The organism is Nocardia miyunensis NBRC 108239 (assembly GCF_001613065.1).
Lineage (GTDB): Bacteria > Actinomycetota > Actinomycetes > Mycobacteriales > Mycobacteriaceae > Nocardia > Nocardia miyunensis.
In genome coordinates this window covers 1-57671 of sequence record NZ_BDBQ01000062.1, presented here as the reverse complement: position 1 = coordinate 57671, position 57671 = coordinate 1, and the positions used below count along the sequence as shown (strand labels likewise).

Annotated in this window: 42 protein-coding genes and 1 pseudogene; 24 read left to right on the top strand and 19 right to left on the bottom strand. The window is 67.9% G+C overall.

Translation table 11 applies throughout. The features are described 5' to 3' along the window. The first annotated feature begins 3 nt into the window (after nt 1–3). Entirely contained in the window at nt 4–813 is an 810-nt protein-coding gene (locus NM2_RS26790; protein ID WP_067674129.1) for an S-methyl-5'-thioadenosine phosphorylase, read from the top strand. Nucleotides 814–900: 87 nt separating this feature from the next. Further along, nucleotides 901–2070, top strand: coding sequence for an NAD-dependent epimerase/dehydratase family protein (locus NM2_RS26785; RefSeq protein ID WP_067674127.1), 1170 nt, complete (start codon nt 901–903; stop codon nt 2068–2070). A 7-nt stretch (nt 2071–2077) separates the two neighbouring features. On the opposite strand, the gene NM2_RS26780 is transcribed toward NM2_RS26785, so the two are convergent. Next, nucleotides 2078–3052 carry a GAF domain-containing protein gene (locus NM2_RS26780; protein WP_067674125.1) on the bottom strand — a complete coding sequence of 325 codons (975 nt, stop codon included), beginning with the start codon at nt 3050–3052 and terminating at the stop codon, nt 2078–2080. Between the two features lie 558 nt (nt 3053–3610). Between NM2_RS26780 and NM2_RS26775 the strand changes: the two genes are divergently transcribed. Continuing rightward, the gene (locus NM2_RS26775; protein ID WP_067674207.1) at nt 3611–4171 is read left to right on the top strand and encodes an NADPH-dependent FMN reductase; all 561 of its coding nucleotides are present in this window, start codon (nt 3611–3613) and stop codon (nt 4169–4171) included. Nucleotides 4172–4292: 121 nt separating this feature from the next. Further along, entirely contained in the window at nt 4293–5033 is a 741-nt protein-coding gene (locus tag NM2_RS26770; protein WP_067674123.1) for an SDR family oxidoreductase, read from the top strand. A 21-nt stretch (nt 5034–5054) separates the two neighbouring features. Here the strand turns inward: NM2_RS26770 and eccE are convergent, their stop codons facing one another. Then, nucleotides 5055–6713: a type VII secretion protein EccE gene (eccE, locus tag NM2_RS26765; protein WP_067674121.1), complete on the bottom strand. Its 1659-nt coding sequence runs from the start codon at nt 6711–6713 to the stop codon at nt 5055–5057. 111 nt (nt 6714–6824) lie between these two features. Here eccE and eccB point away from each other — a divergent pair, with 111 nt between their 5' ends. Then, on the top strand, nt 6825–8312 hold the full coding sequence (gene eccB, locus NM2_RS26760; protein ID WP_084531581.1) for a type VII secretion protein EccB: 1488 nt from the start codon (nt 6825–6827) through the stop codon (nt 8310–8312). Nucleotides 8313–8471: 159 nt separating this feature from the next. Here the strand turns inward: eccB and NM2_RS26755 are convergent, their stop codons facing one another. Further along, the gene (locus NM2_RS26755) at nt 8472–9758 is read right to left on the bottom strand and encodes an MFS transporter (RefSeq protein WP_157121326.1); all 1287 of its coding nucleotides are present in this window, start codon (nt 9756–9758) and stop codon (nt 8472–8474) included. A 248-nt stretch (nt 9759–10006) separates the two neighbouring features. Here NM2_RS26755 and NM2_RS26750 point away from each other — a divergent pair, with 248 nt between their 5' ends. Further along, nucleotides 10007–10543: a pyridoxamine 5'-phosphate oxidase family protein gene (locus NM2_RS26750; RefSeq protein ID WP_067674117.1), complete on the top strand. Its 537-nt coding sequence runs from the start codon at nt 10007–10009 to the stop codon at nt 10541–10543. A 34-nt stretch (nt 10544–10577) separates the two neighbouring features. On the opposite strand, the gene mycP is transcribed toward NM2_RS26750, so the two are convergent. After that, complete coding sequence (gene mycP, locus NM2_RS26745; RefSeq protein ID WP_067674115.1) at nt 10578–11996, bottom strand: type VII secretion-associated serine protease mycosin; 1419 nt, start codon at nt 11994–11996, stop codon at nt 10578–10580. 8 nt (nt 11997–12004) lie between these two features. Beyond that, entirely contained in the window at nt 12005–13471 is a 1467-nt protein-coding gene (eccD, locus tag NM2_RS26740) for a type VII secretion integral membrane protein EccD (RefSeq protein ID WP_245718233.1), read from the bottom strand. A gap of 172 nt (nt 13472–13643) precedes the next feature. On the opposite strand from eccD, the gene eccCa reads away from it, so the two are divergent. From eccCa to NM2_RS26710, 7 genes are all read left to right on the top strand, one after another. Continuing rightward, nucleotides 13644–17678 carry a type VII secretion protein EccCa gene (eccCa, locus tag NM2_RS26735; RefSeq protein ID WP_067674110.1) on the top strand — a complete coding sequence of 1345 codons (4035 nt, stop codon included), beginning with the start codon at nt 13644–13646 and terminating at the stop codon, nt 17676–17678. Next, nucleotides 17660–19102 (top strand): type VII secretion-associated protein, encoded by a 1443-nt coding sequence (locus tag NM2_RS26730; RefSeq protein WP_157121325.1) that lies wholly within the window; start codon nt 17660–17662, stop codon nt 19100–19102. The genes eccCa and NM2_RS26730 overlap by 19 nt, the downstream gene beginning before the upstream one ends. 219 nt (nt 19103–19321) lie before the next feature. After that, entirely contained in the window at nt 19322–20413 is a 1092-nt protein-coding gene (locus NM2_RS26725) for a BMP family lipoprotein (protein WP_067674106.1), read from the top strand. Nucleotides 20414–20420: 7 nt separating this feature from the next. After that, entirely contained in the window at nt 20421–21935 is a 1515-nt protein-coding gene (locus NM2_RS26720; protein ID WP_067674104.1) for an ABC transporter ATP-binding protein, read from the top strand. Then, nucleotides 21932–22069 carry a hypothetical protein gene (locus NM2_RS49365; protein ID WP_157121324.1) on the top strand — a complete coding sequence of 46 codons (138 nt, stop codon included), beginning with the start codon at nt 21932–21934 and terminating at the stop codon, nt 22067–22069. The genes NM2_RS26720 and NM2_RS49365 overlap by 4 nt, the downstream gene beginning before the upstream one ends. Then, nucleotides 22066–23220: an ABC transporter permease gene (locus tag NM2_RS26715; protein ID WP_067674102.1), complete on the top strand. Its 1155-nt coding sequence runs from the start codon at nt 22066–22068 to the stop codon at nt 23218–23220. Before NM2_RS49365 ends, NM2_RS26715 begins: the two co-directional genes overlap by 4 nt. Further along, nucleotides 23220–24485 (top strand): ABC transporter permease, encoded by a 1266-nt coding sequence (locus NM2_RS26710; RefSeq protein ID WP_245718232.1) that lies wholly within the window; start codon nt 23220–23222, stop codon nt 24483–24485. Before NM2_RS26715 ends, NM2_RS26710 begins: the two co-directional genes overlap by 1 nt. A gap of 359 nt (nt 24486–24844) precedes the next feature. On the opposite strand, the gene NM2_RS26705 is transcribed toward NM2_RS26710, so the two are convergent. The 4 genes from NM2_RS26705 to NM2_RS26690 all read right to left on the bottom strand — a co-directional run bounded on the left by NM2_RS26705 (nt 24845) and on the right by NM2_RS26690 (nt 30719). After that, nucleotides 24845–26794 carry an ATP-binding cassette domain-containing protein gene (locus tag NM2_RS26705; RefSeq protein WP_067674099.1) on the bottom strand — a complete coding sequence of 650 codons (1950 nt, stop codon included), beginning with the start codon at nt 26792–26794 and terminating at the stop codon, nt 24845–24847. A 40-nt stretch (nt 26795–26834) separates the two neighbouring features. Continuing rightward, a complete protein-coding gene (locus NM2_RS26700) occupies nt 26835–28013 on the bottom strand; it encodes a type III polyketide synthase (protein ID WP_067674097.1) in 1179 nt (392 codons plus the stop codon). Nucleotides 28014–28078: 65 nt separating this feature from the next. Then, complete coding sequence (locus tag NM2_RS26695; RefSeq protein WP_067674094.1) at nt 28079–29548, bottom strand: fatty acid desaturase; 1470 nt, start codon at nt 29546–29548, stop codon at nt 28079–28081. A gap of 322 nt (nt 29549–29870) precedes the next feature. Continuing rightward, nucleotides 29871–30719: an LppX_LprAFG lipoprotein gene (locus tag NM2_RS26690; RefSeq protein ID WP_067674092.1), complete on the bottom strand. Its 849-nt coding sequence runs from the start codon at nt 30717–30719 to the stop codon at nt 29871–29873. Nucleotides 30720–31196: 477 nt separating this feature from the next. Between NM2_RS26690 and NM2_RS26685 the strand changes: the two genes are divergently transcribed. After that, the gene (locus NM2_RS26685; protein WP_084531580.1) at nt 31197–33488 is read left to right on the top strand and encodes an MFS transporter; all 2292 of its coding nucleotides are present in this window, start codon (nt 31197–31199) and stop codon (nt 33486–33488) included. A 214-nt stretch (nt 33489–33702) separates the two neighbouring features. Here the strand turns inward: NM2_RS26685 and NM2_RS26680 are convergent, their stop codons facing one another. Then, nucleotides 33703–34671, bottom strand: coding sequence for a GlxA family transcriptional regulator (locus NM2_RS26680; protein WP_218025995.1), 969 nt, complete (start codon nt 34669–34671; stop codon nt 33703–33705). A 413-nt stretch (nt 34672–35084) separates the two neighbouring features. Between NM2_RS26680 and NM2_RS26675 the strand changes: the two genes are divergently transcribed. Next, nucleotides 35085–36020, top strand: a complete 936-nt coding sequence (locus NM2_RS26675) for an undecaprenyl-diphosphate phosphatase (protein WP_067674087.1) — start codon at nt 35085–35087, stop codon at nt 36018–36020. Between the two features lie 51 nt (nt 36021–36071). On the opposite strand, the gene NM2_RS26670 is transcribed toward NM2_RS26675, so the two are convergent. Both NM2_RS26670 and NM2_RS26665 read right to left on the bottom strand, forming a co-directional pair. Further along, nucleotides 36072–36893, bottom strand: a complete 822-nt coding sequence (locus NM2_RS26670) for a hypothetical protein (protein WP_067674085.1) — start codon at nt 36891–36893, stop codon at nt 36072–36074. 188 nt (nt 36894–37081) lie between these two features. Continuing rightward, complete coding sequence (locus tag NM2_RS26665) at nt 37082–37702, bottom strand: TetR/AcrR family transcriptional regulator (RefSeq protein WP_067674083.1); 621 nt, start codon at nt 37700–37702, stop codon at nt 37082–37084. 297 nt (nt 37703–37999) lie between these two features. Here NM2_RS26665 and NM2_RS26660 point away from each other — a divergent pair, with 297 nt between their 5' ends. Both NM2_RS26660 and NM2_RS51900 read left to right on the top strand, forming a co-directional pair. Further along, nucleotides 38000–41068, top strand: coding sequence for a carboxypeptidase regulatory-like domain-containing protein (locus NM2_RS26660; RefSeq protein ID WP_067674081.1), 3069 nt, complete (start codon nt 38000–38002; stop codon nt 41066–41068). A 173-nt stretch (nt 41069–41241) separates the two neighbouring features. Continuing rightward, a pseudogene (locus NM2_RS51900) lies at nt 41242–41340 on the top strand (ester cyclase); the annotation flags it as partial. A 175-nt stretch (nt 41341–41515) separates the two neighbouring features. Here NM2_RS51900 and NM2_RS26655 read toward each other — a convergent pair. Beyond that, nucleotides 41516–43120 carry an AAA family ATPase gene (locus tag NM2_RS26655; RefSeq protein WP_218025994.1) on the bottom strand — a complete coding sequence of 535 codons (1605 nt, stop codon included), beginning with the start codon at nt 43118–43120 and terminating at the stop codon, nt 41516–41518. Nucleotides 43121–43187: 67 nt separating this feature from the next. Between NM2_RS26655 and NM2_RS26650 the strand changes: the two genes are divergently transcribed. From NM2_RS26650 to NM2_RS26620, 7 genes are all read left to right on the top strand, one after another. Continuing rightward, complete coding sequence (locus tag NM2_RS26650; protein ID WP_067674077.1) at nt 43188–43607, top strand: RrF2 family transcriptional regulator; 420 nt, start codon at nt 43188–43190, stop codon at nt 43605–43607. Continuing rightward, entirely contained in the window at nt 43608–44042 is a 435-nt protein-coding gene (locus NM2_RS26645; RefSeq protein WP_067674075.1) for a cupin domain-containing protein, read from the top strand. After that, nucleotides 44039–44908, top strand: a complete 870-nt coding sequence (locus NM2_RS26640; protein WP_218025993.1) for a DsbA family oxidoreductase — start codon at nt 44039–44041, stop codon at nt 44906–44908. The genes NM2_RS26645 and NM2_RS26640 overlap by 4 nt, the downstream gene beginning before the upstream one ends. Before the next feature lie 156 nt (nt 44909–45064). Next, nucleotides 45065–46174, top strand: coding sequence for an LLM class flavin-dependent oxidoreductase (locus tag NM2_RS26635; protein WP_067674070.1), 1110 nt, complete (start codon nt 45065–45067; stop codon nt 46172–46174). 279 nt (nt 46175–46453) lie between these two features. After that, nucleotides 46454–46804 carry a TFIIB-type zinc ribbon-containing protein gene (locus tag NM2_RS26630; protein WP_067674201.1) on the top strand — a complete coding sequence of 117 codons (351 nt, stop codon included), beginning with the start codon at nt 46454–46456 and terminating at the stop codon, nt 46802–46804. 3 nt (nt 46805–46807) lie between these two features. Then, nucleotides 46808–47512 (top strand): AAA family ATPase, encoded by a 705-nt coding sequence (locus NM2_RS26625; RefSeq protein ID WP_169816242.1) that lies wholly within the window; start codon nt 46808–46810, stop codon nt 47510–47512. Nucleotides 47513–48005: 493 nt separating this feature from the next. Further along, nucleotides 48006–48446 carry a DUF6924 domain-containing protein gene (locus NM2_RS26620; protein WP_067674068.1) on the top strand — a complete coding sequence of 147 codons (441 nt, stop codon included), beginning with the start codon at nt 48006–48008 and terminating at the stop codon, nt 48444–48446. Nucleotides 48447–48473: 27 nt separating this feature from the next. Here the strand turns inward: NM2_RS26620 and NM2_RS26615 are convergent, their stop codons facing one another. From NM2_RS26615 to solA, 6 genes are all read right to left on the bottom strand, one after another. Then, the gene (locus NM2_RS26615; protein ID WP_084531579.1) at nt 48474–50000 is read right to left on the bottom strand and encodes a glutamine synthetase family protein; all 1527 of its coding nucleotides are present in this window, start codon (nt 49998–50000) and stop codon (nt 48474–48476) included. Beyond that, nucleotides 49979–51295 (bottom strand): aromatic ring-hydroxylating oxygenase subunit alpha, encoded by a 1317-nt coding sequence (locus tag NM2_RS26610; RefSeq protein ID WP_067674066.1) that lies wholly within the window; start codon nt 51293–51295, stop codon nt 49979–49981. Before NM2_RS26610 ends, NM2_RS26615 begins: the two co-directional genes overlap by 22 nt. A gap of 10 nt (nt 51296–51305) precedes the next feature. Further along, the gene (locus tag NM2_RS26605) at nt 51306–53207 is read right to left on the bottom strand and encodes a primary-amine oxidase (RefSeq protein ID WP_067674063.1); all 1902 of its coding nucleotides are present in this window, start codon (nt 53205–53207) and stop codon (nt 51306–51308) included. 2 nt (nt 53208–53209) lie between these two features. Next, nucleotides 53210–54691, bottom strand: a complete 1482-nt coding sequence (locus tag NM2_RS26600) for a gamma-glutamyltransferase (RefSeq protein WP_067674061.1) — start codon at nt 54689–54691, stop codon at nt 53210–53212. Then, a complete protein-coding gene (locus NM2_RS26595) occupies nt 54688–55341 on the bottom strand; it encodes a cyclase family protein (RefSeq protein ID WP_067674059.1) in 654 nt (217 codons plus the stop codon). Before NM2_RS26595 ends, NM2_RS26600 begins: the two co-directional genes overlap by 4 nt. Before the next feature lie 54 nt (nt 55342–55395). Next, the coding region (solA, locus tag NM2_RS26590) for an N-methyl-L-tryptophan oxidase (protein WP_067674057.1) at nt 55396–57671 on the bottom strand (2276 nt) is incomplete at its 5' end.

Sequence of the window (57671 nt, the reverse complement as noted above, 5' to 3'; positions counted from 1 at the left end):
CGCATGAGTTCGGTTCCCCGGCCCGCGCTGGCCATCATCGGCGGCAGCGGCTTCTACGATTTCTTCGGCGACGACGCGGTGAGTCTCGAGGTCGACACGCCCTACGGTGCGCCGAGTGCGCCGATCACCGTCGGGGAGGTCGAGGGGCGACAGGTCGCATTCCTCCCGCGGCACGGCCGCAAACACGAGTTCTCCCCGCACACCGTGCCCTACCAGGCGAATCTGTGGGCGCTGCGGTCGATCGGCGTGCGGCGGATCTTCGCGCCCTGCGCGGTGGGCAGTCTGCGCGCGGACTGGGGACCGGGGACGGTCGCGGTGCCCGATCAGCTGGTCGACCGCACGTCCGGGCGGCCACAGACGTACTTCGACAACGGCGGCATCCACGTCTCGTTCGCCGACCCCTACTGCGACGAACTGCGCGGCGCGGCAACCCGATCCGCGGTTCCCGAGCTGCCGCTGAAATCGGCCGCGACGATGGTCGTGGTGCAGGGCCCGAGATTCTCCACCCGCGCCGAGAGCCGCTGGTTCGCCGCGCAGGGCTGGGAACTGGTGAACATGACCGGATTCCCGGAGGCCGTCCTGGCTCGCGAACTCGAAATGTGTTATGCGGCAATCGCTCTGGTGACCGATCTGGACGCCGGTCTGGAGGCGGGCGAAGGCGTCAGCGCCGCTGCCGTTTTCGCCGCGTTCGAGCAGAACCTGGTGCCGTTCAAGAGACTCGTGCGCCACGCGGTCGCGGCGGTCGAGGGCACCGACACCTGTGCGAGCTGCCGTGTCCATGCCGGTGTGAGCCTGCCGTTCGAACTACCCTGATGTCATGGGTGCACCGTCGCAGGCTTCGGCTCCAGCGGCGCTCGTGCCGATCTTCATGCGGGGGATTCGCGGACCGATGGGGATGACATGCGGGTATTGCTGACCGGAGCGGCGGGATTCATCGGACTGCACGTGCGCAGGACGCTCACCGACGCCGGGCACGAGGTGGTCGCGCTGGACGCGTTGCTCGAATCCGTGCACGGGCCCGATCCGGTTCCGCCCGAGGGGATCGTGCGCGCGGACATCCGCGATCCGGACGCGCTCGACCCGCTGCTGCGCGGCATCGATGTGGTCGTCCATCTGGCCGCCGCGATTCCGCCGGGATCCTCGGCCGGGGGCGGGACCGGCTCGTCGACGAGTGTGCAGGGTCCGCCCGGCCTGCCCCGGCAGAACAACGGTTCCGGGTCGAACACCGGCGCGATGCGTGCGGTGCGGCCGGACGGCCCGAATGTGCAGCGCGCCCCGATGTTCGCCGCGCACAACGACTTCGGCACCGCGGTCCTGCTGGCCGCGATGGAACGCGCCGGAACCCGGCGGCTGGTGCTGGCCTCCTCGGTGTCGGTGTACGGGGAGGGACGGTATCGCGGGCTGCGCAGCGGGCCGTTCTTTCCCGGGGTGCGCCGCCGGGCCGATCTGGACCGCGGAATGTTCGACCACCGCGCGCCGCGGTCGGGGGAGATCCTGACCTGGGAGCCGGTCGGCGAGGACGCACCGCTGCGGCCGCGGACCGGTTACGCGGCGAGCAAGGCGGCGCAGGAGAATTACGCGATGGCGTGGGGCGCGGCCACCGGCGCGGGCGTCACGGTGCTGCGGTATCACCACGTGTACGGCGATCCGATGCACGAGAATGCCGCGCTGAGCGCGCATTCCGGCGTCGCGGCGCAATTCCGGGCGGAACTGGCGGCCGGACGCGCGCCGTACGTCTTCGAGGACGGCGGGCAGGTGCGGGATTTCGTGCACGTCCGAGATATCGCGGCCGCCACCGCGGCGGTCGTGGCGCGTCCGCTGTCCGGATTCGTTCCGCTCAATATCGCCTCCGGACACCCGATCACGCTGTGGGAGGTGGCCTCGATCATGTCCCGGGCCCGCGGTGGCCCGAATCCCGTTGTCAGCGGCCAGTATCGGATCACCGACGCCCGGCATATCGTCGCCGATCCGCAACGTGCCCGTCGCACTGTGGATTTCACCGCAGCCGTGGCTCCGGCTCAGGGACTGGCCGAGTATGCCGCGACCGCCGCGACCGGCGTGCGCCCCTGACCGGGCGTCAGGACATCTCGAAGCGGACCAGGGCGAAGCGGGGGGAGTCGTGGTCGGAGATCCCGTGCGGGAGCGGACTGATCTCGGCGTCCACCCGCAGCCAGCTGCCGTCGGTGGCGGCCAGGCGCAGTCCCGGCAGCGTCTGGTTGAGTTCGCCCGCTCGAACGTCGTTGCGGGCGGCGCGAATTCGGTCCAGATCGTCCGGATGCGGCAGAGTGCGTTCCTCGACGTCGCCGGACCAGCGCAGACCCGGGATCGGCTCGCTGATCCAGCGCAGCACGCGGACCTGCTCGGTGTCCACGACCGCCAGATACAGTCCAGGATTTGCGTTGATGAGCGTGTCCACCGTCGCGGCCTCGAACGATTTGCGTTGCGGCGGAACGCTGTCGGTGATGTCGACGATCACTCCGCGCCAGCGGCGCGGGTCCTCGTCGTCGCTGCGGGCCGCGGTCATCAGCGTGCGCAGGCCATTGGGGATGCGAACGGTCATCTCGCCCAGCCAGCGCGCGCCCGGTGTCGCCTGCGCCATGGTCGCCACCCAATCGAGCGCATCGTCGAAACGTTCGACGTACTCGAAGGTTTCGGCCCCTATCCACACCGAGCGGCCACGGTCGAAGTCCGGCCCGAGTCCGGCGGAGACGACTTCGAGGCGCCGATCGTCGTTGGTGTACAGGTACGGCGCGGCCGGCGCCGGCTCGGAATCGCCCTCGCCCACCCGAACGTGCACCGCGTGCACGTGATCATCCGGTCCGACAACGGGAATGGCCCGCGTCGGCTGCTCTGACCAGGCGTGCCGTGACTTGGGCAGGATCCGCTCGACCGGCTCGCCGGTGGCGTGCGCCGCGGCGATCACCGGCAGAACCCGGCCGGGTACCGTGCGCGCCAACGACTTCCACCGTCGTGGCGCGGTGCCCACGGCCAGCACGGACCAGCTCTCGGCTGTGCCGAGCGTCTCGATCAACAGCCAATCCCCGAGACCCATGGTCCGACCTCTCCCCGGATTCGCTGGTTCACACCCGTGGCGTCCACCACAGCCAGCGAACATCGTGCACCATCACGCCGACGACCGGATCGTTGGCCTCCGGCTGTACTTTCGGCCTCCGCTTCGCTGCGGCGTGGCGGGGCCCTGTCAACCCCGGTCCTTCCCTGCCTCCGCTCCCTCGCTCCACCCGGTCCAGGAGCGGGGCGGGCCCCGGCCTCGGAGCTGGCGTTGCCCTGGGGGCGGAACTCGAGCGAGTTCGGGTGGGCGGCGCTGGATTGTGAGGTTCCGCCTCGCCCAGTACAGAATCGACCCTGGCCGTGGTCTTGTTCAAATCGTCGGGGCATCGCTCAGCTGGGCCATAGTTCCCGAGAGGTGAGTTCGGCGCGGGATCAGCCCTGTTGATGTGGGTTTTCAGGGGTATGTCTCGCTGTGCTGCGCGGAATCGTCGCATTGCTCGTAGTGTCCGGTCCGGACGCGGGCCGGGCCGGATTCGCCACGGCGACGGTTCGGCCTGACGGTCCGGTCGGGGAGGCGGCCGGTGCGATTAGGCTCGCGGACATGGATACTCCGCTGCGGCTCGAGGTGATCGTCGCCAGTGTGCGGCCGGGGCGGTTCGCACCGGTCGTCGCCGACTGGTTTCTGCGGACCGCGCGAGCGGACGACCGGTTCGACGTCGGCGTCATCGATCTGCTGTACACCCCGCTACCGGTCGACCTGTCCGAGACGCCCGAGACCGAAACCTACCGCGAACGTCTTTCCGCCGCAGACGCTTTCGTCGTGGTGACCTCGGAATACAATCACGGCTATCCGGCCTCGCTGAAGACCGCCCTGGACACCGCCAAACACGAGTGGCGTGCCAAGCCCATCGGCTTCGTCGGTTACGGCGGCCTGTCGGGTGGTCTGCGGGCCGTCGAGCAGTTGCGTCAGGTGGTGGCCGAGGTGCACATGGTCTCGATCCGCGAATCGGTCAGCTTCCATCAGGCCAAGCGGGCCTTCGACGCCGACGGCGAGACCCGCGACGGCGCGGCGATCGACGCGGCCCAGCGGCTGCTGCGTCAACTCGCCTGGTGGGCAGGGCATTTGCGGGAGGCGCGCAGCACGGATCCGTATCCGGGCTGACCCGTTCGGCGCCCGACTCGGGCTGTCCCACGCGATGGGGCAGCCGCCACTCAGCTAAACGGACAGTTGTCCGGTACGCTCACGACGGGATCCAACGATTCTCTGACCAGGAGGTATCTCGATGAGTGGACTGGACGGCAAGATCGTCGCCATCACCGGAGCAAGCAGCGGCATCGGCGCGGCGACGGCAACGGAACTGGCCGCGCGCGGGGCGGCTGTCGTACTGGGCGCGCGGCGAACCGACCGGCTCGAGGAGCTGGTGGCGCGAATCCGGGAGAAGGGCGGGCGCGCGGAGATGCTCGCGGTGGACGTCACCCGGCGAGCCGATCTCGTGGACCTGGTTGAGCTGGCCGTCGACCGCTTCGGACGCCTGGACGTGCTGGTGAGCAATGCGGGCATCGCTCGAACCGCACCCGTGGCATCCCTGGACCTCGACGACTGGGACGCCATGATCGACGTCAACGTGCGCGGCGTCCTGCACGGTATCGCCGCCGCCCTGCCGGTGTTCCGCAGTCAGGGCCGCGGACATTTCGTCACCACCATCTCGACGTCCGGGCTCAAGATCGTGCCGAGCCAGGCCGTCTACGCCGGGACCAAGAACGCCGTGCGCACGCTGTTGGAGGCGCTGCGTCAGGAGTCCACCGACGGCGTCCTGCGCACGACCTCGGTCTCGCCCGGATTCGTGCGCACCGAACTGGTCGACTACGTCGAGGATCCCGAACAGCGCGAACAGATTCAGCAGCGGATGGCGGAGTTGGGGATCAGCCCCGACGCGGTCGCGCGCGCCATCGCCTTCGCCATCGAACAGCCCGACGACGTGGAGATCGGCGACATCACCATCCGCCCGACCCGGCAGAACTGAACGCGTCCGACAGCGCCGAGGTCAGCCGTTCGCCATCGCCCGGCGCTGCTGTTGCTGCTGACCGCGGGGTGAGCCGATGTAGGTGGACTCGCGCGGAATGGAGACCAGGCTGAGATCGACCTGCGTGGTACCGGTGCGCAGCACGACGTGATTGCCGATCGCGCCGGGCTGATGGATCTGCAGATCGGGTTTTGTGGCGGGCCAGCCCATCGGATCGCCCGTCACGTAGATGGTGGTGACACCGGCGTGCGGCGCGGGTGCGAGCACCCCGTCCACGACCGCGGCGGTGAACGCCGCATCGCTCTGATGGGTCTCCACCGCGATGGTGAGCCGCTCCGGATTGCCGATGGTGCTGACCAGCTGCTCCCACGCGCCCGGCCGGTCGGTGCGGATCAGGATGCGCTCGCCGACCGCCAGCGCGCGGAACACCAGCTGCTGCGCCAGATACAGCTCACCGGCCACGTACACCGTCGAAATGCCTTGTCCGACAAGCCGGATCGCGACACCGTTGCCCTCGGAGTCGGAGCCGATCAGCTGGCCGCAACCGGAGGAGGGCAGATGCAGTGCGTCGATCACGTCGATCGGGAACTCCGCCACCGGCACCGTATCGTCGACGTCCGGAATGCCGATCGGGAAGTGCGCCAGCAGATTCTGCCGATGCCGCCCGCTCATCGAGACCATGCCCTTGCGCTTGATCTGCTCGGGCATCTCGCGAGCGGTCAGCCGCCAGGCCGCGCCGATGTTGACCGACTCGGCCGAACTGCCCGGCCGCAGCCGCACCGCGACCGTGGTGCCGCGCGATTGCGGAACCCACAGTTGGGCAAGCAGATCCGAACCCAGTCGCTTGGGATCGACTGCGGCGCCGATGTTCACGCCGTTGCCGAGTTCGGCGTATCGCCAGCGGTGGGTCAGGGTGCGCGGGTCGATCCCGGCGCTGATCTGCAGGACCGCCTGCCGGATCTCCGGTGCGGTCAGCACGCGCGAGTAGCAGTCCGCATCCTCGAGCGCACGCTGGATCCGCTGGGTGGCCACGGTGACCGCGCGGCACGCGCCCTCGGTCCCGCCGCCCCGCCGGTCCGCCGCGCCGGGGCAGGCCAGGGCGTCGAAGCTGATGGCGAGCCACACCGTGCGATGCGCGGTCGCGGGCAGCGGGCCCAGCAGCGATTCGTAGATCGGCCCGGCCGGGGTGCCCGAGCGGCTGCGGTGTCCGTGACTGATGATGTCGATACCGCTGAGCAGGATGTCGTGCTGATTCAGGCATTTCGCCAGCTCGGGCATCGGCAGCAGGTGCGAGGCGTGCACGGTGCTGCGGTCGATCCGGGTCAGCCCGCCGCGCGGGGGCAGCACCTCGACCACCGCGACCACCCGGCTGCCCTCCCAGAACAGGCCGAGCGATCGCCCGTCCGGACCACGGAAGTCGATCGTGTCGCCGATCTCGTACTCCCGCTTGCTCGAGAAGCGCCAGATCGTGGCGATCCAGGAGGCGACCGTGCGTTTGCCGAACGGGATCAGCAGCAGCAGGCCCGCCACGATCGCCGCACCGAGCGCATACCAGCCAGGCAGGCGCACGGCCAGCACAACCAGCGCGACCACCAGGCCGAGCAGTTGTGCGGCAAGCAGATTCGACAGCGTGATACGCCCGAGAAGCGGACGCCTTTTCGCCCCGCTGGGTTCGGCCATCGTGGTCCCCCATGTACCCGGTGTCGGCCAGATTCGATGGCCGAGCTGAACTGAAGTCCCCGTGAACTGTACTGTGTTCCACGAACGCGAGCACTGTTCGGGGGAGGACACATGCCTTCAAGACCCACAACTCGGTGGCAGGTAAGCGGCTATCGCTTCCTCGTACGCCGCATGGAGCACGCCCTGGTGCGCCGGGATGTGCGAATGTTGCACGACCCCATGCGCTCTCAGTCGCGCGCCTACGCCGTCGGACTCATCCTCGGCATCGTCGCGCTCGCCGGTTGCGCGGTGCTGGCGCTGCTCAAGCCGCAGGGGTCGATCGGGAACAGCAAGATCCTGATGGGCAAGGAATCCGGCCAGATCTACGCGGTCATCGATGGAACCGTCCATCCCGCCCTGAACCTGGCCTCGGCGCGCCTGGCCGTCGGCGATGCCGCCAGCCCGGCCAGCGTCAAGGAATCGCAGCTGTCCAGCAAGCCGATGGGCGCGCTGATCGGCATTCCCGGCGCGCCGTCGCTGCTCACCTTCGACAGCAGCGGCAACGGCCGGCAGTGGACGGTGTGCGACGAGTTGAAGACCGATGGCAGCAACACCTTGACCAGCACCGCCATCGCCGGGAATTTGACCCTCGGCGACAAGGGTTCGAAACTGCCGAAGAACAACGCACTTCTGGTGCAGGGCAAGGATGCGATCTACCTCGTCTACGACAACAAGCGCGCCCGCGTCAGCATGAACGACCGCTCGGTCACCGACGCGCTCGGGATCACCGGCGTGACCCCGCGCCCGATCAGCCAGGGTCTGCTGAACTCGGTCCCCGAGGTACTGCCGATCATCGCTCCGGTCATCACCGATCCGGGCGGCACTTCGGCGCTGCAGGACCATCGCAACGGCGATGTCGTGCGGCTCGGCACCGACAACCAGTACTTCGTGGCGCTGGAGAACGGTATTCAGCAGATCTCCCCGCTGACCGCCGACATCATCCGCAACTCGAATCCGACCGCGGGCAACGGTCAGATCAGTCCCTACGGCCGCACCCACACCCCGATCGTGAACACCCTTGGGGTGCAGGACTATCCGGAAACCGCGCCGACCGTCGTCGACTCCAAGGACCAGCCCGTCGAGTGCATGTCCTGGAAGCCGGTGAACTCCGCGGACAAGTCCGACGGCAGTATGCACGCCGAGTTGTCCGTGGTCACCGGGCACGCACTGCCGATTCCGGACGGATCCCAACCGGTCCGCCTGGCTCAGGCCGACAGCTCCGGCGGTGACAAGGTCGACCAGTTCTACTCCACCCCCGGGACGGGAATCCTGGTGCAGACCACCGGAATCGAGCCGGACAGCCAGCGCAAGGACGCGGTGTTCTTCATCTCCGACACCGGCGTTCGCTTCGGCCTCAGGGATGCCGACGCGGAGAAGGCGCTCGGGATGGACTCCTCCAAGACCAAGTACGAGCCCGCGCCCTGGCCGATCGTCGGCCTGCTGGCTTCGGGGCCGACCCTGTCCCGTCAGGACGCGATGGTCGCCCACGACGGTGTAGCGCCGGATTCCGATCCGGCCAAGACGCTGGTCTCCGCGACCTCGCAGGCGGCGTCGAACTGATCGAAATTGTCTGCGGGACAACGGCTTCGCAGAATTCGCCGACAACGGAACGAGCGCACGGCCGAGGGTGACCGTGCGCTCGTTCCGTATCGGGACCGTATGGCCCGGCCGATCGTGCGAATTACCCTGCCGGCACAGGGATTCGGGGATGTTCCTCGCTCACGCGGCCGGTATCGGCTCGTTCGGCCCGGTGTCCGCCCCGAACCGAACCCCCTTGGCCTCCTTGCCGACCGCGGTCAATATCGCTACCACGATCAGAACCGGGACGATGGTGACCGCCAGCGCGAACGGATAGCCGTGATGCTGGGCGAGCCGTTCCTGGATGGGCAGATTCAGCGCCGCCAGCAGATTGCCGAGCTGATACGTGACGCCGGGATAGAACCCGCGGATGGCGTCCGGCGACATCTCCGTCAGATGCGCCGGGATCACACCCCACGCGCCCTGCACCATCAGCTGCATGAGGAACGAGCCCAGACACAGCATCGCCGCGGTCGTCGAATAGGCGAACAGCGGAACGATCGGCAGGCCGAGGACCGCACAGAAGATGATGGTGTACCGGCGGCCGAAACGTTCGGAGAGCGAACCGAACAGCAGGCCGCCCACGATCGCGCCGATGTTGTACACCACGGCGATCCATTTCGCGCCGACCGCGCTGATCGCCGCGCCACCCTGGGCATGCGGCGCGGTCAGGAACGTCGGGTAGACGTCCTGGGTGCCGTGGCTCATCCAGTTGAACGCCGTCATCAGCAGGGCCAGGTAGACGAACCGGCGCACGATGATCGGATTGCGGATGATGTCGCGAATCCTGGTCTGCGTCACCTTCATTCGCTCCTGGGTTCGCTCCCACGCCTCGGATTCCTCGGTGCGCGTACGGATGATCAGGATGATCAGCGCCGGGATGATCGACAGCGCGAACAGCCATCGCCAGGACAGCCCCGCCCAGTTCATGACCACCAGGGAGGCCACCGACGCGAGCAGATAGCCGAACGAATATCCCTCCTGCAGCAGGCCGGAGAAGAAGCCGCGACGTTCGACGGGGATCTTCTCCATGGCCAGCGCGGCGCCGAGGCCCCATTCACCGCCCATGCCGATGCCGTAGAGCATGCGCAGCACCACCAGCACGGTGAAGTTGGGCGAGAACGCGCACAGGAAGCCGATCACCGAATACATCGAGACGTTGGCCATCAGCGGGATGCGGCGGCCCACGCGGTCGGCCCACATGCCGAACAGCAACGCGCCGACCGGTCGCATGATCAGCGTGGCCGTGGTCAGGAAGGCGACCTCGGCCTTGCTCATGTGATAGGTGTGCGCGATGTCGGCGTAGACGAACACCACGAGGAAATAATCGAAAGCGTCCATCGTCCAACCGAGTTGGGCGGCGATGAACGAGTTGCGTTGGTCGGAGGTCAGCTTCGGTTTGGGTGCCTTCGGTACCGCGGTGGCCATGTGTATCCCTGCCCTCTACTCAGGTGTGCGGCGGGTCATTCCGCTCGACCGCGCCGTTCCGCATTCTGCAATGTGGGAGGCACGCCGCAACCCAACTTCGCCGCGTTTGTCATGGTTCCGGATGGAATTTTGGTTCGCGTTGAGGAAAATTTGGTGAATAGTTGGTTTTCGGCGAGTTTCGTCCGGACCGGACAGGGCGATCCGGCGCACACCGATGATTCCTGCCGCGACTCCGCGTCCCTACAGCTATGGAGACCAAGAATCTTGCCGATCTGTACCGCCTCGCGGCGCTGCGGTGGTCCGATATCGAAGCCGGTCTGGCAGAGGGCTTTCCCCAGGCGCCGCGTTCCGGTGGGCCGGACCGGCACAGCTGCTGGCTCAGCACCATCGATCCCGACGGCGGTCCGCATCTGACCGCTCTGGGCATGCTGTGGGCCGAGGGGACGTTCTGGTTCGAGACGGGGCCGCGAACTCGCAAGGCGCGCAACCTCACTCGCGATCCACGGTGCGCGCTGAGCGTGGCCACCCGCGAATTCGATCTGGTCGTGCAGGGCACCGCGACACGGGTCACCGATCCGGAGACGGTGGCCCGCATGGCGCTGCTCTGGGCGCGGGACTGGCCCTGCCGAGTGGACGAATCCGGTACGGCGCTGACCGCCGAATTCAGCGCACCCTCCGCGGGCCCGCCGCCATGGCACGTCTACCGCGTGACCGCGTCGTCGGCTACCGCCGTGTCCACGGTGGAGCCCGGCGGGGCGACGCGCTGGTTCTTCGATCGCGCCTGAGCGCCCGGCCGGGGACTACCGGTCGGGCACACCGTCAGTCGCGAACTCCGAACCGGCGGCGGATCGGGAACGACGCCAGATAACCCAGGATCAGCAGCACCGCGATGACGGCCGTACCGATCAACGCCACGTTGCGTGCGGTGTTGTCCGGGGCCTTCGGCGGCGCGGGGACCGCCAGCTGCCAGCTCTCGGCGGCGAACGGTTTCTTGGGCGGCAGCTGGGTGGGCACCTCGGCGGTCAGGGCCGCGACCGGGTCGATCGCGCCGTAGCCGACATACGGATTCCAGCCCCCGGCCGGTGCGTGCGCGGTGGCCTCGATGCGCTTGATCACGTCGAACGCGCTCAGCCGCGGGAACTTCTGGCGAACCAGGGCGGCCAGTCCGGCCACATACGGGCTGGCGAAACTCGTTCCGGCCATCTCGGTTTGCTTGCTGCTCTCGATGAACGCGGACGCGGTGCCCCTGCTGTTGGCCGAGCTGTAGTTGACGTCCAGCGAGGTGATCTTCTCGCCCGGCGCCGCGACGCCGACCCACGGGCCGGGCACGGTGAACTTCGAGGGCGATCCGGTGGCCGGATCGATCGAGCCGACCGAGAGCACGTAGTTGTCCCAGCGGGCCGGGGTGACGTTCTCGTTGACCCGGCTCCACATGTCACCGTCGGGATCGGTCGGATCCAGGACCGGGTTGGTTCCCTTGCAGGCGTCGCTGTTCCCGGCCGCCACCACCACGACGACGTCCTTCTGCGCGGCCGCATACTGCACTGCCGCACCGATTTTCGCGTCCGATGGGGTACCGGCGACGCAGTTGACCTCGGAGATGTTGATCACCCGGGCGCCCAGATCCGCGGCGTGCCGGATCGCGGAGGCCAGGGAGTCCAGATCGCCGTAGCTGTTCTTCTCGATCTGTTCCTGGGTCTGCCCCTGGGACTGACCTTTGACCTCGAAGTAGTTACTGGTCTGACGGATGGCGATGATCTTCGCGTCGGGTGCGATCCCCGCGAAACCCTGTCCGTTCACCCGGCTGGCGGCGATCAGGCCCGCGACCGCGGTGCCGTGGCCGTCGCAGTCCTGGGTTCCGTCGCCGTTGCTGACGTAATCGCCGCCCGCCGCCAGATTCCTCAGGCGCGGATTGCGAGCCACGCCCGTATCGATGACCGCGACCGTCTGGCCCGCACCGGTGGCGAACCGCCATGCCTTGTCCAGGCCCAGAACCCGCTGCGCCTGCGGCACGGTCTGGCCGTCGCCGCCGGGAACGGTGCTCATGCACGGGGTGTTCGGCTTCGGCTCGGTGGTCTTGGATGGATGCGGCGTACCGTCCGCGGGCAGATCGGCAGGATTCACCGCGGGCGGCCGTTCGGCGAAAGCCGTTCCGGCGCCGACCGATACGCTCGAGCCCAGCACGGCCACCGCGACGGCGACGCGAATCACGTTGCGGCCGAATGTCTTCGGGTTCATCGCGCGGCTCAGAGCGAGAGCGAGCGGATGATCGAATACAGGTCGGCCACCCAGAAGGCCAGCGGCAGAATCGCTGCGACGAAACCGTATTCGAGCAGTTCCACCGCGCGGCGCATGGGCGGGGTCGCGGTCTGGTTGGGTATCACCAGACCGCAGATCAGCGCCCCGATCAGCAGGATCATCGCCGCGCCGAACACCGCCAGCGGCTGGGACTGGGTGAAGGCCGCGCCGAGCATCACCGCCAGCAGGATGGCCGCGCCGCCGCCGATCAGCACCACGGCCAGTTCGGCGTTGGCGTAGGTCCGGCTGCGGAAAAGCAGCACCACCGCCGAGACCAGCGCCAGCGCGATACCGGGCCAGAACGGGCCGTGCGAACCGGGATTGCACCCGGCCAGCGCGCCGACCGCCGTGACCAGCGTGGTCGCGCCGACTATGCCGCCCAGATACATCCGGGCCCGCTCGGACTTCTCGCGCAGCACCTCCATGGTCGGCAGCGCGCGGTGGTCGTCGGGGTCGTCCTCGGTCGGGTCGATCGGGGTGCCGGGGGAGGGGACCGGCGGCAACGGCAGCTTGGCCAGCAGCATCGACGCCCGTGGCGCGAGCGAGAGCGCGCCGAGGGCGAGCACGGCCGCACCGGCTCCGATGGCCCGGGTCGGCTGCGAGGTCAGCAGGCCGACCAGCGCGGCCACGATCGCGAACAGCGATACCGTGGTCGCGCCGATGAACAGCGCCAGCCCGACGCCGCTGACCCGCCACGCCAGTACCGCGGTCGCGCCGAAGAGCACCGAACCGAGCAGGATGTTCGCCCAGCCGTAGTGGTGATGTTGCAGCGGCACCAGCAGCATGCCCGCGGCGAACGCGGCGGGCAGCGAACAACCGCCGACGACGATCGCCGTCGGGATGTCCCCGTACATGCGGCTGAGCACCGTGCCGGCGACGACGAGCAGAATCGTCAGGAAGGCCGCGACCGCGCCGGAGATCCAGCCGGGCATGGCATTCGGCGCGGCGAGCAGGCCGACGCAGCCGACGATCATGGTCAGCACGGCGATGGCCGAACCGGAGATCCGGGCCATGCGCGGGGACCAGGAGCGGAAGTTGTCGCCGTCGGCGATGGCGACGTTGTACATGATGTCGTCGAACAGCGGTGTCGGCGCGACGTGGTCGGCGCTCTCGAGCATCAGCAGCTCGCCGTCCCGCACCCCCTGCTCGCCCAGGCTCAGCGAATTGGAGAACGGCGGCTGCCCGATTCGGGCGAGAACCCATTCGGCGGGCTGGAATTGTTCTCCGCTGGAATCGAAATCGTTCGTCCCGCTGTGCTGGGCGACCATATCCACGACGCTGGGAATGACCAGTGCCACCGGGACATCCACCGGGATCGCCATGTCGACCTGGGTGTGCTTGGCCAGAATCGTGACCCGGGCCAAATCCGGCGCACGGACGATTCCGCGAGTCGAATCGTCTTCGATATGGCTCATTCGCGCGTGCGTCACGCTGCCCCCAACTCCGTCTCTACCTGGTGTTTCCGCAAGCGCGCGAGTTGCGATCGCGCGGTTGACCCGTGCAGAATGCTGCTCGAACTGTACGACATGTCGGCCGTGACCTCTACACTGAGGCCGCACCACGCCGCCGAAGGGGGAGCTTCAGTCGATGAGCACAGTCCGTTTCCAGCGTCGTCAGCGCCGGGAGGTTCCGCGTTCGCCCGGTGGTGAGGTCACGCTCCAGCCGCCTCCCGAGATTCCCCGGTCCATTCCGGGCGGTTTGCTGGGCAAGCTCATGCCCGTCGTGATGGTGGTCGGCATGGTCGGCATGATGGCGGTCATGTTCACCAAAAGTGGTGGCATAGGGTCGAATCCGACCGCGCTGATGTTCCCGATGATGATGGTCTTCTCGATGGTCGGCATGTTCACCCAGGGGGGTGGCAAGGGCCAGAAGGCGGCCGAGGCCAACGAGGATCGCAAGGACTATCTGCGGTACCTCGATCAGGTCCGCAAGGACGTCGACGAGACCGCGCGGCAGCAGCGTGCCGCGGTGGAATGGAGTCATCCCGAGCCCGGCCTGGTCTGGATGCTCGCGGGCACCAGCCGCATGTGGGAGCGCCGCCCCGGTGACAAGGACTTCTGCCACGCCCGCATCGGCCTGGGCGGACAGCGCCTGGCCACGCGCCTGGTGTCGCCGGAGACCGGTCCGGTCGAGGAACTCGAGCCGATCGCCGCGGTTTCGTTGCGCCGGTTCGTGCGCACCCATTCCACCGTGCCGGACCTGGCCACGGCCATCGCGGTTAAGGGTTTCGCGACCATCCAGCTCAACGGCGACCGCGCGCAGGCCCGGGATATGACGCGCGCGATGTTGTTGCAGCTGTGCATGTTCCAGGCGCCGGATCAGGTGCTGCTCGCGGTGGTGGCCGGTCCGGACACGATCGCCGAGTGGGAGTGGACCAAGTGGCTCCCGCACACCCAGCATCCGGAATCGCAGGACGGCGTCGGGGCCGAGCGGATGGTGTACGGCTCGGTACGGGAGATGACCGCGGGCCTGAATCCGTTGGTGGTCAACCGGGTTCGGTACTCGCGCAATCAACCGGCCAATCAGAATCTGACCCATATCGTCGTCGTGGTCGACGGCGGCCTGCTCGAGGCCGAGGAGGACCCGCTGCGCGAGTCCGGCTACGAGGGCGTCACGATCATCGACCTGTGCAATTACGCTCCGCGCCTTGCTGTTTCGCGCGGTATCCAGATGGTGGTGGAGAACGGCGAGTGCGTCGGTCGCGGCGCCACCGGAAATATGGAGCGCTTCGCGGTGATCGACCGGATCAGCGCGCGGCAGGCCGAGCAGGTCGCTCGTCGTCTCGCGCCGTTCCGGGTGGTCACCCAGACCGGCGCGGAAAACGCCTCGGGCGAGAGCGCCGAGGCCATCACTTCCTGGGCGCAGATGCTCGGTCTGGGCGATATCGGTACGTTCAGCCCGGAGAGCCAGTGGAAGCCGCGCTACGGCCCCGAGCGGTTGCGGGTGCCCTTCGGTGTCGGCGCCGACGGACTGCCGGTGTATCTGGACATCAAGGAGGCCGCCGACAAGGGTATGGGTCCGCACGGCCTGTGCATCGGCGCGACCGGTTCGGGTAAGTCGGAATTCCTTCGGACCCTTGTGCTCTCGATGATCGCGCTGCATTCGCCCGACCAGCTGAATCTGGTTCTGGTCGACTTCAAGGGCGGTGCGACCTTCCTCGGGCTCGAAGGCGTGCCACATGTCGCGGCCATCGTCACCAACCTGGAGGAGGAAGCCGACCTCGTCGGCCGGATGAGAGACGCCCTCGATGGTGAGATGAACCGCCGCCAGGAACTGCTGCGTACGGCGGGTAACTTCGCCAACGTCGGTGAATACGAGAAGGCCCGTGCCGCCGGTGCGGATCTGGATCCGCTGCCCGCGCTGTTCGTGGTGCTCGACGAGTTCTCCGAACTGTTGCAACAGCATCCGGACTTCGCGGATCTGTTCACGATGATCGGTCGGCTGGGTCGATCACTGCAGGTACACCTGCTGCTGGCCTCCCAGCGTCTGGAGGAGGGCAAGCTCAAGGGCCTCGAATCCCACCTGTCCTACCGGATCGGCCTGAAAACCTTCTCCGCCAACGAATCCCGGCAGGTGCTGGGTGTTCCGGACGCGTACAACCTGCCGCCCAGTCCCGGTGGCGGCTACCTGAAAGCCGGTGACGGCGAGATCCGGCGGTTCCAGGCGGCCTACGTGTCGGGCGCGTACGTCGGCGGTGGTTCGCAGCGCCAGGTCACCCAGGCCGGAATCGTCGGCGGTGAGATCGATATCCACGCCCGCGTCTTCACCGCCGGTCACGTGGATTTCCGTGCCAGCGACCGCATTCCGGTGGCGGCCGAGCCGGAACTGATCCAGGAGGCCGTCAGGGGCGAGGACGGGGAAGAGATCTCCAACCTCGGCATGCTGGTCTCCCGCATCCGCGGACACGGCCGCCCCGCGCACGAGATCTGGCTGCCGCCGCTGGACGATGCGCCGACCATGGATTTCCTCCTGCCGCGTTCCATCCTCACCGGCGACGTTCCGCAGATCGCCTCGCTGCGCGTGCCGATCGGCATCGTCGACCGCCCGTACCACCAGCGCCGGGATCCGATGGTCGTGGACCTGTCCGGCGTCGGCGGCAACGTGGCCGTGGTCGGTGGCCCGCAGTCGGGTAAGTCGACCGCGCTGCGGTCGTTGATCATGTCGATGGCGTTGAGTCACACCGCCGAACAGGTGCAGTTCTACTGCCTGGACTTCGGTGGCGGTACCCTCATCAGCCTCGAGGGGCTGCCGCACGTCGGTTCGGTCGCGGGTCGCCTGGACGAGGAGAAGGTCCGTCGCACCCTGTCCGAGATGCACAACATCGTGCGTGCCCGCGAAATGCGGTTCCGGCAGCTGGGCATCGAGTCCATGTCGGAATTCCGCCGCCTGCGCGGCGCCGATCCGGCCGGGAACTCGGCCGCGACCGGTGTGCACGAGGATCCGTTCGGTGACGTCTTCCTGGTCATCGATGGTTTCAGCACGATTCGCCAGGACTTCGACTCGCTCGAACAGGGCATCATGAACCTGGCGGTGCAGGGTCTGTCGTACGGCGTGCACGTGATCATCGCGCTGAACCGGTGGGCCGAGGCCCGCCCGGCGCTCAAGGACCAGATCGGCACCCGCATCGAGCTGCGTCTCGGTGATCCGATGGATTCCGACCTGGGCCGCAAGTTCGCCGCACTGGTTCCGAAGGGCCGTCCCGGCCGCGGTATGACCGCCGAAACCCTGCACATGCTGACCGCGCTGCCGCGTATCGACGGCGATCCGAATCCGGAAACGCTCAGTACCGGTGTGGCCCAAGCGGTCGCGGCGGTGCGGCAGATGAATCCGGGCCGCCCGGCCCCGCGGGTGCGCATGCTGCCCGAGCGGCTGGAACGCCAGGAACTGCTGCGGCTGTCCGGAAACTGGGCGGGCGACGCGTCGCAGAAGTGCATGCGTTTCCCCATCGGCATCAGCGAATCCGAGCTGGCCCCGGTGTTCATCGACTTCAACGTCAGCCCGCACTTCGTCATCGTCGGTGACTCCGAATCGGGTAAGACCACCCTGCTGCGCTCGATCGCCGAGGGCATCATCGCGTCCAACACCCCGAATCAGGCGCGCATCATCATGGGTGACTACCGCCGCAGCATGCTGGGCCTGCTGCCGCAGCAGTACATGGCCGGATACGGTTCGACCGCACCGCAATTCACGGACAACATGAGCGATCTGGCGGCTTATGTGGCGAAGCGGACTCCCGGCCCGGACGTGACGCCGCAGCAGTTGCGGGACAGGTCCTGGTGGGACGGTCCGGAGCTGTACGTCCTGATCGACGACTACGATCTGGTCGCCACCTCCAGCGGTAACCCCGTGCAGGCGCTGCTCGAAAGCCTCGCGCACGCACGCGATCTCGGCTTCCACGTGGTCATCGCCCGGCGTTCGGGCGGCGCCAGCCGCGCGATGTACGAACCGGTGATCGGCCGGATGAAGGATCTCGGTTCGGCCGGTCTGATCATGAGCGGTAGCCGTGACGAGGGTGTGCTGTGGGGTAATGCCCGTCCGTCGGCCATGCCGCCCGGACGCGGCACCTACGTCACCCGCAATGGCGAGGAACTCATCCAGACCGGATGGCTGCCGCTGACCTGATGTCGAATGTCGATCTGGTGTTGACCGACACGCGACTGTGGGCGCGCAGCGAGTCGACGCACTGGGATGGTCCGCCCTCGATCATTCCTGCCAGTGACGGCAGGAGTTTCGTTGTCGGAGAACAGCTTCGGCCGCAGTATCCGGCGGTGTCGATGGTCCGGATGGCCGCGGCCGACCGGATCGCCTTCCCGCCGACGTTGCCGCCGATCGCCGATGCCTGGGCGGTGACGCTGGGCGCGGTGCTGACCAATCTGCAATTGCCCACGCCCTGTGAGCAGCTCACCATCGCCGGGCCCTCGGCCTGGGGGCGTCGGCGGCGGGCCGCGTTGGAGACCGCGGCCCGGCGGCTGGTGTCGCAGGTGGCGGTCGAGCCGTTGGCGCGGCGGGCCGCATCGCTGGGTGTCAGTACCGCTCAGCAGCAGCGCATCGCGGTACTGGAACTCGATCCGCTGTCCACGACCGTCAGTTTGATCGGCAGGTCCGGACAGGACACCTGGATCGAGGCGTGCGAGTTCGAACCGACCGTCGGCCTGGCCGACGTGGAGGAGGGCCACGGTCTGCCCGGCGTCGTCGGCGTGATCGCCCGGTTGCTCGCCGGACAGGCGCCGACCTATCTGCTGGCCCTCGGCGTGACGGACAAGGGCCTGCTCGACGCGCTGGCCGTGACCCTGGCCGAACAGTGCGGATTTCCGGTCGACGTGCGTCCGCTCACCGGAGTCGAACTGATTCGCGGTGCGCATCCGGGGATGCCGATGCCCATCGCGCAGAACGCGCAGGCCGCGCGGTTGTCACCGATGGAGTTCGATTCGCTGCACCAGCACGCGCTGGCCGTCCAGCCGCCGCGTCAGGGCCCGAATCGGCTGCTCATCGCCGCCGCCGCGGTCGTCGTGCTGCTGCTGATCGGCGTGGGCGTGACGATCGCGCTGACCCGTTCGGGCTCGTCCCGCACCACTGCGGGTCCCGAATCATCCGGTCCGCCAACGTCTTCGGCCACCGCCTCCGGGCCGGCCACACAGACCTTCGGCCGGATCCAGGCGCAGATCCCCGCCGGATGGCATATCGCCTCGCACGTCGGCGACCGCGTGGACATATCCCCGAACGACGGTGCGCGCCAACGCATCACGCTGACGCAGAAGGTGCTCAACCCCGGCGCCGGTCTCGACGACGTGGCCGACACCCTGGCAGCGCAGATCGAACGCCGCCCGGCAAATCAGGTCGGCGGCCTGCGCCGCAACGCCGTCTTCGGCGACCGCACCGGCCTGTCCTATCAGGAATCCCCCGGCGACGGCACCACCGTTCACTGGCAGATCCTGGTCGACTCCGGCGTGCAGGCCAGTATCGGCTGCCAATACGTCGAGGGCAACTGGCAACCCATCGCCACCCCCTGCGAACAGTTCGTCCGCACCCTGCGCGTCACGGGGTGAGGGGAGAGATCCGGTAACCGGCCCGAAGCTACGCGTGGTCGGTGCGCGGACGCCGGACGCTGCACCAGAATCGTTGTGAAGCTTCATAATTCGGATCTACATGGCATCTCCGCGCGCTCCGGTGCCGAGCGGTGCTCCTGTGGACTTCCCATTTCTGGTTGTCGTGCGAGGTCGGCCGGGTTGGGATATGTTGCCCGATACCCGTTTCAGGAGGCACATATGGGTAGCTGGCTGCGTACTCTGACCACCGTGGGCGTTCTCGCCCTGACCGTCGGCGCGTGCGGCAGCCCGCCCGCGAAACAGGGAGCCGCGGCAGCGCCCGGCGCCGCGAATTTCAAGGCGTGCATGGTGTCCGACTCCGGCGGCTTCGATGACAAGTCGTTCAACCAGACCTCCTACAAGGGCCTCACCGACGCGGTCACCGCGCTGGGCCTGTCGAAGGCGCAGCTGGAATCCAAGTCCGACAACGACTATCCGGGCAACATCGACACCATGGTCCGGCAGCGATGCAACATCATCGTGACCGTCGGCTTCAAGCTCGGCGATGCGACATATGCTGCGGCCAAGGCGAATCCGAATATCGACTTCGCGATCGTGGACAACGCGTACACCGACACGGTCAAGAATCCACCGCTGCCCAACCTGCAGGGCCTGACCTTCAACGCGGCCCAGCCCGCATTCCTGGGCGGGTACCTGGCCGCGGGCATGTCCAAGACCGGCAAGGTGGGCACCTTCGGCGGGATCAACATTCCGACCGTGGCCATCTTCATGGACGGGTTCGCCGAGGGCGTCTCGTATTACAACCAGCACAAGGGCAAACAGGTGCAGTTGCTCGGCTGGGACGAGGCGACCCAGCAGGGCGTGATCACCAACGACTTCTCCGACAAGAACACCGCCAAGGCCAAGGCCAACGATCTGATCAGTCAGGGCGCGGACGTGCTGATGCCGGTGGCCGGTCCGGCCGGACTGGGCGCGCTCGAGGCGGCGAGATCCTCCGGCGGCAAAGTGACCGCTGTCTGGGTCGACACCGATGGCTGTGTGAGCGCCGCGGAATACTGTTCGGTGCTGCTCAGCAGTGTGAAGAAGTCGATGGACGTCGCGGTGGACAAAGTGATCACCGACGCGTACCACAAGCACTTCAGCAACGCGTCCTATGTCGGGACGTTGACGAACAAGGGCGTGAGCCTGGCTCCCTATCACAGTTTCGATGCCGCCGTCCCGTCCGGGCTGAAGTCCGAAATCACCGCGCTGGCAGCTGATCTCGCTGCTGGGAAGGTCACCATCGCGTCCAAGTCCCAACCTGTCGGATGATGTTCCGATGCGGCTCGAATTACGCGGCCTGACAAAAAGATTCGGCACCCTGGTGGCCAACGATCGGATCGATCTGGTGGTCGAACCGGGGGAGGTGCACTGTCTGCTCGGGGAGAACGGCGCAGGCAAGAGCACGCTGATGAACATCCTCTACGGCCTGCTGCAACCGGACGAGGGGCAGATACTGCTCGACGGAAAGCCGTGGACGTGCGCGTCGCCCCGGGCGGCGATCGCCGCCGGAATCGGCATGGTGCACCAGCATTTCATGCTGGTGCCGGTGTTCACGGTCGCGGAGAACCTGATCCTCGGCCGTGAGCCGCGGACCCGTTTCGGCCTGCTGGATCACGCGGCGGCGCGGCGGCGGGTGCTCGAGTTGTCGCAGCGTCACGGGCTTCCGGTAGATCCCGATGCGACGGTGGCCGATCTGTCGGTCGGCGAGCAGCAGCGGGTGGAGATCCTCAAGGCACTCGCGCACGAGGTCGAGGTACTCATCCTGGACGAGCCGACCGCGGTGCTCACTCCGCAGGAAACCGACGAATTGATCGAGGTATTGCGTGCGATCGCCGCGAGCGGCACCTCGATCATCTTCATCTCGCACAAGCTGGGGGAGGTCACCCGGATCGCCGATCGCATCACGGTGATCCGGCGCGGCGCGGTGGTCGCGACGGTCGATCCCGCCACGCCCGAAGGCGAACTCGCGGAGCTGATGGTCGGCCGGTCGGTGGAACTCGTGGTGGCCAAATCCCCGGCCCGGCCGAGCGGGCCGGTGCTGGCCGTGGACGGTGTGACCGTCGTCGACGCGGCGGGATCGGTTGTGGTGGACGACGTGTCGTTCCAGGTCGAGGCCGGTGAGATCGTCGGCATCGCGGGCGTGGTCGGCAACGGGCAGTCGGAATTGATCACCGCACTGCTGGGACTGCGCACACCGGTGCGGGGATCGATCACCGTGCGGGGCGCCGAGTTGGTGGGCCGCTCCCCGCGCGAACACCTGGACGCCGGCATCGGCTATGTGCCCGAGGATCGTTCGCACGACGGTGTGATCGGAAGCTTCAGCGTCGCGGAGAACCTCATCCTCGATCTGGTCGACGGCGCGGAGTTCTCCCGGCACGGCGTACTGTCACCGAACGCGGTGCGGCGCAATGCGTCCCGGCGCATCGAGGAGTTCGACATCCGCACCGGATCGGCGGCGGATCCGGTCGGTGCGCTCTCGGGCGGCAATCAGCAGAAGGTGGTGCTGGCACGGGAGATGTCCCGGCCGCTCGAGCTGCTCGTCGCCGGTCAGCCCACCCGCGGCCTGGATGTCGGGTCCATCGAGTTCGTGCACGAACGCATTGTCCGAGAGCGTGATCGGGGCGCGGCAGTATTGATCGTCTCGGCCGAACTGGATGAGATCTACGCGCTCTCGGACCGGATCCTCGTGATGTACGGCGGGCGCATCGTGGGGAGCGCGGGTCCGGACACCCCGCGTGATCGGCTCGGCCTGATGATGGCCGGGGTGCGGCCACCGCAGGAGGCGCGATGACGGACATCGGGGTGCGCGCGACCGTGGACTTGGTGATGTGCGGCGGTTGTATCGCGGGTGTCGCGGGTCGGCGCGCTCCGCGTGATCGGCTCGGCCCGACGATGGCCGGGGTCCCGACGCAGGAGGCGCGATGACGGACATCGGGGTGCGCGCGATCACGAATCGGAAGTGGTTGCGGGAGTTGGTGGTCAGCGCTTTGGCCGTGGTGCTGGCCCTGGTCGTCGGCGCGGTGCTGATCATCGTGAGCAACTCCGCGGTGACCGATGCGGCGGGTTATTTCTTCGCCCGGCCGGCGGATACGTTCACCGCGGCGGCGAGTGCGGTGCGCGATACCTATCGAGCGTTGTTCCTGGGCGCGTTCGGCGGGCGTCAGCAGATCGCCGAAACTCTGGTCGCGGCGACGCCGCTGATCTGCACCGGTTTGTCGGTCACCCTGGCGTTCCGGACCGGGCTGTTCAACATCGGCGCACAAGGGCAGCTGATCGCCGGTGCGCTGGCCGCCGGGTGGGTGGGTTTCGCGGTGCATCTGCCGCCGGGTTTGCATGTGGCGGCCGCCATCGCGGCCGGAATCGCCGGTGGCGCGGTCTGGGGTGCGCTGGCGGGAATCCTCAAGGCGCGCACCGGGGCTCACGAGGTGATCGCCACCATCATGGGCAACTACATCGCGCTCTACGCGCTGACCTGGCTGCTGACCACCACCGCGCTGCAACGTCCCGGCAGCCACGAGCCGATCAGCCCCGTGGTGGACCCGAGCGCGCAGCTGCCCCGGTTCGGCGGTACCCGGCTGCATCTGGGACTGCTGGTGGCGGTGCTCGCGGCGGTGCTGGTGTGGTGGCTGCTGTCGCGCTCGACGCTGGGCCTGCGCCTGCGTGCGGTCGGCGCGAACCCGGACGCCGCGCGCACCGCCGGAATCAATGTCGGCCGCGCCTATGTGATGGCGATGCTGATCGCGGGCGCGCTGGCCGGTCTTGCCGGAGCGCAGCAGGTGGTCGGCACCGATCTGCCGCTGACGAACGGGATCGCCGGATCGTTCGGCTTCGACGGCATCACCGTGGCTCTGCTCGGACGCGGCACTCCGCTCGGAACCGTCTGCGCCGCTGTGCTGTTCGGCGCGCTCGATGCGGGCGGCAAGGAGATGCAGGCCGCGACCGGGACACCGCTGACCTTGGTGACGGTGTTGCAGGCGGTGATCGTGGTCCTGGTCGCCGCGCCCGCGCTGGTGCGCACGGTGTTCCGGATCCGGGCCGAGCGCGCGGAGGCCGTGGCGGCGAAGGGATGGAACTGATGGCTGTGCCGGAACCTGTTGTCGCGGTGCGGGAGTCGCCGGAGGGGCGACGCCGGAGAGTGCGACTGGGTGTGCTGCTGGTGGTGTTCGCGCTCGGTGCGCTGGGGCTGGCGGCGGTGACCCGATCCGGTGCGGTCGCCTTCGGATTGTCCGTCTCCGGCTCGGCCGCGGTGCGCCTGCCCGCGGCCGCCACGGGGTGGGTGCTCTCGGTGGTCGCGCTGGTCATCGCGGTGGTCCAGCTGTGGCGGGGGTTGCCGCGACGGTGGTCGGGCGCGTTGTTCGCGTTGTTCGGGGTCGCCTTCGTGGTGACGTTCATCTGCTGGGCCGCGGCGGGCAAAACGTTCCCGCTGACCAATCAGATCCAGGGCACCCTGGCGCTGTCCACACCGCTGATCCTCGGTGCGCTCGCGGGTGTGCTGTGCGAGCGTGCGGGCGTGATCAACATCGCGATCGAGGGGCAGTTGCTCGCGGGCGCCTGCGCCGCGGCGATCGTGGCAACGATGAGCGGTAGTTTCCTGGTCGGCGCGGTGGCCGCGATGCTGGCCGGGGTCGCCATCGCGTGGTTGCTGGCGGTGTTCTCGATCCGCTATCTGGTCAATCAGATCGTGCTCGGCGTGGTCCTGGTGGTATTCGCCACCGGACTCACCGGCTACCTGTTCGACCAGCTGACCGCCCTGCCCGACGGTTCCGCCCGGTTCGACGAGCCCGGGACGATGCAGCCGATCGCGGTGCCGGTGCTCTCGCGGATCCCGATCCTCGGGCCCACGATCTTCGAGCAGACCGCGCTGGTGTACGCGATGGTGCTGCTGGTCGTCGTGATCACCGTGGTGCTGTACCGCACCCGGTGGGGTATGCGGGTGCGCGCGGTCGGCGAACATCCCCGCGCCGCGGCCACGGTCGGAATCGGCGTGCTGCGCATTCGCTATCAGGCCGTGCTGCTGGGCGGTGCCGTCGCGGGACTGGGCGGTGCGTATTTCACCATCGGCTCGACCGGCGGGTTCACCAAGGAGATGGCGGCAGGCAACGGTTTCATCGCCCTGGCAGCGGTGATCATGGGGCGGTGGAATCCCATCGGATCCACTTGCGCCGCACTGTTCTTCGGATTCACCAAGGCCTTGCAGGGGCAGTTGCAGGTGCTCGCGACGCCCATCCCGACCGAGGTGTTGCAGATGACCCCGTACCTGCTGACCGTGATCGCCGTGGCCGGTGCGGTCGGGCAGGTGCGCCCGCCGCGGGCGGGCGGGGAGCCGTACGTTGCGCAGTAGGGATCACCTGCGTATCACCGGATGAGGGTGGAACAGGGATCAGATGGGGGCCGCATCCCACCATGAGTGCTGGAGTTCGCCCGCAGTCCAGCCGGTCGCGTTCACCATGAGGAGGCAACGGGAGCGTTGCGATTGGTCGAACTGTGCGGTCAGCCAGGCTGCCGGGGGCGATGACTGATGGCCGGAGACGAGGCGGAATGGTTGCCGCTGTTGCCATCCTGCCCAGCCCGGGGCGGGCGCAGACCTGACGGCCCCTTGCCAGAGCTGATGAGCAGGGGGCCGGGAAGTGTCGCTCTTCGAGCCACATGTGTGCGAGCGAGATGTGGCCAGCATCGAATATTGTTGTCGGCCGGAGCAATTCACCGGACCACAGCCTCGCTGGCCGTGGCGGCCGCCTCGACGACCCTGCCGAAGTCGAGCTTGACGATCTGGTCGGCGTGGTCGAAGTACCGGTCGTCGTGGGTGATGACGATGACCGTCTTGCCGCGACGCTTCAGTCCGGCCAGGATCTCGGTGTAGAACACCTCGCGGAATCGAGGTTCCTGATCGGCCGCCCATTCGTCGAAGACGTAGATCTGGCGGTCCTCGAGCAAGGCGGTGAGCAGGGCCAGGCGTTTGCGCTGTCCCTGGGACAGGGCGATGGTGGACAGCCGTCCGTCCTGCACCGTCACCTTGTGCGCGATCTGCAACTCCTCGAGGTAGCCGCGCACCTCCTCGTCGATTCCCGGACGGTCGAAGCCCAGGTAGTCCTCGAACAGGTGGAAATCGGTGAACACCGCCGAGGAGTTCTGCCGGAACCACTCGATGTTCTCGTGATCGATCCGCTCCTGCCCCAACGAGATCGAACCGGTTCGCGGCACGTACAGGCCCGTGATCAGTTTGGCCAGAGTCGATTTGCCGCTGCCGTTGCCGCCGATGACGAAGCTGATCTGCCCGGGTTCGAAGACCAGATTCAGCGGGCCGAGCGCGAAGCCCGAATCGTCGTCACCGGGTTCGACCGGACCACCCGGAGGCGGGGCCATCGGCACCGGACGGCTGTCGGGCCGACCGTGATCCAGGTGCCGCCGACCATTGACGTCCGGCCGAGCGCCACCGGGCGGCTGGGCGCCGGGCGGCGGAGGAAGTGGCGCGCCCGCCGGCCGCCCATCGGGTGCGTCCGCGGGCCGACCGTGGTGCGCGCCCGCGGGGTGCCCACCGCGCGCGCGTTTCACACCGCGACCGGGACCGCCGGGCATCGGCGGCATTCCGGGCGGGGGAGGCGCACCCGGGATCGGCGGCACCGGCGGCGGCGCTTCGGTCCGGTAGCTGTAGCTCACATTCGTCAGCACCAGCGGTTCCGGCTCTGCGGGCGGTCGCTCGGTGTACGGCAGCGCCTCCTCGTCGTGCAACGTCTCCATGGACAGGTTCATGGTGCGGATCTTCGCCAGCGCGACATCGCCGCGGACCAGATCCGGCATGCGGTGCATGAAGTTCTGCATCGGCATCGCCAGGAAGGTCGTCACCAGGACGTAGCCGACCATCACATCCAGCGACAGATGCATCGCCGAGGCCAGCACGAACAGGATCACCGCCATCGTGCCCAGTTGCAGCAACTGCCCGAACCCTTGTGCCAGTGAGAATTTCGATCCCGCCTCCACATTGCGCGCCCGCACATCGCGGGCCGATCCGAGCAGATGCCGATCCATGAAGTCGCGGCGGCGGCCCCGGTGCAGTTTGAGTTCCTTGATGCCGAGAGTGACCGCTTGGAACGAGCCCAGCAGCCCGTCCTCGTGCTCGCGCGCGGCCCGGTACAGCCCGCGCACTCGCTTGAGAACCAGTTCGACACAGGCGATTCCGAGCAGCGTGCCCGCGATCGTCACGGCGAAGATCGGGCCCGAGACGATCGCGAGGAACACGAAACAGCCCACGATGGTCGCCACGTCGACGCAGATGCTCGGAATCGCGGTGACCGCCTCGGACAGCGAACGCACGTCCTCGGTCAACGTCGCCATGAGGCGATGTGTGCCCAGGCGCTCGAGGTGTTCCAGTGGGGCGGAGACGATTCCGGTGCTCAGGTCGGCGCGCAGCCGGTAGATCGCGTCTTGGGCCAGCCGGATCAGCAGCAGTTGCGACAGCACGCCGCTGACCAGGATGACCACGGCCGCCGATACGAAACTGGTGATGGTGACCGGCGGATGCGGCGGTGGTGACACGACCCCCCGGATCAATGTCACCAGATAGGTGTTCGCGACACCGCAGACCAGTCCGGCGGCGATGACTGCGGTGATCCGCGTCCAGGAGATCGAGATCAGAAATCGGATGAGTTGCATGATGCTTCGTCTTTCGACTCGGTGGGGCCGCGGCGCGCTGTCAGCGGATGATGTCGAAGAGCATCCCCTCGAGGGTGACTCCGGGCGCGAAGGAGAAGGCGACACCGGTCGATATCGGCCTCGTGGAGGAATCCGACCGGATCATCTCCGCCAGGACGAAGATCAGCGAAACGCTCAGCATATTGCCGTATCGGGCGAGCACATCCCAGCTCGGCGCGGCCTGTTCGGCGGAGATGCCCAGAGACCGCGCGGACTCCTCGATGATCTTGGGACCACCCGGGTGGATCGCCCACAGATCGACGTCGGATTTCCGTAATCCATTGCGGTCCAGAATCTTTTCGATCACCGGATCGACGCCGGTGTAGATGTATCGGGGCAGCTGTTCGGACAGCTCGCAGGTGATGCCGTGGTGGTTGACGCCCAGCACGATGCCGTCCTCGGCGTCGTCGAGCAGATGGCTGAAGCTCTCGCGGATCACCACGCGGCCGGGTGCGAGCGGCTGATGCACCTGGCCCGCGCCGATGACGACCGCGCCGCAGCCGTCGCCGAACAGGCTGTGCGTGATCACGTCGTTGATGTCGTCGTCGAACACGGCGTTGACCGAGCTCAGCTCGAGGCAGACGACCAGCGCCTTCTTATCAGGATGTGCGCGAACGTAATCCACGGCCGTGCGCATGGCGTTCATCGCCGCGGCGCAGCCCATGAAGTTCACCATCACCCGGCCCACCGTGGGCGAGAGGCCCAGCTGCTTGACCACCGCGACGTCCACCCCGGGCGCGATGAATCCGGTACTGGTGGCGAACACCAGCAGCCCGATCTCCTCGGCCGGGTCGGCCAGGCCCGCCACCGCGCGTCCGGCGACGTCGACCGCGAGCGGAACCGCGTGCCGGAAGAACAGATTCATCCGATCGCGGATGGTCGCGGGCTTGCGGCTGAATTCCAGGAATTCCGGATCGAGCGGGTCGACCGCGAGCTGCCGGGTCCGCACCATCGTCTTGCTGTAGATCCGCGGAATGCGCGCCCGCTGTGCCGGATCGGCGAACAGCGTGGCCACCTGCTCGGCGGAGGCGGCCTGGTCCATGACCCGGCCGGGCGCACCGGTGGCGATGAATTCGATGACGCCCACCGTGGTCGGCGGCGCGGGCGGCAACTGAGCCAGGGCGTGCTCCCCGGTTGCCTCAGGCCGGATCGCGCCCCCCGCATCGAACGTGATACTCACTGATTCTCCCCTTCTAGCGAAACATCCACACGCCGGAATCGTGGCGCGGTGATTGCGAAATCTGTTTACACCGTTCCGATTCCGGTGAATCCCTGCACCATGTAGACCGCGCAGGTCTTGAGCGCGTCCGGTGCGAAGTGCTCACGGACGAAGCCCCAATCGCGTTCCTGCGCATCGCGTGAGGGGGCCAGCAGGTAGGTGCGGCACTGTTTCGGGAAACGATCGGTGAAGAAACTCTTCGCCGGAAGCCATTCGACGCCGAATTTCGCCGCCTCCTCGCGCACCACGTCCTCGGTGGCGATATTGGCGAAACCGCTGCGCTGGAACGGCAATACGTGGTGCACGCGGTGCGAGCTCAGTCCCGCGGACAGGAAGCAGTCGACGTAGCGGTTGCCGACCACGGTCAGGTCGTAGGCCTGCTCGAGCTGGTTGACCGCCCAGTCCTCGGTATCGGCCTCGGGCAGCTCGCCGACCTCCTCCTCGAAGTCGTGGCTCGCGACGACCAGGAAGGTGCTGATCCACAGCGTGATCACGAATTGCAGTGCCCAGGCCCAGAAGTCGCCCGCGAGCGCGAAGGCGACGAGCTCGCCCAGCAGCAGGAATCGCACCGCGAAGGATCCGATGAAATGCGGCAGCGCACCGCCCCAGGTGCCGTACATGTCCTTGACACCGACCTTGCGGGTCAGGCGGCACACGTCCAGCAGGCGGATCGTCATTCCGGTGATGGTGTGCCCGAATTTGTGGACGGTGTGCACCGGAATCCGATATACCCGCGGAATGCGCATCATCATGGTGAAGACGTTCTTCTTGATGTCGACTTCACTCTGGGTGTGCGGATGATGCAGCAGGGCGTGGCCGTCCGCGGTCACGAAAGACAGTGCCACGTAATTGAAATCGAAGGCGTTGGTGAATATCTTGTTGAGCCCCTTCTGGGCTCGATGGATCCCGTAGTGCCCGAAACCCGCCACGGAACTGCGCAGCAGCACCATCGCGATCACGAAGACCGGCAACGGAATCCAGCTGCGCTCGAACAGCCGCAGACTCTCGACCGCGAAATAGGAGATGGTCAGCAGAACCGCGACGATGTTGAATATCCGGTCCATACGATCCAGGCGCGCGGCGAGTTTCGGCTCGCGCAGTCGTGCCTTGATCCTGTGCAGCAGGTCGTTCTCGTCGTCGAAGCGGTACTTGGGGGTGTCGGTCCAGCTGTCGAAGCCCTCGGTGAACAGGAAGTCCGGGGCGTTGTTCTTCGGGTGGATGTCCTCGGGCAGGGCCTGACGGTCCAGCGAGTATCGCTCGAGCATCCGCGCGATCCGCTCGGGTTCGCGGTGATACGAGCCGATGATGGACGTGATGTCCCGATTCTTCGTCCGGCCGATGAAGAATTCTCCGCCGGGATGCTTGGAAATCCAATCGCTGAGATCGTAAGCTTTGCCGTTGTAGATCCAGACATTGGAGACCGGCGGAGGCCCGTCGGGAATGGGAGGTCGACTGAACTCCTCCCGCTCCTGCACTTCCGGGCGGTCGGTCGTCATCTCTCTTACCTCCATGTCTGATCGGCTGTTCGAGGCCGTGCTGCCGATCAGGTTCTCCGGCCGGCGTCGCGTTCGAGCGTCGTTGCGTTCAGATTCCGTGCGGCGCCTTGTATTTGACTGAACAATCCCTTAAGCGGGCCGAGATCCGCGTTCCGGCGCCGGGATTCGGGCGCGGAACGATGCCGGAACTCACCGGCCGGAATCCCCCGCGGACGTCCGGAACGATAGGCGCGAGCCGGTCCGGGAGGCGTACGGCAGCACAGTGCCGCCGTCACGCGATCCCGGACCGGCTCGCATGTCCGGACTACCGGCTCATGTGGAATCAGCCGGCCGGTTTGGTGACGGTGACGGGCTTGGCCCAGTTGGACAGGTCGATCTGGGCGGTGCCCTTGTCCTTGGTCACCGTGGCCTGCACCAGGTTCGGGCCCGTCCCGGGGGAGGCGGCGGTCGAGGGCAGGCTGGTCGCCGCGGTGCCGGACGACGGCGGCGCGACGTCGGTGATCCACAGGGTGATGGGCAGGCTGCCCTGGACCTTGTCACCGATCTTCGGCACGACCGGGTCGATCACGGTGGGATCGATGGTGCCGGAGACCTTGACGGTGTTCACGCCGTTGATCGTCTGGCGGGAAACGGCTTTCGCGTCCTTCACGTGCGCGATGACGTTGGCGATTCCCTTGTCCTTGTCCAGGATCACGCCCGGGTCGTAGACCTTCTGGGTGTCGCCGACCGGGACGTACTTGGTGCCGTCGCCGGAGACGTAGATCTTCTTGTCCACCGCCAGGAACTTGGTCTTGGTGAACGGGTCGCCTTCCTTCAGGCGGATGCTCGCCTCGCCGATCGCCTGACCCGAGGGCTGATTGGTGACATCGGCGGAGATGGTGTCGACCGGCAGATTCGGAATGTTGCTGACCTTGATGTCCAGGTGTACCGAGTGCAGGGTCTCGGTGGTCTTGGAGGATTCGGAGATCAGCTGCGCGCCGTCCGGGAGCTGGCTGGGCGGCGGCGCGGCGGGGGTGCTCGATGCGGAGGCGGACGTGTCGGAGGAGTTCGAGCTGCAGCCCGCGACGAGCGCGCCGAGCAGTGAGGTCGCCAGCACCGCCGCGCCCACCGTCTTCGCGGTGGTCCGCCGAGACCGGCGGACGGGTCGGTCGAGCGAATTGAGATCTGTCATATGTCAACCCCCGGAGGTTCTTCGGTAACTCGGTCGAGATGCGCGTCTGCGACTCGGCGCGAGTCGCGATATGCGGCACTGTGCCGACGTACGCTCGGTCGAGCGAACACGGGCATTCAACCAGCACCGCCGCATGGATGTCGACCGGTTAGTCGAACTCGCCGGCGCACAGATCATCACCGAATCGGGCCGGTGGGGCCGGAGCAGGGCCGAGCCCTGCGGCAATCGGTGTTTCACATGCGCGCGGCGGGCTCACCACCTCCCAGTGGTGGGAAATTATCCCGTACCGGGAATTGATCTGTGTCGCAAGACGCTTCAAATAATGGCGTGGACGCGGACCCGCAGCCCGGCTGTATGCCGGGTTTTCGAGTCGCAGATCACAGTTCTCACCTGGAGCGTCTGCCCCGGTTTCTGTTACCGTGAGTATAAACGGAGAAAGTCTCCGCTTAGTCTCTCCGGGGAGGGAACCCGTATCTCATGGCGCTAGTGAAGACCCGCCCGCACTACAACGTCGTCTTCGCGGTCCTGCTGCTCGGGATCGCCGCGTACGCGATGCTCCAGTCGATGGTCGTACCGGTGTTCTCGCTGTTGATTCCGGCCCTGCACACCACGCAGAGCACCGCGACCTGGCTGATGACCGCTTATCTGCTCGCGGCCTCGGTGGCCACGCCGATCCTCGGCCGGATCGGTGACAAGGTCGGCAAGGAGCGGATGCTCGTCGTCACGCTCGTCGGGCTCACGGTCGGCTCGCTCATCGCGGCGCTCACCGAATCGGTGAGCGTGATGATCGTCGCCCGGGTCATCCAGGGTCTGGGCGGCGGCGTGATTCCGTTGGCGTTCGGCATCATTCGCGACGAATTCCCGATGGCCAAGTTGAACGGCGCGGTGGGCATCGCCTCCTCGATGATCGCCGTCGGCTCCGGGCTCGGACTGGTGCTGGCCGGTCCGATCGTCGATCACCTGAGCTACCACTGGCTGTTCTGGATACCGATGATCATCACGGCGGTCGCCGCGGTCGCCGCGGTGCTGTTCGTGCCCGAATCGCCGGTGCGCAGCCCAGGCCGGATCAATTGGGGCGCAGCGATTCTGCTGTCCGCCTGGCTGGTCGCCCTGCTGCTCGCGGTGAGCCAGGGGCCGAAGTGGGGCTGGGGTTCGGGGACCACCCTGGGTCTGTTCGCCTTGGCCGTGGTGTGCGCGGTCGCGTGGGTCGTGGTCGAGATCCGTTCCGAGACACCGCTGATCGATATGAGCACGATGCGAATTCGGGCGGTGTGGACGACCAATATCGTCGCGGTGCTGACCGGCGCGGCGATGTACGCGATGATGACGTTCCTGCCGCAGTTGCTGCAGACGCCGAAAGCCGTTGCCGGATACGGGCTCAGCGCGAGTATCACCCAATCCGGGCTGGATCTGCTGCCGCTGTCGGTGGCGATGTTCGTCATCGGCCTGGCCATCGGCCCGCTGGCCGCGCGGCTGGGTTCCAAGGCGATCGTGCTGCTGGGCACCCTGATCACCGCGCCCGCCTTCTTCCTGCTCGCGCTCGGGCACGATCAGAGCTGGGAGATCTACCTGGCCGCCGTGCTGCTGGGCATCGGTATCGGCATGGCCTTCTCCTCGATGCCGGCCATCATCGTGGCCGCGGTGCCGCCCGCGCAGACCGGCGCGGCGACCGGGGTGAACGCCAATGTGCGGACCGTGGGCGGGGCGATCGGCAGTGCGATCTCCTCGGTCATCCTGACCTCGGGTGCGCATGCGGCGCACGGACTTCCGGCGGATTCGGGATATGCCAACGTCTTCTGGTTCCTGGGCGCGGTCTCCGCGGGGGCGGCGCTCGTCAGCGTGTTCATTCCGTCCGGGCGGGCCCGGGCGACGAAGTCCGTCGAGCTGGCGCATTCGGCGGAGTTCGAAGCGGAAGTCGTTCCGGCGCAACGGATCATCGATGCCTCAGAAGGCCTCGATCCGGTTGGCGTGCGGTCGATTCCGGAGCTCGATGCGGGCGCGGGGCCCGCGGTCGTGGGTTACGTGCGGCGTACCGGAGGGCAGCCTGTCTCCGGTGCCGCGCTGACGTTGATCGATCCACGCGGACAACAGGTTTCGCGGGTGACCGGCGATGCGGACGGCGGGTACCGGATCACCGCGCCCGCTCCGGGCAACTACGTGCTGATCACCTCGGCGCACGGACACCGGCCGGTCGCGGTCACCGTCGCCGTCGGCGCGCGACCACGGCTGCTGACGGTCACGCTGCCGGGTTCGGGTGAGCTGACCGGATCGGTGCGCGGTCCGGGCGGCCTGCCGGTGGCCGGTGCGACCGTCACGCTGACCAATGCGCACGGTGAGGTCGTCGGAGCCGCGGTCACCGGGGCGGACGGCGCGTTCACCTGCGCCGTCACCCCGGGCGCGCACACCGTTGTCGTCGTGGCCGACCACATGCGCCCCGCCGCGAGCACGGTCGTCGTGCCCGAGAGCGGCGTACTGCGGCACGACGTCGACCTCGCCCCGACCGCGACCCTGGCCGGTGCGGTGCAGGCCGGTGACCGGGTCGTTCCCGACGCTCAGGTCACGGTGCTGGACGAGGCCGGACAGCTCGTCGCCGCCGCCCGCACCGACGAGAGCGGCCGCTACCTGGTCCCGGATCTGCCCGCGGGCCGCTACGCGGTGGTCACCCGCGGCTACCCGTCGGTGGCCAGCAGCGTCCGGGTGGCGGGCGAGCGCATCCACCACGATCTGGAACTGGGGTACGACGAGGCGGCCTCGTTGCCGGTTCACTAGGTCCGCGCTGTGATGGCCGCTCCGGCCGGAACCTCACCGCAACAAGTGATTCCGTCCGGAGCGGCCGTCGTTCCGTATCGGACCGTGTGCCGGTCCGGTGCTCGTCGATCGGCGGGAATGCCTCTGCCGCATGGCTGTTCGGCGCTGCGCGGTACGGCGGGCGGCGGTGACGGTCGTGTCTTCGACGGCATGGCCTGTGCGATGGCGAATTCGCTCAATGCCCCGGGGGCTGGGCGAAGGTGCGGCGGTAGTCGCTGGGGGTGGTGCCGACCTCGTGGGCGAAACGTCGGCGGAAGTTGGACGGGTCGGGGAAGCCGGTGGCCGCGCCGACGGCGGCGACGGTTGCGTCGGTGCGTTCGAGTAGCGCGCAGGCGTGATGAATTCTTCTGTGCATCAACCACTTTCCCGGTGTCGTGCCCAGGTGCCGGTCGAACAGGCGGGCCAGCGTTCGAGGGGAGACCGCGCATCGGGCGGCGAGTTCGTCGACGGCGATCGGGCGGTGCAGATTGTCCTCGATCCAGGACAGGGCGGGGGCGAGCATATCGGGCTGGGGCGTGCGGCGGCGCGGGGGAGTCCGGGTGTACTGGCGCTGGCCGCCCTCCCGGTGTGGCGGCAGGACCATGTGCCGGGCGATATCGGCCGCGTATGCCGCGCCGAAATCGCGGCGGACGAGTTCGAGGGCCAGATCGATGGCCGCGCCGGTGCCCGCGCTGGTCGCGACGTCGCCGTGATTCACGTACAGCGCGTGCGGTCGCACCCGCACCCGCGGGTACCGTTCCCGGAGTTCCTCGGCCATCCGCCAGTGCGTGGTCGCCTCCCGCCCGTCCAGCAGCCCGATGGCCGCGAGTGCGAAAGTGCCCGAACAGATTCCGACGATCCGCGCCCCGCGCCGATGCGCCTCGCACACCGCGCGCGTCAACCCGGCCGAGGGCCGTTCGTCCCGGTCCGGCCAGCCGGTCACGAAGATCGAATCGGCCGTGCGGAGGGCGTCGAGACCGTGGTCGACGAGCATCCGGTACCCCGCCTTGGTGGGCAGCGCGCCCGGGGTCTCCGCGCAGACGTCGAACGCATAGCGGGTCGGGACGCCGGGGTGTTCGATACCGAATACTTCTGCGACACAAGCCAGTTCGAATGTCGACTGCGGCGGGGTCACCACGGCGGCGATACGATGAAACCGATTCACGGTGGCAGAATAAACTTTACGAGTGTCGATCACGCCACTTTCGGGGCACGATATCGGCCGGTCACCCTGAATATACGACCGAGAGTGACGAACATGCCCGGATCGGGCGATGGCGTGATCAATACGGTTCTCTTTCCGGCCATTGTCGACGATTCCGAACGGTGAATTCGCGGTTCTGTTGTGCCTCAGGTGGTTCGGCGAATTCTCCTTTGTAACGGTTGTGTCGCAACAGATGTCCGCCGGATTACCTGCCCGTGTCGCACGTGCGCCGGGATTGCTCGAGGTGTGCTGGGGTGCGGTTTATTGATCTTGAATTGAGATGAAAATCACTGGTATACAAGACTATTCGGGCATCCGGTACATCGTCGGGACTGCCAGGGTGAACGCCCGGCGCGCGTGCGAAACTCCTGCCGATGATCACGTACTCTCAAGCCGCCGTCATCGGCGCGGTGCAGGGTGTCACCGAACTGTTCCCCGTTTCGAGTCTCGGCCACTCCGTGCTTGTCGCGGATTGGTTCGGCGGCCACTGGGAGGCGGTCAGTGTGAACAAATCCGACAGGGGCGCAACGTATCTCGCATTCGTGGTCGTCCTGCACGTGGCGACCGCGGTGGCGCTGCTGGGGTTCTATCGGCGCGACTGGCTGGCCATCGTCTCCGGATTTCTGTCGACCCTGCGCACCCGGCGCGCGGAAACCGTTCCACAGCGGCTGGCCTGGTTGATCGTGATCGCGACCGTTCCCGTCGCGGTGCTCGGGCCGCTGCTGGATCGCGCGCTGCACGCGGCATTCGACACTCCCGAGGACGCCAGTATCTTCCTGACCCTGAACGGTGTCGTGCTGGTCCTGGGCGAGGGATTACGCCGCCGCAACGAGCCGACGCTGGCCGAATACGGTCGCCGGTTCGCCCGGCGCGAGGCGCACGGCGCACTGCTCACCGCTGAACGCCGCATACCCCGCCAAGCGGATCGTCCGCTGGCGGCGCTGAGCTTCCTGGACGCCATCGGCATCGGTTTCACTCAGGCCGGCGCCCTGCTGACCGGCTTCAGCCGCGCGGGCCTGACCATGGTGGGCGGCCTGTGGCGCGGCCTGGAGAACGAACACGCGGCCAAATTCGCCTTCCTGCTCGCCACTCCCACCATCCTGGGCGCGGGACTGTTCGAAGCACCCGAACTGAGCGACCCCCGCCTGGCCGCCATCCGCGGCCCGATCCTGGTGGGCGCCATCGTATCCGGAACATCCTCATGGCTGGCGGTGCGATTCCTGGAGCGTCACTTCCGAACTCGCACCCTCCTCCCGTTCGCGGCCTACTGCCTCGTGGTCGGAGCGATATCGGTCATCCATTTCGGGTGAAATCGCTACGCGGCGGGGTATTTTCGCGCGGGAAGCGAATCGCTTCGGCCGCTAGGACTTTCGGAGCTTGTCCAGTGTCGCGCGGACCTGCGCCCGAGCGATCGGATCGAGGTTGTCGCGGCTCACCTGGGAGACGTCCTTGTCCCGGACGAACTGGAGTTGGACGTGCACCGTGACGTTGTCGGCCAGGACACACACGATGTAGCTCGTATCGATGACCAGATCGCCGGTCACCTCCGAGTGCCAGTAGCCCTCCGATCCGAGCCCGGTGACCTTCCCCGAGGACAGCCCCGCCCCGATCTTGCCGGTCTCGCGCTTCTCCCAGTGCTCGTAGTACGGCGGTGCGCTCCCGTTGGTGAAATCGACGTCGAGCAGGATGCGCGCCTCTTGCAGCGGATCACCGTCGGTGGAGTAGCCGATCCGGCAACTCAGGCTGCCGCCGCCGTCGGGCCCGGGCCGCTCCTCCCGATGCTCGGGCGCGCTGATGGGCGTCGACGACCATTTCTTCAACGGCCCGGTGTCGACCAGATCGCAGGCATTGCCGACCCCATCCATCGAGTAGATCGACGGCGCGGCAACAGGATTGCCCGCCGTCCCGGACGAGCCCGAGCCCCCGGCCAGCATCCCGATGCCGACCCCGATACCCAACACCACGACCACCGCGAAGATGCCGCCGATGATCCAGCCCGTCCGGTCGGGCCGAGTCTGTGGCGGGTACGGCCACGGCGCGGGATTTCCCTGCCCAGGGCTGCTGTAGTAGGCGAGACCCTGCTCCGGCGCGCCGTCCTTCGAAAAGGACGGATCAGCTTGCCGCACCGTAGGATCGACACCACCCGGTTCCGGTCGATCACCGGCGTTCTGCGAATCGGCCATCCCGTGGCTCTCCGTTCCCGCGACGGGGCTGGACGGACCGCCGCGCGGGCCCGAGCGTATCCGTCCCACCGTCGTCGAAGCCAGGCGATTTTCGCGACCTCGCTCTGGCCCGCGCCCCTTCCGTGATACCGGCCTCAGCCTTGCCGGGGCGACCTCGATCGGTGAAAGCTACAGGAAGGCAACCAGTTTCATTCGACAGTCGGTTGCGGGGGCGGGAATCCGGAGACGAGCATCTCGAAGCAGGTGTTCATGATGGCCAGGAGGTCGGAGGTGGGGTCTTCCGGGTTCCATTCGGTCAGGGCCGCGCGGGTGATGGCGTGGGCGGCGCCGGCCAGAGCTCGGGGATAGAGGTCCTCGGGGGACAGGCCGGTGCGGCGGGCGACGCCCTCGGTCATCGCGGCAAGGGTGCGGCGGCTCTCGGCGTAGGCGGTGGGGACCAGGCGAGGGTTCTGCCGCACCATCTGCTGGTATTCGCGCCAGGTCGGACGGTTCTGCAGGCGGCGGATACCGGCGTTGATCGCCTGGTGAACCGCGTCCAGCGGGGCCTCCTCGGCCGGGCGGGCGGCGATTCGCTCGGCCAGCGCGCCACCGGCCTGCTCCTCGTGCCAGTCCAGGACGGCGTCTTCCTTGGAATCGAAGTAGTTGAAGAACGTGCGCGGCGAGACGTCGGCGGCGGCGCAGATGTCGTTGACCGTGACCGAATCCGGGCCGTGCTCGGCGTAGAGGCGAATCGCGGCGCGGTGCAGGGCCTCTCGGGTCTGCTGCTTCTTGCGTTCCCGGAGGCCGACACCGGCGCTCGCACTGTTCACATAAGTTATTTTACCGCAAACTTGCAGCGATGCATACTTGCAATAATAAAGAAAATAACTTAGCCTGTCTAATGAACTAGCGGTGGGGTCGCGGCAACGATGCCGTGCGCGTGGTGCGGCCGGACGGGCCCCACGGGCGATTGAAAAACTTTGCGTAACAAGGAGAACGACGTTTTGTCGAGTGTTTTCGGCAGCGGCGGCAGGTGCCCGACCTGCCGCCCGGCGTGGCCCATACGCCTACGTGACTACTTACAGGCCACCGATCCGGCCCTGGCTCGCCTGCGCGCGGCCTGGCGGATGTTGACGGTTTTCGTCGCCTGTCTGGCCGTGGGCTACGGGATGGCACTCGCGCTGGGGCAGTCGGCCATATTCGGTCTGACGTACGGCGGCATGGTCGGACTGCTGCTCGGCCTGACCGTCGCCGGGCCCAAGGCGGGCAGGCTGGCCGTGCGTTGCGTCTGGGGCATCCCGGCATTCCTGATCGCACTGTTCTGCGCGATCGAGGTCGAGCAGTACCGGGTTCTCGCGCTGATCGTGGCCGCCCTGGCTGTCGTGGTGCAACTCTCGGCGCCCGCATTCTTCGGCGAGTTCGGACAGGACTCGGGCGTGATGGTCTTCTGCGGTTACCTCAGCGGCGTCCTGGTGCCTCTGCAGTTGTCGAAAATGGCGTACATCGCGCCGATCGTCGCGGTCGCGGCGGTCGCGGCGGCCGTGGTTCAGGTGGTGCTGTGCCGGATGCGTCCGGAAACCGGTCTCGTGCACGTCGAACGTGGATTCCTCGCCCGCACCCGGTATGTCGTGGAGCGGTCCACCCGGCTGATCGCGTCCGAGGCTCCGACCACCCGCGCGATCCGCAAACTCTCCGACGAGATGACTCATCTCAACGAGTCGGCCATGCTGGTGGACGGCTACCTGGCGACCGCCGCGAGCTCGAGCCGGTCCGCCGACCGGCTGCACCGGCTGGTCTTCGACACCGAACTGGCCGCACAGGCGCTCGGCCGCACCGTGATTCAGCTGTCCGGCCGCCCGCTGCCGGCGGAGCTTCGCGCGCATCTGCTGGCCGCGCTGACCGGTCTCGACCGGGGCGGCCGCCGGCACGACGACGCCCTTCCCGCCTCGACCGCCCGGCTGCTCGAATGGCTGTCCGAGCACGAGAGCGATTCGCGGGAGCTCGAACACGAGCAGCTCGTCTCGACGCTGTATCGGATCGTCGCCCTGCTCGGCGAACTGCACCGCGTCAGCGACGCCTGGACCACCGCGTCCGATGAGGACCTGGAGGCCGACGTCGACGACGAGCCCTTCAGCACGCCCGTGGAACTGGTCGCGGGCAAGCTCCCCGGCACCAATCTGCTGGCCGGACGGGTGCTGGACGCCGGCGGCATGTCCGGCCCCTGGAACTTCTGGAGCAAGCCGAACCCCCAGCTGCGCATCGCTGTGCAGATGCTGATCACGCTGATGATCGCCATTCCGCTCGGTGACGCGCTGAACGGTCACCGGTTCTACTGGGCCGTCATCGGCGCGTTCACCGTGTTGAGCAACACCGACTCCTCGCACGATCGGGTGCGCAAGACGATCAAGCGTGTCCTGGGCACGCTCGTCGGCGGCTTCCTCGGCATCGGCGTCGCCGAGTTCCTCGGGGCCCACCACCCGATGGCGACGCTGGCGTTGCTGGTCGTATCTCTGGTGTTGGGGGCCTACTCGATCAGCGCCTACTACGAGGTGTGGTCCGGCACGCTGGCGTTCGCTCTCATCCAGCTCTACTCCTTCACCGGGGGTTACGAGGACTCGGTTGTGGTGTTGCGCGCGGGCGAGAACGCCCTGGGCGCGGTCATCGCGACGCTGGTCGCCCTGGTGGTCCTGCCCATCGCGACGCGCACGCTGAAGCGCCACGCCGAGGCCAACCACGTGCACTCGCTGGCCACTTTCGTGCGGGAGTCCGGCGAGGTCTGGAGCGGCGCGGCCGGGGCCGACGGCACCCGGGAACAGGCCCGAGCGGTGGACCAGGCGGCGCACGAGCTGAACAGGTTCTCCCGCTCACTGGTTCGTCTTCCGGGCAGCCCCGGCGACGAAGCCGCCGAGGAGATTCGCTCGGTGCTGCGCACGGCCGCGGTCTGCGCCCGGGAGATGTCGGGTGGCAGCGGTCGGGCGGTGCTGACCTCGGGGCAGCGGGAGTTGCTGCTGCGGATCACCGGCAACCTGTCCGATTCGATCGATGGTCTGGCGCGGATCGTGGCGGACCGGGCCGCGAACAGCGAGAGCGCGGCCACGGAGTCCGTCGAGCTCTGGGTCCGCCAGGCCGCGGACATTCAGCGGTTGCAGGAGGCCCTGTCCGTCTCCTCGGCCAACGCCCAGCTGCGGCACGTGCTGCACTACCTCGGATATCTGGACGATCTGCTGGGCGATCTCGCCGCACGTCTGGAAATCCCGGTGCGGGGCAGCGAATATCGCGTCGGCGCTCATGCGGTCAGTCGTGAATTGTTCGCCGTCCAAGCGCAATTGGCGACCGCGGGACAACCGCTGCCGGTGCGCGGCGCGGCGCGGCGTGCGCGGGTGTCGACTTCGGTGCGTGCGTGGCCGGTAGTCGATTCGCCGTCCTCCGGTGACGGCCGCTGGATCGCCGGTCATGTCCACAGCGGGACCGGCCATCCGGTGCCCGGCGTCGCACTGACGCTGATAGATCAACTGGGACACCAGGTTTCGCGTGCGACCGGCGGCAGCGACGGCAGTTACCGCATCGACGTGCCGGAGACGGGCAGCCATGTGCTGATCGTGTCGGCGAACGGGTACGGACCGGTGGCCGTCACGGTGCATCCGGGCTCGGGGCCGCAGCATCAGCACGTCACCCTGCTCGGTTCGGGTGAACTGACGGGGGTGGTCCGGGGGACCGGCGGTGCGCCGCTCGCCGACGCCGCCGTGACGCTGACCGACCTGCGCGGCGAGGTCGTCGGCGCGACGATCACCGACGTCGACGGCGGCTACCAGTGCTTCGGCCTGGTATCGGGCGACTACACCCTGGTCGCCAACGCCGAACACATGCGCCCCGTCGCGACGACCCTGACCGTCCCCGAAAGCGGCCAGGTGCGCTACGACATCGATATGACGCCGCTGTCCGCGCTCGCGGGCTGGGTGCGGACCGATGCGGGTGCGGTGCCGGATGCGCAGGTTACGGTGCTCGATGCGACGGGCGAGCCGATCGCGCACGCCTATGCCGACGACAACGGCCGCTACACCGTCCCCGACCTCGACGCGGGCCGCTACACCGTGGTCACCAGGGGTTATCCGCCGGTGAGCAGCCGGGTCAGGGTGACCGGCAGCAGAGTCGTCCACGATCTGATGCTCGGCTACGACGGCCTCACCGGATCCTGATCCGCGCGGTTCGCCAACCACGCCACCGCCGCGGCATCACCCGTATACGGCCATGAGTGAGTGCGTATCTCAACCCGGGACACCTTCGACCCCAACCACTTTCGGCGAGACCCGCCGGGAGTGGCCGGGGACGGCCGAGGCGGTGGCGCAGCGGACAACTCGATCGATCGCGGCTACGGCACAGTTGTGATGCGGTGATCGTCGAATTCTGGCTGTTGGGAACACATCTCGGTCCGCTGGGCAAGATCCCGCCGACGGGCTCGACCCACCGGACCAGCCCTCGCCACGGCCGGCGGTGAACCGGACTCACGCCTGCTGGCTACTGTGCCGCCGAATCTCATCGACTGACAGCCGATCCCGTGCTGACATGAACTCGAGGAAGTCGCCGACCCCGCAGCTTTTCGGCAGGGTTCGCCAAGGGCTTACGGTCGGGCCTCCGCATCGATGTCACGCTCGGCTGTAGATGGTGTTCAAATCGACCAGCATCGGGGCGTCGGCCCGGTTGACGGCACTGCCCGGAGCGGTCGCCGCCGCTCGTAGGTTCTCATCGAAACCAGCACCGCTGTAGCAAGCCAGCAGGGTGCGACTGGTGTCATATCCTTTGGCGGACAACAGCTCTCGTGCTCGTCGAAGTCTGTCGACGTGGCCGAGTGTCATGGTCCGGTCCCATTTCACCTCACCGAGGGACAGGATGCGGCGTGGCTGTCCGGCCTCTTCGGGCGCCAGCACGGCGACGTCGATCTGGATCTGTTTCTTGTCCCGAGGATCGTTGACGGTCGCCGCGGCGACATGCCCGGGGAGGTCTCCGAAAATCTCGTCGCCGACGGACATGGCCCACTCGCGGCAGATCTCTTCGAAATGTGGTCCGACGACCTGGGAACGGAATGTCGCCTGCGAATTGCGCCATGCCGCTTCGGTATTGCCCCGTTCCAACCGTGTCCATTCGCGGCGCATGATCGCCTCGTAGAACACGATGAGTGGTTCGGCAATTCGGTAGACGGATTTGCCGCGACTGAACGGATCGATCGTTCGTGTGATCAGCTGTGCGTCCTCGAGCACCGACAGTGGGTGACCGATATCGGTCGAGGATCGGCCGATCGTATTGGCGATACCACCCCGTGTCGTATGCCCGCCCGCGATCGCGCCGAGTACGGCGTGGTAGAGCGCCGCATCTCGGATCTCGGTTTCCTCCGCCAGCAGATAACGTGCCTCCCGAAACAATGGAACCTGAGGATTGAGTACGGTCCGCAGCACCCAGGAATCGAAGTCCGCCAACGAATTCGGCGCGTCTCCCGCGACGAACTCCCGCCGATAGGCCGGGGTACCGCCGACGATGGAGTGCACGAGCACCGCCAGTCGCGGATCGTCGATTCCCCAGAAGTGCGCGGAGTCCTGATATTCGAGCGACCTGACGATCAGCTCCATACTGGCGCGGCCACGTAGCGGAGCGTTGCCGGACAACAGTTTTCCCATCACCGGCATCGCCGATCCGCACAGCAGTATTCGCGATGCGGATTTACGTGCGTAGCCACGCGGGTCGAGAGCACGCTGCAGGACCGATGGCAACGATGGGCTCGCCTTGCTCAGATATGGGAATTCGTCGATGACGACCAAGCCGTCGCCGACAACGGTGAACAGGCGCTCGAGCGCCTCATCCCAGTCCCGGAACGCGTATCGGCCGCCACCTGCGTACGAGGCGACGGCTTCGCCGAACCCTGCCAGGGCTTCGACCTCGGTCGCATCCGTCGCGGTGAAGAAGAAGCCGCCGACCACGTCGGCCAGGGCGTCGAGCAGGAAGGTCTTCCCTCGGCGTCGTCGACCACTGACGATGCCCAACCGCACGTCAGGGCTGGGAGAGGTTGCGAATTGTGTGAGCCCTGCCCACTCGCGGTTGCGGTTGAAGACCCGCTCCGGTTTCGCCAGTGCCGTCATGCTTAGAAGTATACTTCTTAGAAGTGTAGTTCTAAGATCTTCGTTCTCGCTGGATGGCAACGCGACGGTGGGGATTCCGGCATCGTTGACTCGAGCGGTTTCCAAAGGATACTTTGGCATGGCCAATTCGGGGGCGGGGTTGTGTTACCGCAGTCCCGGAATCCGACGGAAGTACAGGAGTGCGGATATGCGCGTCTCGGCCCGATCCGATTATGCGATCCGGATGTTGGTCGAACTCGCCGCGGACGGCACGAAACCGCTCACCTGCGAGGCCATCGCGTCGTCCCAGGACATTCCGTACCGGTTCCTGAAATCGGTGGTGCGCGATCTTCGCGGAGCCGGATTGGTGCGCAGCCAGCGCGGTTGTGAGGGCGGCTACTGGCTGGGCAGGCCCGCTGCCGAGATAACGGTGGCCGACATCATCGACGCCGTCGACGGCGGTGTGCTGTCGGTGCACGGCGGCGAACTCGGGGAGCTGACCTACGCCGCGCCCGCCGATCGGGTCGCCGACCTGTGGCGACGGGCCGAGACCACCGTGCGCGACATGTTCGGCGGGATCACCCTCGTCGAGTTGCTGAACGACGTTGTGACAAGCCAGGAGAGGTAAATGACAGATCATTGGCATCGCCCGCTGCGGCACATCAAGGCCGCCGAACTGTCCGGCCAGACCAATCAGACCACCGGGATGACCCGGCTGGAGGCGATCTCGGGCAAGACCGTCGGCTCGGAGAAGGTCTGGATGGGCCAGACACATGTTGCGCCGCATACGAATTCGGGCGACCACCATCACGGTGAGGCCGAGACCGCGATCTATATCGTCTCCGGCCACCCGTCGTTCGTCTTCGCGGAGGGCGACGAGGAGGTTCGCTTCGACACCGAACCGGGGGACTACATCTTCGTGCCGCCGTACATCCCGCACCGGGAGGAGAACCCGACCGGCGAGGAAGCGGTCGTGGTCATCGCGCGCAGCAGCCAGGAGGGCATCGTGGTGAATCTGCCGAGCCTGTGGGCGCCCGTGGAGCGGCCGGAAGATCAGCCGTGACGCTGGCGGTGGTCGAGTACACCGACCCCGTCTGTCCGTGGGCGTGGGGTTCGGAGCCGACGTTCCGGCGGCTGCGCCTCGGCCTGCCCGAGGCGAGCTGGCGGCGGGTTTTCGGGATTCTGTTCGACACCGACGACGACCCCGCGCCGGACCCGCACGCCGAACTCCTCTGGTATCGCGAACGATTGGCGGGCATCGGCGCGCACACGAATGCGCCGATGGCCGAGCTGGCGTGGATGACCAGCACCAGTCGGCCCGCATCGTGGGCGGCGAAAGCCGCCGAAGCGCAGGGCGGCGCGGTCGCCGACCGCGTGTTGCGTCGGCTGCGGGAGAGTGCTTTCGTGCTCGGCCGCCCCGCCGACACCACCGAACGCGCGTTGGCGGCGACCGCGGGCGTCGCGAGCCTGGACCACGCCCGCCTGGCCGCCGATATCGATGACCCGGCCGTTCACGAGGCGGTATCGCGGGACTGGGCCGAGACCCGGCAGCCGCTGCCCGACGTCCTCGACATCGATGCGCCGGGCCCGCACAACGGCCGCGCGAAGGAGACCTTCGACGGTCATCGATACGCCTTCCCGACGCTGGTGTTCCACGGCCGTCTCGGGCATGCCGTCGTGGCCGGATGGCATCCGTACGAGGACTATCTCGCCGCGGTCCGCGCGGTCGAACCCGAACTGGCCCCGGCCGCGAACGCGCTCGACCCGGCTGCGGCGCTGGAGCGTTTCGGCAGCCTCACCGAACCGGAACTGATGGCGCTGACCGGCTTTCGTGCCGCGCCCGAGTACGCCGTCGCGGTGACCGTCGGCGGCGCGACCGTGTGGCTGCATCCCGACGAGGCCGCGACCCATCCGGCCCTACGGCTCTGACGGCAGTATCTCAGGCCGTCGGGCGCCCTGGCGACAATTAGACACATCTAGATGTCAATTATTTACTTCGCTGGTCAGCGGCCTGATCATGGTCCGCGACGGTCCCGGTGCCTGCCGCGCGGGGACGTGCGCGATCGGTGAGAGAGAGGCCATTCGATGACGGTCGAATTCGTCGGAATGATCGGGACGAACCCGGCATCGGAGACCAGAGCGCCCGGCGGCGAATTGATCGCTCCGGACTTCCTGCGCCGTTTCGCCCGCGCACACGAGGACGGCGGCTTCGACAAGGTGCTGATCGGCTACTCGGCCAACCGGCCGGACGGCGGCCAGGTCGCCGCCCACGTCGCGGCGCACACCGAACGACTCGGCCTGCTGGTCGCGCACCGGCCCGGATTCGTCGCGCCGACGCTCGCCGCGCGCACCTTCGCCACACTCGATCACTTCTCCGGCGGCCGGGTCGCCGTCCACATCATCAGCGGCGGCAGCGACGTCGAACAGCGCAGGGACGGCGACTATCTCGGCAAGGACGAACGCTACGCCCGCACCGACGAATATCTCGACGTCCTCACCCGGGCGTGGACCGCGCAGGACGCGTTCGACCACGCCGGTCGCTTCTATCGCTTCGAGGGGTACGACCCCCGGATCCGGCCGGTGCAGCAGCCCCGGATTCCGCTGTATTTCGGTGGTTCCTCGGCGGCCGCGTACCGGGTCGGCGGCAAGCACGCCGACGTGTTCGCGCTGTGGGGCGAGCCGCTGGCCGAGACCGCCGAGCAGATCGCGGCGATCAACGCCGCCGCGCAGGCCGCAGGTCGGACGGTCCCGCCCCGGATCAGCGTCTCGTTCCGGCCGATCCTCGGGGCCACCGACGAAGCCGCCTGGGAGCGGGCGCACCGCATTCTCGCGGGTCTGAAGCAGAACGTCGCCAGCGGCGGGTGGAAGCATCACGGCAGGGCCTTGGACACCGAGGCTCCGCAGAACGTCGGCTCGCAGCGATTGCTGGCCGCGGCGGCCAAGGGCGAGATCCACGACCGGGCGCTGTGGACGCCGACCGCGGCCGCCACCGGCGCGGCGGGTAATTCCACCGCCTTGGTGGGCACGCCGGAGACGGTGGCCGCCGCACTGCTCGATTACGTCGACATCGGCGTGAGCACACTGCTGATCCGCGGATACGATCCGCTGGAGGACGCCGTCGACTACGGTCGCCACCTGCTGCCATTGGTGCGTCAGGAACTCGCGCGCCGGGCCCCGGTCCCCGCTCCCGCCTGAGCCCGGGTGCGGGGCGATATTCGAAAAATCCTGCGCGACAAGCGAATTCCTGCCACAGTGCTCGGCGTCCGGCGGGATGTCGCAGCGCGTACTGATCGCCATCACACGATCTCGCGGTGATCGCCCGGCTGTGTGACCGCGTCGTCGTCTGCCACGCCGGAGAAGTCTCGGACGGCGCCATGAATTCACCTCCAGCACAAGGCTGCTCGCCGACGCGGAGTTCAGCGGGGTGATGTCGGCGCCCCGGCGCGCCCATCGGATCCACGTATGGTGGTCTGCATGATCTGTCCGAAATGTCAGAATCCGATGCGGACCGTCAACAAGGGCGGTGTCAACATCGACCAGTGTCAGGGCTGCCGGGGCATCTTCCTCGATCCCGGCGAACTGGAACAGATCGTCGCGGCCGAGAACGCCTATTACGGCAACCCGCCCGCATACCAGCCGCCGCCCGGATACCCGCAGTCTCCGCAGTATCCGCCACCGCGGCATTATGGTGACTCGCCGAGTCCCTACGGCGGGCATTACGGCGATTCGCCACGCCCCTACGGCGCGCACTACCGCGACTCGCCGCGTCCTTACGGGCACGGGCACCGTCGCAAGCGCGGCTTTCTCGGCGACCTGTTCGACTAGCCGATGCTCGATCCGAACATCTGCCCCCGCTGCGGGGAGCGGGCCGCGCGGGTCACCGTGGACGGCGACCGCTGGCTGTGCCCGCACTGCGGGCACGACCGCGCGTTTCGGCGGCTGCCGCTGTTGGCGCTGACCGGCCCCAGCGGTGCGGGCAAATCAACCGTTGCCGCCGCCCTCGCGCACCGGCTCGCCGGTCGCGCCGTGGTCCTGGAACAGGACGTCCTGTGGGTGGCGGGCCTGCGCGACGACATCGATGGCCACCCCGAGTTCCGGTCCGTGTGGCTGCGTCTGGCGGCCATGATCCACCAGAACGGTCTGCCCGTCGTCCTCTGCGGCACGGTCGCGCCGCCCGAATTCGAGCCGCTACCCGAACGAGCCTTCTTCACCGACATCCACTACCTCGCACTGGTCGCCGACCCCGCCACACTCGCCGCGCGGCTACGCGCCCGACCGGCGTGGCGAGCCTGGGACGAGCCGCGCATCGACGAGATGATCGAATTCGCCGACTGGCTCCGACACCACGCCGCCACACTCGACCCGCCCGTCGAACTGCTCGACACGACCACCGCACCCCTCACCGCGACCGTCGACCACGTCCACTCCTGGATCGATCGTGTACTCGAACCGAGCCCACCTCCAACCATCCCGACGTCACCGTCGGACCGACACGCCGACGACAGTTCGACGCCTGGAAAGTCAAGACGCTGAACAAGATCGGTAGGCGCGGACCGCATCTCATCGCTACGGGCGAACGACTCACCCAGCAGCTTCATCAACTCGCGGCGGGTCGCGACGACCTCGACGTCCACCGCACCGGCAACGATCGCCCCGCCTACCGTCGACCGCGGTTGCCCGCCGGGATGTCAGCGGGGTCGGAGCCCGGAAACCCCCGTGCTGCTCGAACTTTGACGCTCTCGATTCCGGAGCCGCGCAGCAGGGGGGCTTCGGGGTGGGAGGTGAGGGTGGTAACCGGTGGAGGGGCGTTTCGTGTGATGGCGGAATCGCTTACGGCGCGGGTGATTTCGTTGAGGTCCGAGCGGGACGGGACCCAGGCGGTGCGGGCTTCGTCGAGGCGGCCGTCTTCTGTTTCCGGGCGAGAAGGTGTAATCGGTGGGTTTCGGTTCGACCGGTTCGGGTGCGTGGACGAGTACGGTGGGTGCACTCGATACCGTTTTTCCTGATACCGAGAGGTACCACATCAGTGTTTGTTCTGCCCGAGACCGTGAAGGCTGTCCTCATTCGCACGGACTTCTCCGATCAGCAGGCATGGGAGTCCTGCCGGTCGGCGATCGACGCCTCGGCGATGGCGGCGTTCGATGCGAGCATCGACCAGGACGTCGAGATACTGGATGACCCCGCCAACCGCGACCTGACCGTCGAGCGGCTGCTCGCGCTGGAGAGCCTGGAGGATACGGACCACACGTTCGTGATGCTGGCCGACCGCGAGACCATGGCCAGCACCGAGTACCCGATTCTGTTTCTGGACCTCTTCGAGGACCAGCGCGGGGCCACCGTCCGTGTCGTAGCGTCCGAGCTGAGCGAAGCGATCGGCAATGTGGACAACGGCAATATCACCATCGCGGACTACGCCGCGGCCGCGGAGCACGCGGGCGACAAGGGCGTATTCCGCGGCTTCGCCTGAAGACATCCGTCGCCGGCCGAGTCCGCCTCAGAACAGCCCGAAGTATTCACGCTGTTCCCACTCCGAAACCTCGGTCAGATAGCGCTCGGCTTCCGCCCGCTTGAGCCGCACCAGCCAGTCGACGAATTCGCGCCCGAAAGCGCTGGCGAACAACGGGTCTCGTTCGAGCGCGTCCAGTGCTGCTATCAGGTTCGAGGGCAGCCGGGGAGCGGACGCGGCGTAGGGAGTCGAGGTCGGCGGGCCGGGATCCAGTGCCGCATCGATGCCTCCCAGGCCGCACACCGCCTGGGAGGCGATGTACAGGTAGGGATTCGCGGCGGGCTCGCCGGAACGATTTTCCAGCCGGGTCGCGGGATCGCCCGGGCCGCCCACCACGCGCACCATCGCGCCCTTGTTGTCCACACCCCACACGATCCGGTCCGGTGCGAGCGAGAACGGCCGATATCGCTTGTACCCGTTGACCGTCGGTGTCGTGAACACCGCCGCCGCGGCGGCATGCCGGAGCAGCCCGGCCAGATACCGCAACCCGGTCGGCGACAACACCGCACCGGGATCCTCTGGGGTGAAGGCGTTCTCGCCGTCGCTGGTCGTCGCCAGGGACTGATGCAGATGCCACCCGGCCGAGGCCGCGTCGGCGCCCCGCGGCCGGCTCATGAAGGTCGCATGCAGGCCCGCACGGCGGCACAGCTGCCGAACAGCGCTGCGGCACAGCACAACCGCGTCGGCGGCGGACAGGCCCGGACAGGGCGCCAGGGTGAGTTCGAGCTGGTTCGCCCCGAATTCCAGCTCGAGGGAGCGCAGCGGCAGGTCCAGCGCGGTGAGCCCGTCGTACAGCAGTTGCACGACCGCGTCGACCGAATCCAGCCCCTCCTCGTGCAGCAATTGCGCGCCCCGGGTCAGCGGCGCTGTCCGCGCGGGTTCACCGGGCGCACCCGGGCGGGACGGCTCCCGGCCGTCGTGCACGAGGCGGAACACGTGGAACTCCAACTCGACTCCGACGGTCAGCGCATAACCGCGCTGGTCGAGCCGGTCCAGCGCCCGTCGGCACGCCGCGCGGGTGGACAACGGCGCCGCGGCTCCGTCCGGGAGATGGATGTCGCACAGCAGCCACCCGGTCCGCGGGGCCCAGGGCAGCACGCGAAACGTCGCCGGGTCCGGCACGAGCACCATGTCACCGGCACCAGCCGCGACACCGGCTGCGGTGTCCGCGGTGAAGACCGGATACACCGTCGCGCCCGAGGTGTCCTTGAGCAGCAGCGTCGACGGCGCGGTGCACCCGTTGCGCAGGGCCGCCCACACCGCGTCCCGGGTGAGGGTCTTGCCGCGCAGCACACCGTGCTGATCGCAGAACGACAGCCGGATCAGCTCGATGCCCTGCTCGTCGACGACCCGGCGCAACTGTGCCGCGGCCGTGTACTGCGCCTCGTCCCACAACCCGTGCCGTTCGATGAATCCGCCGCCTTCGGTGTGCGGGCCGATCCGTGCACCGCCACCGCCCTCGGAGACCGGCCGCTCGTCGACCGACCGCGCCGTCACGACAGTGCTCCGGCCCATGGCGACTCCGTTCGCCGCTTCGCCTCCCGCGTGCGCCAATGCTCCCGCCAGCCTTCCGCGGGCGCGACGGTGTCGACGGCCAGCGGTCCGCGCAGCGCCGCCGCGGACCGCTGATCGGTCGCCGTGCCCGGCGTGGGCCGTCCCGCCTCGTGCGCGGTGATCGCGCGCAGCAGTAATCGCCGGTTCGCTGTCACCGCCCGGTCCGACACCCCGAGCCGTTCCACGGTGCGGTCCTGGATCGCGCCCATACTCTCCACCGCCCACTGGTCGTGCACGTTGATGTCCAGGCCCATCCCGGTATAGGTGCGCGAACGCTGCTCCGCGGGATCGAAACCCCAATCGTTCTCCCGGTTTCGGACGCAGCGGTAATCCGGCAGTGTGACGGCCGAAAGACGTTGTCGCAGTAAGGTTTCCTTATCGGTCGGCGTCCGGAAGTCGTAGAGGATCATGTACCAGTAGTGACTGCGGTCGTCGATCGGCACATGCCACTGACAGAACACCTGGTCGTCGCCGAAGGGCACCACGAAGGCGTTGGGGAACACCAGGTTCGTCACCCGAACGTGCCGCTGCCGGTCCGGCAGGGTCCGGACCGCGAACACGCGCAGCCCGTGCTCATCGGGTTCGACCTCGATGTCCGGGCGGTAGTGCTCGCCGACGAGATGCGACAGCGATTTGCCGGTGCCCGCGACCTCCTCACGGAACTGCTGGCCGTAGGTCTCCCGCGGATCCTCGTCGAGGAACCGGTGCAGGAACGACACGTGACTCGGATCGATGCCGCCCTCCACGCCCTGTAACCAGTTGCACTCCCACAGCCCTTTGAATGCGAAGGTGTACTCCTGGGGAGCGACGAAGCAGTCGTAGCAGGGGAGCGGTGGTGGCTCGCCGCCGCCGAGATAGGCGAAGACGATCCCGTTGCGTTCCAGGCACGGATAGGCCGCGATGCGTACCTTCTCGTGGAATCGGCTCTGTTCGGGTTCGGCGGGCTGCTCCAGGCAGCGCCCGTCGGGACCGTACAGCCAGCCGTGATAGAGGCAGCGCAGGCCGCCGTCCTCGAGCCGGCCGAAGGACAGGTCGACACCCCGGTGCGCACAGAATCGGCTGACCAGCGCCCAGTCACCCGTACCGGTCCGGTACAGCACCAGATCCTCGCCGAACAGCCGGATCGCCTTGGCCGGACGTTCGCCGGAGATCTCCGATACCAGCGCGGCGGGCTGCCAGTAGGCGCGCAGCAGCTTCCCGGCCGGGGTACCGGGCCCCGTGCGGGTCACCGTCTCGTTGTCCTCGCGAGAAAGCATCGCGACTCCTTCAGTGGCAGTGCTCGGTCGTGGTGTGGCAGTGCGACGGTGGCGGCACGTCCAATGCGGGATTGCGGTCGAAGAAGCCGTCGGGCTCGAGGCGCAGCCGGGCCCGTGCGACCGGCATCACCGGCCAGTCCTCCGGCCTCGGGAAATGGTGCGAGCCGACGGTTGCCCACAGCACCAGTTCCGCGCCGTCGAGCGAACGGTTCTCGCGTTGCCACACCTGCACGCCGTCGGAACCCGGCTCGGCCTGATTGGGATATTCGCCGCCGACGTAACGACGAGCCGGATCGTATGCGGTGGCCCACAGCTGCTTACCGACGAACGGCGCGCGCCGGGCGCACACGCTGTCCGGGCGCACCGGCAGACGTGCGGTGCTGTCGACGAACAGCCGGTAGGCGGTGGGTTCGCCCATCCGGTTGACCCGGTCCGCGCTCTCCACTCGCCAATGCAGCGATCGGGCGGGATCGCTGGTCAACCCGCCGTCGCGCTCCTGGCGCACATACCGCACACCGGTGCGGCACGCGTTCCCGTACGGATCCAGGGCGGCATCCGGCTCGGGTTCGGCGAAGACCTCGGCCAGCCGGTTGCGCGGCCCGTCGACGGCCATGTCCAGACGGACGGAGAAATAGTGCTGATGATTGGTGACGGCCACATTCGGCCCCACCTTCCGCGCGTACGGCGGATTCTCGTCGTCATCGATGCCGGTGGCCGACAGGATGCCGGTCATCTTGATCTCCAGGTCGATCGCGCCGTCCTGATGCAGGGACCAGTAGAACCCGTAGTCGTAGTTGGCGACCGTGACGAAACTGGACACGATGAGCGTGCGGGACCGGCGGACCTCGGTGACGCCGCGGCGACCGTCGTGATGCTTCCAGAGGATCCCGTCGTCCTCCTCGTGCATGCAGATCGCGTTGGGTATCACCCGAGGTCGACCGTCCCCGCCCAGTACGGCCGCGTCGAAGTAGTGGATCACGCCGAGGCAGTCGCAGCCGAGTTCGAGCGAGTTGGTCAGCGGACCGCCGCCGTACTCACCCCAGTCGAAGAAGTTCTTCCGGTATTGCGTTGCGCTGGTATCGAAATAGGGCACATACATTTCGTTGATCGCCGCCCGGCGCACGACCGGTCGTCCGGCGAAGGTCAGCTCGTGCAGCACCAGACCCTCCCGATGAGTGAAACCGACCCGGAAAGCCCAGTTCTGCCAACGCACTTCGCTGCCGCGCACGGTGAAGCTCGGGCCCTGCGGCTGAATGATGTCCAACGGCATCAGGCCCGGCCGCGGTGCGTGCGCGGCGGCGCTGAAATCGCCGGATTCGCTCGCCGGCGGCGTCGTGCCGTGGTCTTCCACCCGCAGCACCGTCATGCGTTCCATGTCGATGATCGGCACGACGCCCTGCACCGGCCGTGCATAGTGGTTGTCCTCGGGTGACGTCTTCAGCCACACGCTGCCCCAGGTCAGGCGGCGACCGATGTACTCGGGCGGTTCGAAGCCGCCGATGGACTCCGGGTCGACCATCACCAGCGACATATCGGTGATCCCGCGGGCGGCCAGCACCGCCCGGAACGTCGGGTCCGCCCGGCAGGCCGCCACCGCGGCGCGGGCCTCCTCGGAGGTCATGCCCGGATTGCGCGGGTCGAGCGGATGCCATCGCACGGCCGCGGCGGGGTCGCCGAGTTCCACTTCCACCTCGAACGCGCGGTGCGCGTCGGGGTCCAGGACGACGATGCGAGCCCGGCGGCCCGGCTCGCCGCTGCGCGTGTGCTGTTCGTCCAGCGTCGCGCCCCAGAACCGGGCGCCGGATCCGACCCTCCCGTCGGCGCGGACGGCCGCGACGATCGCCCCGAGTTCGGCGACGGTCAGCGGATCCAGCGGGTGGGCGGATGCCCGGGTGGCGGCGGGTGCCGACATGCTCACGATCTGTCCCTACTCTCGTGCTGTCCGAGCACGACGGCCTCGCCGTCGGCCCGGGGATCGGATGCGGCCTCCAGCCGCGTACGCACCAGCCGCGCGATCTGCACATGTCCGGCCTCGTCCACCGGTGCCGCGGTCTCGACGAGCGCGAGCGTCCCCGTGATGGGCCGCGAATCAGGTTCGGCCAGTACGGTTTCGGCATCGAAGCCCAGATCGCGCGCCCCCACCACCCAGCGCGGCCGCGCGAGCACGGCGACCGGATCGCTGCCGGGATCCAGCAGTTGCGGCACGGTCTGGGCGAGGATCTGCGGCTGGGCGCGACCGCCCTGGCAGCCGGCGGCGAGCAGGACATCGCCGCTGCGGCCGATGACCGGACACAGCGTGTGCGGCGGCCGTCGGCCGGGGCCGAACTCGGCCGGATGCCCGGCCTCGAGGCTGAATGCCGAAGCCCGGTTGTGCAGCACGATTCCGGTGGCGGGATCGCACAGCCCGGCGCCGAAGGACTGGTACACGCTCTGAATCAGCGATACCGCCAATCCGTCGGCGTCGACGGCCGTGATCGCGACGGTGTCGCCGGCCGCACGCCGGGAAAGGTCCGCCGCCCCTGGGGAATCCGCGTGCAAGAGTCCGGCCACGTCGACCGGGCCGGCGAGCGGGTCGCCGAGCAGCCTGTCCCGCGCCGCGGCGGCGCGGCGGCACGACGACAGCAGATCGGATCGTTCGCTCCGGCCGAGGACGGCCAGCAGCGTCGCGCCCTGACTGGGCGGTGGCGCGACATGCCATTGTCCTTGCGGCAGTTCGAGACTCAGCGGCGCGGTGATATCCGGCCGATGCCCGGCGAAATCCTGCTCCGACAGCCGGCTTCCGCGGTCGCGCAGAAAACTCACCAGCCGGTCCGCGACCGCACCCCGGTAGAACGCGCCGGGATCTTCGGCGAGTACCTCCAGCGTCCGGGCCAACCGTGGCTGATGCAGGACCGTGCGAACGCCGTCCGCATCCAGCAGCAGATCTCGCAGTCCAGGATCCGCCCGCACGGCTTCGCATCGATCTCGCACCGCACGCGCGAGTCCCGGCGCCACCGGTATCGGGGATCGGGCCAGCTCGGCGGCGCGGCGCAGCGATGCCGCCAACGGCAACCGCCCGAAGCCCGCCAGCGCCTGCCACCCCGCCACCGCGCCGGGCACGGTCACGCTGTGCGATCCCTGCCCCGGCATTCGAGACCCGTTCGGCCGCAACGCATCTTGCGGGGACGCGCCGATCGACAGGATCGCCCGCACGGTGCCGCCGGGCTCGTGCACCAGCGCCACCAGATCCCCGCCGAGCGAACACTGATGCGGGTACACCACGGTCAGCGTCACGGCCGCCGCCAGCGCCGCGTCCACGGCATTGCCGCCGTATTGCCGCACAACGGATTCCGCGGCAGCCACCGCCGCCCGATGCGGGGCGGCGATCGCAACCGCTCGCGGCGACCGGAGTTTCATACCTGGTCCGTCGGGAACAGCAGGGTCGGGGCGGGGGCGGCTTCCGCGCCCTGCAACGGAATCGGCTGGGAGACCTGCCAATACACGCCCGGGTCGACGTTCAGCAGATCGGCCACCTCGAGGATCAGCACCTCGGCTCCGCACAGCAGCTGATGGGTTTCCCAGTGCGTGGTGTGGTCGGTGTCCTCGATCGAAAGATAGTCGATCGCAACCATTTTCACCCCCGCCTCGATGAGCAGACGGGCCCCGTCCGGCGCCAGCCCCACCCAGGAAGGGGATTTCCACGCCGAGCGCAGGACCGTGGCGGAGTTGCTGGTCTTCAGCAGGACCCGGCCCTCATCGCCGAGTCCTGCGCGCTCGAGGTCGGCGGCGGTGATCGCGTGCGGCACTCCGGTCAGGTCGAGCACCCGCGCCGGGCCGATCAATGCCGAAAGATCGAGCTGGTCAACGGTTCTGCCGCCATCGATGAAATGCGCCGGGGCATCGATGTGGGTTCCGGTGTGCGCGCCGATCCGCCAGCGGCTGACATTGGAGGGCAGCCCCGCCGACCGGGACTCCACGATTTCCATCTCGGGGCGCCGGCCCCAGTGCAGCATGCCCGGATGGATGGGCATCGAGATGTCGAGGGCTTTCTGCGGATCGAGATACACGAGTCGACCTCCTGATCGGATGGGGATTACATGATTCGGGCAGCCGGTGGGCAGTCATGCCGGACCGCCCGGATGCCGAGCGGCGACGCTCTGCGGCTGCCGGTCGCGCGGGAATCTGCCGGGTGCGAGGAAGGCCAGGTCGTCACGGGGACGTCCGGTGATCATGTCGGCCAGCGCGACGCCGAGTGCCGGGGCGAATTTGAAACCGTGTCCGGAGCACGCGCCGACCAGGTACACGCCGGTCCTGCCGGGCGCCGCGCCCACCAGGAATCGCCGGTCCGCGGTCATGGTGTAGCGGCAGATCAGATGTCCGCCCGGCGCGCCCGCGCCGGGCAACAGCCGCGCGGCGACCGAGGTCAGCAGGTCCGATTCGGACGTTGTCGCAGGTCCCGCCGCGGCATCGGGGTCGATGGCGGGTCCGCTGTCCATACCCAGTTTGATCCCGCGACCGTCCAGTGCCGGAATCCCGTAGGCAAGTCCCTCGGGCAGCTCGGCGGAGAACGCGCCCAGCCGCGGCGGGCCGAAGAGTTCCGGTGCGGCATCGGGAAAGTAGGCGTTGACGATCCGCACCGGCGACAGCTCGGCGGCGAACTCGGGCAGCAACTGCCCGATCCACGATCCGGCGCACACCACCAGATTCCGGGTGATCAGTTCGGCCTGCGGGGTGTGCACGGTGATCAGGTCGCCGTCCTGCTGCCAGTGCAATACGGGTTCGCGGTCGCGGACCTGTGCGCCCGCCGCCACCGCGAGGTCGAGTTGCACTCGCATGGCGGCTTCGGCGTCGAGCACTCCGGCGGCCGGGTCGTAGACCGCGGTCCACCCCTCGCCGAGGCGCAGCGCGGGCATCAGCCGGTTCGCCTCCTCGGCGTCGACCACTCGGCATCCCGGCCCCCGCAGCAGGTCCGGCCCACCGGGTGGGCGGGCATACAGCCCGCCGGTGGTGCTGATCAACCGGACGTCCGAATCTCGTTCCAGCCGTGCCCAATTCGCGTACGCGTCGTCGACGAGCTTGTCCCACACCGGATTCGGATACGCCCGCCGGATCATGCGGGTCGCGCCGTGCGAGGAACCGCGCTCGTGGCCCAGCCGGAAGCGTTCCAAGCCGACCGCCCGCAGCCCCCGCCGCGCCAGCTCATGCAGCGTCGCCCGCCCATGCACACCGAGCCCGACGACAATCGCATCGAATACGCTGTCCGACTTACTCCCGCTCGTGCGGCGGATGGCGGCCGGGCCTATTTCCGACCTATCCCCGCGCGCCGCGGACGGGATGACCGAGGCCTGCCCCGCACCACCCCCACGGGACGCGGGCGAGATGGCGGGATCTTGTTCCGGCCTGCTCTTGTCGTTCGCGGGATGGCGGGATGAATCCTGTTCTGCTGTATCAGGATTCCTTCCTCGACGCGGGCGCGCTACCTCTCGTACCGCCTCGACCAGCGCGTACAGGTCGGCGTCGTCGTTGTACACGTGGGCCGACGCGCGCAGGACGGCCGGCAGGTCGCGGGCGGCCAGATCCCAGCGGCCGTGGGAGGCGGGCACCGAGACCAGGTGCACCCCGCGGGCCGACAGCCGCGTGCGCACCACGTCGGCGGGGATTCCGGACACCGCGAAGGTGACGATGCCGCCGCCGGCCGCCGGCGGGTCGACCACCCGCACGCCGGGGACGCCGGACAGCTCCGCGCGGATCCGGGTGCCGAGACCGGCGATGCGGGCCGCGATCGGCGCGGTGCCCAGGGCGGTGAAATCGGCGAGGGCGGCGCCGAGTCCGAGGCGCAGCGCGTGGGCGGCCTCCCACAGTTCGAATCGCCGGGCCCCTGGTGCGAGGGTCCACTCGCGTTCCCGAATCCACTGGGCGCCACGCACATCCGGTGAGATCGGCTCGAGCCGGTCCACCAGCTGCGCCGACGCGTACAGCAGTCCGGTGCCGCGCGGCCCGCGCAGAAATTTCCGGCCGGTCGACACCAGCAGATCACAGCCGATGCGATGCACGTCGACATCGAGCTGCCCGAGTGACTGGGTCGCGTCGAGCAGGAACGGTACGCCGGCCTCGCGGCACAGCGCGCCGATCTGCTCGACCGGTTCCACCAGTCCGGAGGAGGTCGGCATATGCGCGGCGGTGACCAGCGCGACCCGTCCGCGCCGCAGCGCCAGACGCAGCGCGTCCAGGTCCACGCCGCCCTCCGGCGCGACGTCCAGCAGCTCGACCCGGATATCGGTCTCCCGCTCCAGGCTCAGCAGATGCAGCGCGCTGCTGACGTAACTGGAGCGCGCGGCCAGCACCCGGTCGCCGGGCCGCAACCGCACGGCGGCGACCGCCCGCTGCCACCCGGCCG

Bases quoted from the DNA above. Each gene is read 5' to 3' on its own strand.
- NM2_RS26790 (WP_067674129.1), top strand. From the start codon at position 4: ATGAGTTCGGTTCCCCGGCCCGCGCTGGCCATCATCGGCGGCAGCGGC.
- NM2_RS26785 (WP_067674127.1), top strand. From the start codon at position 901: ATGCGGGTATTGCTGACCGGAGCGGCGGGATTCATCGGACTGCACGTG.
- NM2_RS26780 (WP_067674125.1), bottom strand. From the start codon at position 3,052: ATGGGTCTCGGGGATTGGCTGTTGATCGAGACGCTCGGCACAGCCGAG.
- NM2_RS26775 (WP_067674207.1), top strand. From the start codon at position 3,611: ATGGATACTCCGCTGCGGCTCGAGGTGATCGTCGCCAGTGTGCGGCCG.
- NM2_RS26770 (WP_067674123.1), top strand. From the start codon at position 4,293: ATGAGTGGACTGGACGGCAAGATCGTCGCCATCACCGGAGCAAGCAGC.
- eccE (WP_067674121.1), bottom strand. From the start codon at position 6,713: ATGGCCGAACCCAGCGGGGCGAAAAGGCGTCCGCTTCTCGGGCGTATC.
- eccB (WP_084531581.1), top strand. From the start codon at position 6,825: ATGCCTTCAAGACCCACAACTCGGTGGCAGGTAAGCGGCTATCGCTTC.
- NM2_RS26755 (WP_157121326.1), bottom strand. From the start codon at position 9,758: ATGGCCACCGCGGTACCGAAGGCACCCAAACCGAAGCTGACCTCCGAC.
- NM2_RS26750 (WP_067674117.1), top strand. From the start codon at position 10,007: ATGGAGACCAAGAATCTTGCCGATCTGTACCGCCTCGCGGCGCTGCGG.
- mycP (WP_067674115.1), bottom strand. From the start codon at position 11,996: ATGAACCCGAAGACATTCGGCCGCAACGTGATTCGCGTCGCCGTCGCG.
- eccD (WP_245718233.1), bottom strand. From the start codon at position 13,471: ATGAGCCATATCGAAGACGATTCGACTCGCGGAATCGTCCGTGCGCCG.
- eccCa (WP_067674110.1), top strand. From the start codon at position 13,644: ATGAGCACAGTCCGTTTCCAGCGTCGTCAGCGCCGGGAGGTTCCGCGT.
- NM2_RS26730 (WP_157121325.1), top strand. From the start codon at position 17,660: ATGGCTGCCGCTGACCTGATGTCGAATGTCGATCTGGTGTTGACCGAC.
- NM2_RS26725 (WP_067674106.1), top strand. From the start codon at position 19,322: ATGGGTAGCTGGCTGCGTACTCTGACCACCGTGGGCGTTCTCGCCCTG.
- NM2_RS26720 (WP_067674104.1), top strand. From the start codon at position 20,421: ATGCGGCTCGAATTACGCGGCCTGACAAAAAGATTCGGCACCCTGGTG.
- NM2_RS49365 (WP_157121324.1), top strand. From the start codon at position 21,932: ATGACGGACATCGGGGTGCGCGCGACCGTGGACTTGGTGATGTGCGGC.
- NM2_RS26715 (WP_067674102.1), top strand. From the start codon at position 22,066: ATGACGGACATCGGGGTGCGCGCGATCACGAATCGGAAGTGGTTGCGG.
- NM2_RS26710 (WP_245718232.1), top strand. From the start codon at position 23,220: ATGGCTGTGCCGGAACCTGTTGTCGCGGTGCGGGAGTCGCCGGAGGGG.
- NM2_RS26705 (WP_067674099.1), bottom strand. From the start codon at position 26,794: ATGCAACTCATCCGATTTCTGATCTCGATCTCCTGGACGCGGATCACC.
- NM2_RS26695 (WP_067674094.1), bottom strand. From the start codon at position 29,548: ATGACGACCGACCGCCCGGAAGTGCAGGAGCGGGAGGAGTTCAGTCGA.
- NM2_RS26690 (WP_067674092.1), bottom strand. From the start codon at position 30,719: ATGACAGATCTCAATTCGCTCGACCGACCCGTCCGCCGGTCTCGGCGG.
- NM2_RS26685 (WP_084531580.1), top strand. From the start codon at position 31,197: ATGGCGCTAGTGAAGACCCGCCCGCACTACAACGTCGTCTTCGCGGTC.
- NM2_RS26675 (WP_067674087.1), top strand. From the start codon at position 35,085: ATGATCACGTACTCTCAAGCCGCCGTCATCGGCGCGGTGCAGGGTGTC.
- NM2_RS26670 (WP_067674085.1), bottom strand. From the start codon at position 36,893: ATGGCCGATTCGCAGAACGCCGGTGATCGACCGGAACCGGGTGGTGTC.
- NM2_RS26660 (WP_067674081.1), top strand. From the start codon at position 38,000: ATGTTGACGGTTTTCGTCGCCTGTCTGGCCGTGGGCTACGGGATGGCA.
- NM2_RS26655 (WP_218025994.1), bottom strand. From the start codon at position 43,120: ATGCCAAAGTATCCTTTGGAAACCGCTCGAGTCAACGATGCCGGAATC.
- NM2_RS26650 (WP_067674077.1), top strand. From the start codon at position 43,188: ATGCGCGTCTCGGCCCGATCCGATTATGCGATCCGGATGTTGGTCGAA.
- NM2_RS26645 (WP_067674075.1), top strand. From the start codon at position 43,608: ATGACAGATCATTGGCATCGCCCGCTGCGGCACATCAAGGCCGCCGAA.
- NM2_RS26635 (WP_067674070.1), top strand. From the start codon at position 45,065: ATGACGGTCGAATTCGTCGGAATGATCGGGACGAACCCGGCATCGGAG.
- NM2_RS26630 (WP_067674201.1), top strand. From the start codon at position 46,454: ATGATCTGTCCGAAATGTCAGAATCCGATGCGGACCGTCAACAAGGGC.
- NM2_RS26625 (WP_169816242.1), top strand. From the start codon at position 46,808: ATGCTCGATCCGAACATCTGCCCCCGCTGCGGGGAGCGGGCCGCGCGG.
- NM2_RS26615 (WP_084531579.1), bottom strand. From the start codon at position 50,000: ATGGGCCGGAGCACTGTCGTGACGGCGCGGTCGGTCGACGAGCGGCCG.
- NM2_RS26610 (WP_067674066.1), bottom strand. From the start codon at position 51,295: ATGCTTTCTCGCGAGGACAACGAGACGGTGACCCGCACGGGGCCCGGT.
- NM2_RS26605 (WP_067674063.1), bottom strand. From the start codon at position 53,207: ATGTCGGCACCCGCCGCCACCCGGGCATCCGCCCACCCGCTGGATCCG.
- NM2_RS26600 (WP_067674061.1), bottom strand. From the start codon at position 54,691: ATGAAACTCCGGTCGCCGCGAGCGGTTGCGATCGCCGCCCCGCATCGG.